A 57,671-nucleotide genomic window follows, 5' to 3' on the forward strand; every position below is an offset into this window, starting at 1 on the left:
CGGTCCGGCGATACCACCGGGTCCGGTGACACCACCCCCCGGATCATGCGTTCGACTGGGGGCGTAAGTCATGCCGGACCCGGCGACCACAGCTCCTTGATCAGGAACCACGAAGAAGGTAACGGGGGGGGGAGACCGCGTGCTCAGGATTCACTTCACCCGCGACGACGTTGCCCGGACCCGCATCGCGCCCGCTCCGGATCCACTCTGGGAACTGGTGATGGGCCTGCACCTGCTCCGGCCGCAACCAGGAGACCTGTTGTTCCGGGACTGGCGCCGAACCGCCGCGGCGGCCATCCGGCGGGCCGCGCTGGGCGACCAGCTGAGCCTGCTGCTGGCGCTGACCCCGCCCGTCGGGTACTTCCCGGACTTCCTCAACCCCAGCGCGGCCATGGCCGGTCTGGACCACGGCCTGGAGGCCATCCGGTCCACTCCGAAGTCCTCTCTCGGCCACGACCTGCGGCACCTCGCGCAGACGCGACACTTGCCCGACGAGGCCCGCGAGCTTGCCCACGGTGAACCGGCGGTGCTCGCCGAACTCACCGAAACCATGCGCACGTGCTACCACCTGATGATCACCCCCTACCGGCGGACGATCGAGTCGGCCGTCGAACGCGACCGGCAGCTGCGCGCCCGTGCCCTGGCCGACGGCGGCGTCGAAGGCCTGTTGGCCGGCATGCGCCCCACGATGAGCTGGGACTCGGGCGAGCTGCGCATCCCGGGGCACCGCGACCAGGACCTGCACCTCAACGGGCGCGGCCTCCTGCTCGTCCCCTCGTACTTCTGCCTCACCGGGCCGGTGACGATGTTCGATCCCACGCTGCCACCGGTGGTGGTCTACTCCGTGGCCAAGCAATCCGATGCGCTCGTCACCGACCCGCGGCGGGATCCGGGCACGCTCGCCGCGTTGATCGGCGCCACCCGGGCCGTGGTCCTGGCGACGATCGCCGAGTGCCCGAACCCGACCACCACCGCCATCGCCCGCCGGGTCGGGATCTCGCCGGGCACCGCCAGCGAGCACGCCACCGTCCTGCGCCAAGCCGGTCTCATCACCAGCCACCGGGACGGCAACCGGATGCTGCACCACCCGACCGCGCTCGGGATAGCACTGCTCGACCACGACTACCTGCCTGCCGTGACCGAGCGACCCTGACGGCGCACCGAGCCCTCTCATTCGGCCGCAGCCGAATGTCGTTGACGACGTCGACGGGACCGGGTGACGCTTCCGGGTAAACGTCGAGCATTACTGAAGAGAGGGAAGGGTGCTTACCTTCGTGCGAAGGCCATACGCTCCAGGGAGTGCGGCTCGCACGGGGGCGCCCACAATAGGGGAAGGAACTTATGATGAAGCCCTTCACATCCTGGCTCAGGAAAGGAACCACGCCACGTCCGGTTAGAACGGCCATGGCGATGACGCTTATCGCGTTCACCACCTTCGTCGCCGCGGCTGTCGCAGCACCGCCCGCCAGCGCAGCGGCTTGGGACTGCCCAAGCGGCAATGTCTGCGTCTGGGACGGAGACGGTGGAACGGGCGCTCTTTGCAAATGGTCGAACAAAGATCCGGATTGGACGAGCGGCACCGTCGTTTGCTCATGGGCACTGGACCGGCCGGTCCGATCGATGTTGAACCGTGGAACAAGTTCGAGCTTCTCGGGGGTCTGTTTGTATCCGGCGGCGAATCACTATGGCACCGGCTGGTGGCTGGCTCAGAATTGGGGCATAGCAGACCATGTCGAACTGCATTTCCTCTCGCACAAGTGGGTGACAGGCGGCTGTTAGCCCGGGTCTTTCGCTAACGCCGCTGGGTTGAGCGTGGCGTAGACGTGGAAGTGCCCTTCGACCTGCGACGATGGATCTTGCCTAGTAGTGGTGTGACTCCGGAGGAGATGGCTCGGGTTCGGCCGGTGATCGAGGACTTCGCCGCGTCGATGTTCGGCGGGTTCGCGCGGCGTGATCAACGGGCGAAGGGCGAGCTGTATCTGCGTGGGTTGATGCTGGACGGCAAGCGCAAGTCGATGCAGCCGGTGGCGGCTCGGCTCGGGGTCGATCACCAGCAGTTGCAGCAGTTCGTGAGCACCTCGACGTGGGACCACGTCGAGGTGCGGCGCCGCCCGGCCGGGTGGGCCGCGGGGTTCGTCGATCCGGACGCACTGGTCATCGATGACACCGGATTTCCCAAGGACGGCAAGGACTCTCCCGGTGTGGCGCGGATGTACTGCGGCGCGCTGGGCAAGACCGGGAACTGCCAGATCGGGGTGAGCGTGCACGCGGTCACCGACTGGGCCTCGGCCGCGATCGACTGGCGGTTGTTCCTGCCGGAATCCTGGAACGACGAGAAAGCCGCCCTCAGGGCTACACCTCAACGCCCACCCGCCGTTCGATGGGTCAATGGGGTGGAATGTTCGAGGCGGCCGGAGTCGTCCAGGCGCGGGGCTCGCCGGTGAACAGGGTGAGCACACGGCGGGTCCTCGCGGGTGCTGCGGCGAGGAAGGCGGTGGCAGCTTCAACGAGGGCGAGGCCTTCGCTGGTGAGGGTGGTGTAGGCGTAGGGCGCGGCGGGTGCGCGGTTGAGGAGCGGCTGGCCAAGTTCGCGTTCGAGTCGCTGGATGTACTTGGTGAGGGTCTTGTGGTGCAGGCCGAGCGCGTCGGCTGTTGCGCGCAGGCTGGGGTGGTGCGGAAGCTGGGCGAAGGCCGCGAGGCGCTTCCACGGGCGCGAGCCGGTCAGCGCGGCCGTAGTCCAGGTGGCGCTTGGTTGGTGTCGTAGAGGGCGCTGCGGTGCCCGTTCCCGCCGACTGCTCGCACCGGCAGGTCGTACTTAGGGCACCAACGCAGGATGGTGACGGACTGCACGTTGAGCTCGGCGGCGAGGGTGCGGATGCGGCGCCGGTTGACCTGGTAGCGGGCGGCGAGTTCGGAGATGGACAGTCCACGGTGAACGTAGAGATCCCGCAGGAGCTCCGCGGGCAACTGGGCGGCGAGGTCGGGTTCGGGATGCGGGCCGCCGGTGATCTCGGGTGGCTGGTGCGCGAGCAGGAACCGCGCCGCGTCCAGCGGCAGACCGGCGTGCGTGGCGGCGCGCTGCAGTGGCAGTCGTGCCGCGAGCAGTTCGTGCAGCGGCCCGGCGGCGAGCGCGTCCGGCGAGGGGCCGGGGAGGTCGAGGCCGTCGGCCAGCTCGGTGGGCGGCTGCCAGGTCACCGGCTCGTCGATTCCCTGTGCGGCAAGAAATTCGGCGGCAACGGCGCGCAGCTCACCGGTTAGACGGGTGGTGAGCACTGCGGGGAAGTCGGAGATGGCGTCGCGCTGCTCGGTGGTGGCGGGCGCGAAGTGGGCGGGTGCGTGGCTGGCGGGCTGGCCGCTGAGGGTTTCGAACAGCACGCCGCGCACGACGCGCAGCAGTGCCGGGGTGTGGCGCAATTCAGTGCGGTCGAGCAGCAGGGACCAGCGCTGTTCGTGCAGCAGGCCGGTGTAGTCGAGGGCGCGGCGCCGGTCGTAGTCGATCGGGCTGCCGTGCTCGTCGAGGTGAGCGGCGAGGCGGGTCAGGGCCGTGCACAGGCCGTTCCAGGCGGGTTCCTCGAGGAGGTGCCGCAGGACCCAGCTGACGTGGCCGCAGGAGGCTTCTGGTTGCAGGCGGTCCAAGGCCCTGGGGATTGACAGCGCGGTGCCGCTGGCCGGGGTGAGGCAGGCGAACGCGGTGCGGGTGAGCCGGTGTCGGCACCAGTGCGTCGCGACGCACAGTGTCCACCAGGGCCAAAACACGGTCGGAATCGCGGCGCCGCGATCGTGACGCGGGCGGGTCTGCTCGGCGCCGAGCAGGTCTCGCCGTGCCCCGTCCGGTGTGAAGGGCCGTGCGGTGGGTGCCTGCGACGGCAACAAGCGCGGGAACAGCTCCCGCCGTGCCTGGCTAAGCACGCGCTCCAGGGTGCTGGTGATCGGGGTGGCGCGGCGGGAGTAGAACCCGGCGACCAGGCCCTGCGCGGCGGCACCCGGCGTATGCAGCGACACCGGCACGCGCACGGCCACCTCGGCGTCGGGCGCGCCGAACACGTCCAGCGCGCGGGTCATCGCGACCGCGGCCGGCACCGGACGCGCCGACACGAGGGCGGTCGCCCGATGCCGGGTGGCGTTCTCGCGGTGCGTGCTGGTCACCGCGTCGCGGTAGACGTCGGCGAGGTCGCCCAGCACCTCGTCGCCCCAAGGCAGGGGCGGAGGTGTAGCGCAGGATCCGGGAGGCCATCACCGCGACGCCGGTCAGCACCATCCGGGTACTCCCGCCGACCACCATCACCCGCCGGTCGCCGGGCACGCACCTTCTGCGCCTCGGTGAACTCCCGCATACCCACCAACGGCGCGTGCGCGATGTCCATCGAGATCGCCCAGTCCTGCGGCAGGTTCGGGAACTGCCCCGGGCGTCCGGTGCGCGGGTCGACCTCGTCGCGGTCGTTCGTCATCCGGTTCCACGCCTGCCGACCGGTGTAACGCGGGTTCTCCAGGATCGTCTTCACCGTCGGCGCACCCCACCCCTCCCCCGACCGGTGCCGATTACGACCCGGATCAACCGCCGACGGACACGGCACACCCGCTCGTTGAGAGCCCGGGCAATCCCCGAGATCGACATCCCCTCCAGCCTCCGGGCGAACATCCACTTCACGTGCGGCGCGGTCCGCGGTCCGGCGCCAACCTTCACGCCCGCCGCCCCCACCGGGCAACCGCACGGTTCGGATGCGGCCCCGCGTCGACCAGCATGTACCCGTACGCACCTCACCCAGCTGCTCCGTCGAGGTGCCGGAAGCGCGGGCCCGCAGGTACGGCATGTGGCGCGTGGCCGGCAGCCCTGGGCTCGACGAATAGAGTCATCGAGTGAGCAACGCGATGGGGTCCTCGGGATTTGACCACGAAGCGGTGCTGGACGTGCTGCTGGTGGAGGACGACCTGGGTGATGCGCTCGTGGTCGCCGAAGCCCTGGCCGGCAGCCCGGTGCGGCTACACACGGTGCGTGACGGCGACGAGGCGCTGGCGTTCCTGCTGCGCGCCGGCGACCACGGAGACGCCCCCAGACCGGGTCTGGTCCTGCTCGACCTCGACCTGCCCCGCCTCGATGGCCGCGAAATCCTCGCCCAGGTCAAGGCCAGCGAGGCGTTGCGCTCGATCCCGGTGGTGGTGCTGACCTCCTCGCAGGCCGAGGCCGACGTGACGGCCAGCTACAGCGCCCACGCCAACGCCTATGTCGCCAAGCCGCTCGACGCCGAGGGCCTGGCCGCCGTCATGCGGCAGGTCACCGAGTTTTTCGGCACCGTGGTCCGTCGGCCCGGCTGATCGCGCGGACCCCACCAAGTGAGGAGCGCACACGGCGACTGGCACCGGCATGGGTGACGAACAGCGGGTCACGCCCGTATGCGTCCTCGCGGTGACCAGGGCACCGTCGAAGGGGCCGCTCCGATGAGCGCCACCACCGCGAGGTCCGGCGCCGGAGTGCGTCGTTGTGCCGTCGAGGTCGCCGAGACCGACGGTGGAGAAATGGCGCTGAGGGTGACCGGCGGGGTGCCCTATCGATGGTGGGCGCACTGTTGGAGGCTCCTGTCGGATACTGGACGCCGACGGGCCCTCCATGTGCTGACCTCGACGGTCGTGCGACGCGAGGTGGCCGTGCCGGGCGTGCTTGACGTCGTACCGCTCGCCCTGCCCTGAGCACGTTTGCCGTGGACTGCGCCATCGGCGGGCGACCGCCGCGCCGGAGAGCTGCGTGCCGCGTCCGGACGATGTGGTTTGTGGTTGGGTGGACTTCTGGTCGTCGGAGGTTGCATGAGCGGTGAGGTGTTGAAACCGGGTGATGTGCTGGCGGCAGCCGAAAGCGCACCGCCGGCGGATTCGGTCGAGGTGGTCGCGCGTGACCTGGCGAAGCGGGTCGGGGCCTTCGACGTGTCGTTCCTGCTGGTCGACCTCGTCGACGAGCACTTGGTGCGGCTGACCTCGACGGCGCAGGACCCCGGCGAGTGGGGTGCGGCGCACGTCCGCCTGCGGGACAGCGCCTACGAAGAGGTGCTGCGCACCCAGCGGCCGTGGCAGGAGCGGGACGGCGACGAGGTGCGGGTGGTGCTGCCGGTGACCAACCGCGGCGACTGCGTCGGCGTGCTGGAGGTGACCGTGCCCTCCTTCGATGACGAGGTGCTGGCGCAGCTGTCGGAGGCGGCGCACGCGCTGGCCTACGTCATCGTCGCCGACCGCCGCTTCACCGACCTCTACCACTCCGGCCGGCGCACCACCACGATGAGCCTGGCCGCGGAAATCCAGCACCAGCTGCTGCCCTCGGCGTCCTGCTGCGAAGCCGCCCAGTTCACCGTCGCGGGCGCCTTGGTGCCCGCCGACGACATCGGTGGCGACACCTACGACTACACCCTGGACCGGGACACCCTGCACCTGTCGATGACCGACGCCGTCGGACACGACGTGGCCTCGGCGCTGACCGCGACCCTGCTGGTCGGCGCGCTGCGCGGGGCCCGCCGGGCCGGTCATGACGTGGCCGAGCAGGCGCGACGAGCGAACCAGGCGTTGCTGGAGCACGGCGGGGGATCGCTGGCGACCGGGCTGCTGCTGCGCCTGGATCTGCAACGGGGACGGTCCGAGCTGGTCAACGCCGGTCATCCCGCGCCGCTGCTGCTGCGCGACGGCGTGGTGCGCCCGGTCGAGCTGGAGATCGACCTGCTTTTCGGCGTCCTGCCGCACCAACGGTATCGGGTGCAGCGGCTCGACCTGCGCCCCGGCGACCGGCTGGTGCTGATCACCGACGGCATGTTCGAACGCGACGCCGCCGACGCTGACCTGCCCGCGCTGATCCGCGACACCGCCGGGCTGCATGCCAGGGAGGTGGTGCGGGCGGTCACCAGAGCGGTGCGCCACGCCTGCGGCGACCACCTCCGGGACGACGCCACCGTGCTCTGCCTGGACTGGCACGGGACCAACCGCACCGAACGCCACGCCGACAACGGCGCCGACACAGACACCGCCTCACCTGCTTGACGTCGTTCCGTGAGCGCTGGTGTGCGTTCGGACCAGGCCGGCGAACTGGTTGACCAGAAGCAGCCCACGACCGCCCCCTTGCCCCGACGAGGGGATCCCCCAAGTGTCCGCTGTCCTCGACCGCGCAGACCACCTGGCCGTTGTCGTGGCAGATCATCAACCGGTAACCGGCTCCGGTGTGACGGAGGCCGTTGGTGACCAGTTCGGTGGCGATCGGCTCGAGGTCGGCGACTCGCTCGGCGGCGAGCCCCAGCCGCTGAGCTCGCGCGACGGCGAACCCGCGTGCGCCGCGGATGTCCGCGGTGGCAGTCACGGGGAAGCCCTTCGGTATGAGGGGCGATGTCGAACGGTTGGCTGTACCGGCTGACGATGGCGTCGGGGTCGTACCGGCCGCCGGCGCCGCATTGGGCGCCGTGCTACACCGCAGGGTGGGTGAGCAGGGCGCGCGGGTCGAGGTGTCGTACGGGCAGAGGACGGTGACGTCCCGTCGGGTGAACGCCAGATTGATCAGTGCTTCGTGCTGGGAGCACGCGGGGTACTCCGCGTCGGTGCGGTCGGCCCAGATCGTTCGCCGATGATGCTCACGTGGCCTCTGACGTGGGTGTCGGTGAACCGGTGCAGCAGGGAGGGGATGATCCGGCCGGGGTTGCGGCCGGCGACCCGCATGTCGCAGCATCGCCACGTGGGGAGCGGCGTCGCCCAGAACGTCGTGCAGCAGTCTCATCCGTGACTTGGGGACCGCCACGGCGACGGGCTGTTCCGCGATCAGGCCGTCGAGGACGAAGGGCACGAGGGTCTCCACGACTCCTCGTCGGAGGCGTAGAAGAAGGCGGGGTGGATGAACCCCTGCCGAGGACAGCGCTTCCAGGGTGGCCATGCGACCGGCTTCCCCTACCCGTCGCGCGATCGCGGTTCGGCTCGGTCCGAATAGGAGCGAACGGCTTGCGGGTGGACATGTCCGCCTCTCCGCCCAGGACGGGCACACGGTCGACCACCGCCGCGGCGGACGGGACCGATCATCACGGAGCAGGTGTTCGAGTGCTTGCACGCGACCTGCGCGAATGCCTGCTCCTCCACGTCCGGGCCAGCGCAGTCGCATACTGCGCGGTGTTCCGGTGGCTGGTGCGGGCGGAGGGATTCGGGACGTCGAGGGGGCGGTCGGCGCGATTGGCCCGATGCCCTGCCGGAGGTTGCTCGATCGACGGTCGACGCCCCGGTCCTGCCTGCTTCACACGCCACGCAGTGGCGGGTAGTCCTGTCCGAGTGGCAGCGAGAGCGTGTCGTTGAGTTCGCGTGCTTCCCGGAGTTGGTCCTCCAGGGTGACGATGCGGCACGCGGCGTCCAGTCCGATGCCCTGGTCGACGAGTTCCCGGACGCGGGCGGCGATGCGCAACTGGTGGCGGGAGTAGCGGCGGTGCCCGCCCGGGGAACGTCGGGGCCGGATCAGCTTCGCCTCGTCCAGCCTGCGCAGGAACCCCGGCGTGGTGCCGAGCATCTCGGCGGCACCGCCCATCGTGTAGGCGGGGTAGTGGTCGTCGTCGAACTTGTCGGCCGCCGGCTGCGGCTCGACCGTCTCTGGGGTCATCGCACCTCCGCGCGCGAAGAGGGGCCCGGCGCCATCTCTGCGCCGGGCCCCTGGGGTTACGGGTTCACTTCCACCAACCGGTCCTGGGACCGGTTTGTCGTGTCCACGCCATCCGCACGAACTCCGGACGACGCGGGGATCGCATGTACGTAACCGGAAACCACCATCCAATCGATCTGGAGTGCGGTACCCACCCGGACGACTTCACTCCGAGGCAGGCGATCCGATGGCGTGCAACCCTTCCCTTCTCTGTCGATCCATACCTTGCTTGTACTGCTTCGACGGTCGGCGCCGGGCTCTTCGAACACTCCGGCTCACCTCACCGACCGCCTGCGGCCACCGTGCCGGAACCCTTCCACTGATCGGCTCCAGCGCGCCTGACCGATGCTGCTACTTCCACTGCTGACTGTCGGCCCGGGGACGTGCGAAATGCTGTCGAGCGTATTGCGGTCGTGCTCCCGGTACTACCTGTGCCGACCATCCTTGGCTTCGCCCGCGGAACCTTCTACTACTGCTTCCGCCCGGCGAGGCCGTCCTGCTCCCAACACGCGGGTAGTTCGTCCTCTCCCGCGCCGATAGGACATTCTCTTCTGTTCGACAAGGAGAACACTACACACACCGGCATGCGAATGTCTACTCCAGCGATCATAGATTTGCTCGACCGAGTGACCCGTATGCGCTTACCTGCGGGGATGCCCGATCTGCGTGGTCGGCGGGCTCGCCCGGCCGCCAAGACCACTGCGGTCACGACCGGCGCGATGTGCGCCCACTCCCCCGCGAGATCGACGACTCGGCGTTCGCGCGACTCGCCTGCCTGGACCCGAACACCCACGCCCGATCGCCCGGTTTCCGACCGGACGCCCGGTCCGGCACACCTGAGGATGGCCGTTCGGACGGGGTGCGTGTGGATCGTTCAGGGCATGGGGAGGCGGGCCCAGACGATTTTCCGGTCCTCCTCGTGGTGCACGCCCCAGTCGTTGCAGATCGTCTCGACCATCTTCATGCCGTTGCCCCGGTTCGGGCCGATGCTGGAGGCGCCGACGACCGGGGCGCGGTCCGGGGTCGCGTCACGGACCTCGACGACGAGCTCGGGCCCGCGGTCCGGGTGGACCTCGCGGCGCAGCACCAAGTGCCGGGGATCGTCGGCGTGGTCACAGGCGTTGGAGGCCAATTCCGTCGCCACCAGCCGCGCGTCGTGGACGAAGCCCTCGTCGTGCATGTGCAGCGCCTCGTCGACGCGCTCGCGCACGGCAGCGAGGTTGTCGCACTGCAACGAGGTGTCGATCTCCACCTGGCCGGCTGTCTGTCCCTCTTCGGCGTGGCCGTCCGCGCCGCGCTCGTCCTGCGGGATCGTCGTCGCCTCGCGCGACCCGGTCGCGGCGTCCGCGTCCGGAAGGTCCCCGGTCGAGGGGTGATCAGAGGCGGAACTGGCGTCGGTCACCGGACCGGGTTGCCCGAAACCCGTCCACTCCATACCCGGTTGAGCCATTCGGTCCAATTCCGGAACGCGCGGCAGTCCTCGCCCGCTGCGAGGCAATGCTCGACGCACGTCTGTCCCGACCAGCCATCAACTGCGGACAACGCCCCAGCCCTCGATCCCACCCGGTTCGCTCGATCTGCTTCCTCGAGCTACCACCGCCAGGCTCACGCCGTTGGCCGCGGCGTGGTGGTGGGCGTTGAGGAGCATCGTGACACCCGCCGAGGCCATGAAGCCGACCGCGTTCAGGTCGAGGACCAGTGCACCGGGCCGTCTGTCCAGTTGGGCGCTCAGTTCGACCTCGACCGGGGTCACGCTGTGCGAGTCGATCTCACCGGCCACCGCGGTGACCGGACACCCGTCGTGGTCGGTGGTCCGCACGGTGACGGCTGGCTCGACGTGGTCGCCCTGTCCCAGTACGCGCACCGCTCCCCCGCCCGGCTCGGGGACCGCTCCTCCAGCGGTGTTGTCGATCTTCACGTGAGCGTTCCTCCTGATCCTGTCGGGCAAGCGGGTCGCTTCGAGTTACGTCACCCGTTGAAAGCCGAGCAACGCCACCGCATCCACCCCGACCGCACGCCCGATCAGATGTGGACGGACTGCTCGGACGAACGAATCAGCGGCCGCAGGTGGAGCTGTCGCAGGCGAGCACCGCCCACACCGTCTCGCCACCCTCGGCACGCCGGCGCACACCCCGATCCCCGGAATACACCGCCACCATCGCCACGCCCCGTCCCCTGGTGTCGGCGATGCTCGACCGCCCTGATACCGGCGGGAATTCCGAGGTGACGTCCACCTCGACGTAGACCCTGCACGGGTCCGGAGCGTGGAACACCCGGACGAGTGCCGGACCGGGAGCGTGGTCGAAGCCATTGCTGACCAACTCCGTGGCGACGAGCAGGACATCCGACAGGTGGTCTTCGTCCAACTCGGGCAGGACGCGAGTGACCCAGCGGCGCACGTCCGCCGCGGTCGGGGCATCGGGCCGGTCGGCGTCGAACCGCAGCGGTTCGGGATCAGAGGGATCCGGCCACGGTGAAGCCCCCTGTCCCGGATTGTTGCGACCCCCGACAGACTGCGGTTGCCCGATTGGCGCCGTATCGCCCCGCCTGCGGTCATCCGCTGCGGTTCCCGGAGTCGATCCGGCTGCGACCGGTTCGGCGCGGGCCAGGACCTGCGCTGCGGATCGGCCACCCTGCCGACCGGGTAGGCCGCTCCCAGGGGAGGTGACCTGGGCCGCACCTTCCCGCAGCGCCCGGTCGATGCCCGCGATCCCGCGCAGGTCACGCACCCGATCGTCCACCGCGCCGGAGGCCGAGTAGCAGCGACGGCGCGGACGCGCGCGGTCCCCGACGAGGTGAATGCGCGTACGGTGCGACTGTGACCGGGCTCGGACCGGTAGCCGAAGTGCTCACGCCCACCGGCCGGCTCCGGCCGCGGTGTTCGCGCGAACGGCTCAGGCCAGTCGGACCTCGGCCCAGACGGTTTTCCGGTCGTCGTCACGCAGATGTCCCCAGTTGACCGACAGCCGGTTGACCATGAGCAGACCGCGGCCGTGCTCGGGTGCGTCCAACCTGCCCAGGACCGGCAACAGGCTCGGGCTGCCGTCGCCCACCTCGATCCGCACCAGATCGCGGTCGGGCAACCGGTACATCCGCAACCGCCGCGGTGCTCGGGCGTGCCGGTAGGCGTTGCCGACCAGCTGCGCGGCGACGACCTGGACGTCCACGAGCCGATCGCCACCGACACCGGTCCCCATGCCGGCGACCAGTCCCATCAGGGCTGCTGTGGACGGGCGGCTGTCGGACAGGTCGAGATCGACGCTCTTTCGCGGAAGATCGACAGTGTTCACTGCACGCCCTCAATGCCTGTGGCCTCACAAGGCACAGATACGGCATCTTATACCCGCTGGTCATCACTGCGGCGATAGGTGCCTCGGGAGTTGGTGTGGAGATCCGGGTCCTCGGGTACGTCGGGGCCATGGGTGCGGTCGAGCGGGTCGGGTCCAGGGCGCAGGACGACGGACGTGGGGGTGACCGCGGCCGGCTCGTGCTGAGCGTGGACCTGCCGGCGTCGCGAATGCCGTCGCACGAGCTGCGGCAGTGGGTGAGGGCGGCGTTGTACCGGGAAGATCGGGAATGCGCGGAGAAGGTCTGGTTGGTCCTCGCGGAACTGGCGGCCAACGCCCACGACCACGGGCGGTCCCCGGTCGAGATCAGGGTCTGGAGGTCGACGGCCTCGTCGGCGGCGCGGGTCGAGGTCCGGGACGCGTGCCGCGAGGTGCCCGCCCCGGGAGCCTCGCGGAGGGACGGGACGCGCGGCTCCGGCCTGGTCCTGGTCGACGGCTTGGCGCGTCGATGGGGAGTCGACGTCCACCCGACGGGCAAGACCGTGTGGGCCGAGCTGGTCGGCCGTGCGGCAGGAGCCGCGTCCGGCGCGATGAGCTGACCGGCACTCCCCGCACGCAGCCCGTCATCCACGACCCGGTGCGACCCTTGCGGACGGCGAGGCCGAGGTGACCGACGAGAGCACCGCCGAGGTCCTGCGAGGGCTGCCCGCAGAGCCGGAATCCCGGGCAGCCGGTGGACATTCGCCCGGAGCAGGCGCGGACCTGACCGAGTCGAGCGGCATGACTGTGCCACCACTGGCATGACCTATTTGCCGGACAGATGGCATGCGTGACGGTGGTGACGGTGGCCTGGCGTGTCAGCCGGTCCGGCAGTGGCGACGCGCCAGCCCACTCGGCGGGATCGTGTCCAAGGCTTAAGACCGTCATGCCTGAGCGGTCATCGCAATGCACACGGCGATCGGCGCAGAGGGCCACCACCCGACAGCCAGCACCGCGTACGGCACGGTCCGGGCGCTCAACACGGTTGCCCGGGTGAGCGCCCCGACGAGCGGCCCACGGCCAGGTCGACCCCGAACCCACCCGTGCCCGCCGAGGCGAACCCCACGGACGAGGTCATTCTGGTCGCCGGACTGCTCGCTACGCCGAGGAGGAGCTGACCGGCGAGAACACGATCAAGGTCTACGCCCTCTACGGCATTGACTGACCTCAACGCCATCTCTGACCGACGCTTTTAGGTGCCAACAGACTGTGCTCGACGTGTGCCCGAGGTGTGCCCGGACGCATGATCAGCGAGCGACACGGATCATCCCGAAACGGCAGCCGCCCCGTTTCTGACCTGCACCCGCTCGACCGGCGTCCCGCCGCCTGGTCGGGCGATCAGCTGTGGAACTCCTTGATCGCGCTGCAGGCGCGGTTCCCCAGGCTGTCGTTGTGCCAGCACAGCTCACCCTTCAGATGTGTGTCCTCCACCCAGATCAGAGGGCAGTTCGCGTTCTTCGGCAGCCCGCCCTCGCCGTCGGAGCCGGCCCGGCAGATGACGTGCGTGCCCCCGATGTTGCCCACTCGCCAGATGTCCATGCGCGCATAGCCGTTGTCGGTCAGGGCGTCGTGCACGTAAACGCGATTCGCCGCGTCGTCGAAGTTGGCGGAGACCCGGACGACGCCTCCGCTGCTCGCTGACCACTGCTGATCGCTCGCAGAAGCGATCCCCGAGGTCCCGAGCATGATCAGTGCGACCAGGACCGCACCGAAGAGGGCGCGGACGTCGATCTTCTTCACGCGGTTCTCCTTTTTGGAAAGTTCGAACGCGATGACGCGGACCGACGTTATCCGAAAAATGCACATAGGTATTCAGCCGAACGGGTGCCGCAGGTGCGATTCGTCGGGAGAATCAACTCCGGGCAGGCCTTCCGCATTGAGCCCTTTCCAACTGGCGGGGCCAGCGGTGACCATGGTGGAGACGTGGCGAAGCTCCTGGTAGATGACTTCTCGACCAAGAGCAAGGCCTTTGCCAGGAGCTTCGAGTGCTTGTCTACCCATCCGCGATCGACCTGTCCAGTTCACACCTCCGGTTCCTGGCACGGGGACTGACCGCGCACCGGCGCCGGATCGGCAGCAGGTGGTGCAGGCTCGACCCAGGACGCCAGGCCCTGCTGGTGCTGGCGCATCTGCGTTGCGGCGACACCTACACCCGCCTGACCGCGGGCTTTGACGTCGGCCTGGCTACCGTCTGCCGCTCCATACACGAGGCGGTCGCCCTGCTGGCCGCACTGGCACCGGACCTGGCCGACGCGGTGAAAGTCGCCTCGCGCAGGGCCTACGTCATCGTCGACGGCACCCTGCTACGCATCGACCGGATCGCCGCCGACCGACCGTACTACTCGGGACAACACCAGCGCCACGGCATGAACGCCCAAGTCTTGGCCGATCCGGCCGGGCGCCTGCTGTGGACCTCACCCGCGCTGCCCGGCTCCGCCCACCACCTGACCGCGGCCCGCGCCCACGGCATCGTCGACGCCTTGGCCGGAGCGGACATCCCGCGCTGGGCGGACAAGGCCTACCAAGGTGCCGGCGGAGCGATCCGCGTCCCCTACCGCGGCAGATGGCACAACTTCTCGCCCGGACAGCAGGCGGTCAACCGCTCCCACGCTCGCACCCGTGGGGTGGGAGAACGAGCTGTCTCGATCCTCAAGGCATGGCGACTGCTGCGCAGACTCCGCTGCTCAACCACCCGCATCACCGACCTGACCCGAGCCGTCCTCGCACTCCACCTCAACGCTGAATGAGGTTGGAAAAGGCTCAATCATTCTGTCAATACTGAAGTAATTATAGTGACTCAACTGAGGGGCGCGGCGACTCGTGAACCTGCTGCGCCCCACCAGTCCCCGACCGCCGCCGGAGCCTCGATGGGCTGTCCGGCCGGCGGTCGGGGATGGATTCGGCGAAGGGTCAGTCCCGCCAGTGGTTCGGTGATCGGGAAGCCGCGCGTGCCGCTGTGCGCCGTCCGGATGCCACTGTCGATCTTGGTCGAGCCGGCGTACGCCTCGAAGTAGGCCGTCACGAACCCGCTCGAGTACTCGTTGGCCACGATGCCGCTGATGCTCGCAGTCCGGTTGCCCCAGACGATCGAGCCATAGGTGTAGCGGTGACAACCGGCGGAGTCGGGCACGCACAGGCTGAAGTGGTCGTCTGCCCAAGCGGCCTCGGTACTGGCGGACGCCGCGGGGGCGCCGACCACCGCACCCAGGGGCAGGGCCAGTGCGGCGGCCGCGATCGCGCGTCGAATGCTGATCATGTGGTTCTCCTCGTTCGCGGGACGTCCAGTGCCGGTCCCGCGCCGAGCATCGCGAGGGGTGCTAACAAGCGGAACGGCCCAGCCCGCCGCAGGACGTCGCACGGCTGGACCACGGTGTGGTCCAGCCGTCGTGTCACCTGGTCAGGGGCGCGGGGTGGTGGCGGACGAATCCCGGCTCCGCGGTGCCCGACTCGTTCACCGTCCAGTCGAACAGGAACCGCAGCTCCGGACCGTAACGGCCGGCGGCGGCGTTCAACCGGTGCGGTGCGGTGGTCGGCCACCGCCCGGTCTCGACCCGGTCCACGAGCACGCCCAACGCGACCAGTTCCTCGGCCGCCGTGTGCGTGCAGTGCCCGCCGCGGTCCACGTACAGCTGCCGCAGCCGCGCGGGGTCGACCTTCTCGGCGTAAGCGCGCTCATGCCCGGTCGCCACGACGTCGCCGACGGGGTGCAGCGTGGCGACGGGGGCCGTCCCGCGGCCGGTCGGCGAGCCGTAGCGGGTCAGCCACCGGACGGCGTGGGCGTCGGCGGTGATGCGCGGCGCGGCGGCCAGCCGGTCCAGGTCGGCCGACAGGTCCAGCCCCGCGTCCCGGTACGCCTGCCGCGCCAGGTCCCGTTCGCCGGAACGTCGGAGCAGGTCGCGGTAGTCGACGCCGACGTTGTCGCTGGGGTTGCCGCCCGCCCGCGCCTCGATGTCGGCCCGCTTCGTGCCCCACGCCAGCGCCAGCACGATGGTCTCGTCGTACTTCGCCTGCTGGCCGACCTGCTCGGCGACGTCGGTCGACCGCGGTTGCAACGAACGCGACCAGCCCGGCACGCTCGCGAACGCGTTGGCCAACGCCAGGCGCGCCCGCCCCTCCGGCGTGCTTTTCGCCGCGCGCAGCACCTCCGCCGCCTTGGCCTCGTTGGCGATGGGATCGGTCAGCCGCACCACCTCCAGCTCCGGTGCGAGCAGCGTCCGCACGGTGAAGGCCAGGTCCAGCAGCTGGTCGAACAGCGCGACACCACCGCCGACCGGTCCGCACATCGCGAGCACGCCGTCGATCCGGTGCGGGTCGTGCTCAGCCAGCAGCACGGACGTCAGGCCACCGCCGGACTCACCCCACGTCAGCACCCGGCGTGGCGTGCCCACGTGGTCGTGGAACCAGTCCAGCAGCGCCGTCTGGTCGCGTAACGCGTCGGGGACGGAGTAGCCGTGCGGGTTGGCGTACTGGGACGCGGCCAAGGCGTAGCCCTCGGCGAGCAGGGGCGCCTTCGCCTGGGGCTGGTTGGTCAACTCCACCTCCGCGGGTGTGTACCCGAACGAGTAGAAGCCGTGGTTGTAGAGCAGCACCGTGCCGTTCCAGTCGGGCGGCACCTCGACGCGGTAGGGAGCGCCGTTGATGACGCCGGTGTGGACGCGCACTTCCTCGGTGGGCGCGACACCGGCGAAAGCCAGTGCGGCGACAAGTGTTCCGGTGAGCAACATGGCGCTGATGCTCTCCGTCGGACGACAAGCGCGGCATCCGTCGGAGAGCGCGCCCCGCACCTACGCCTGCCGACGTAGTCTCCTTCCAGATCGGACGCGTACACCGACGCGCGGAAGGACGACAAGACGTGGCCGACACACCTGATGCCGAAGTCCTTCTGACGGGAGGACGAATCACGCCGGGCGTCGTTCGCATCGGGGACACGGTCCGACGGCCCACCACGGCCTCGTCAGCCTTCGTCGCCGAACTGCTCGCGCAACTCGAACAACGCTGGTTCATCGGCGCACCGCGTCATCTCGGGCTCGACGAAGCCTGCCGCGACACGTTCAGCTACCTGCCCGGCTGGGTGCCGGCCAGGTTCCAGCATTGGACCGACACCCAGGTCGTCGCGGCGGGAGCACTCCTCCGCTCGCTGCACGACGCGACCCGCGACAGCGGCCTCACCGCAGGACATCCCGTCATCTGCCACCACGACCCGGGTCCGAACAACACCGTCCTCCGGGACGGCCGACCGGTCGCCTTCATCGACTTCGACACCGCCGCGCCCGGCGACCCGCTCGAAAACCTCGGGTACATGGCCTCGACGTCATGCGTGTCCTCGAAGACGACCGCACCTCCCGCCGCCGACCGAGCCGACGTCGTCACCGCGATGCTCGACCGCCAGTCCCGCAACGCACGCTGGTGAACCGATCGACTGACCGGCCCCGTTGCCTCGGCCTGGTGAACCTGTCCGCGATGGGCGCTCGGCGTCGGCAGGCGGCTGCGCGACGAGCTCAAAGCGATCGCCGAGCAGAGACGGGCACGCACCACGCCTCGGTGGACACCGGCTACTTCCACGCCGCTTTCGCCCAGGCGGAGGCACGGTTCCGGGCGGCACGCGCGTGGGCCACGGAAGTCTGGGCCGACAACGGCGCGACGCTGGACCGCGGCGAGCACCTGAGCACGGAACAGGAAACCCTGACCCGGTTGATGCTCAACAACACGACCTGGTCCGTACAGGCCGTCGGTCAGACCGTGCACCAGTGGGCCGCCACCACGGCCAGCAGCACTGCGGCAGGTCGCTCGCCGGGCCGGCCCCGGACGCCCGGTGGCGTTTCCTCGACCTCGTGCCCCCGGACGACACCGGTCGGTGCTGAGCCGTCAGATCCGGTGTTCTTCCGCCCACGGGAGCAGCCGACGTTCCAGGTACACCAACCCGTAGAACAGCACGATGCTCATGACGCCGAGCAGCCCCATGGCGGCGAACGCGAGCGCGGTGTCCGCGCTGGACCCGGACGTGACGATGACGAAGCCGAGCCCGGCGCCCGCCCCCACGAACTCCGCGATCACCGCCCCGATCACGGCCAGCGAGATGGCCGTCTTCAACCCCACGAAGACCTGCGGCAGGGCGTGCGGGAAGCGCAGCTTGAAGAACTCCTGCCAGCGGGTGCAGTCCAGCGAACGCATCAGCTCGACCAGCTCGAAGGGCGTCGACTTCATCCCGGACGCGGTGGAGATGACCACCGGGAAGAAGCAGACCAGGAACACCAGGAGGACCTTCGGCGCGGGTCCGAAACCCATCCACACCACCAGGACCGGCGCGATGGCGATCTTGGGGACGGCGTTCAGGGCGAGCAGCGGTGGGTAGATCGTGCGTTCCAGGACCGTCGAGCTGACGATGAGCAGCGCGATCGGGATGCCCACCACCATGGACAACCCGAAGCCCTGCACGATCTCCAGCAGCGTCACCCCAGCGTGCTCCAACAGGTAGCCCGGGTGCTCGCCGAGCACCGCCAGCACGTCCGCCGGGCTGGGCAGCAGGAACTCCTCGATCGCGAACACGATCGTGGCCAGCCACCACACCGCGATCACGGCCAACATGCCGAGCACGGGCAGCACGACGGCGGCGCCCCGCCCACCCCGACGAGCCCGCTGCCTCACCCCGCCACCTCCAGCAGCTCGTACAGCAGACCACCGATCGCGGCGACGCCCGCCGCCCGCGCGGTTCGCGGGCGAGGCAGACCGACGTCGACGAGCTTGCGGAGCCGGCCGGGACGCGAGGTGAGCACCACGACCCGGTCGGCGAGCACGACCGCCTCCTCGACGGAGTGCGTGACGAACACGACGGTCAGCGGTTGCTCCCGCCAGATCCGTTGCAGCTCACCGGAAAGCTCCGTCCGGGTCAGCGCGTCGAGCGCCGAGAACGGCTCGTCCATGAGCAGCACCGCCGGGCTCTGGATGATCGAGCGGCACAGTGCCACCCGCTGCTGCATCCCGCCGGACAACTCGTGCGGCAGCCGCGTGGCGAACCTCTGGAGCCCGACCAGCTCCAGCAGCTCGTGCGCGCGGGCGACGTGCCGGCGGCGGTCCAGTCCGAGCACCTCGACGGGAAGCAGGACGTTGCCCAGCACCGAACGCCAGGGCAGCAACGCCGGACGCTGGAACATGACGGAGATGTCGCGCCGGGGCCTGGTCACTGGTTCGCCGGCGACGAGGACCCGCCCCCGGGTCGGCGCGAGCAGCCCGGCGACGATCCGCAACAGCGTCGACTTGCCGCAGCCGGACCGCCCGATCACCGCCACGACCTCGTGCTCGCCCACCTCGAAATCGATGCCGTCGAGGGCGAGCACGTGCCCGCGCTTCCCCTCGAAGACCCGGGACACCCGCTCCACGGCGATCATCGACGGCATCAGGACTTCGGCACCAACTCGAAGTCGACGAGATCAGCCGCCCGCAGCGACCCGGTGGGGATCGCTTGCGCCTCGCCGAGCAACTCGACGATCGTCGAGACCCGGCTCTCGTCGACCGCGCCGAGCGGGCCCGGGAACCCCTTTGGCTCCGAGTACTCCGCCATCAGCCGCAACTCGGCAGCGGCCACCTCGGGGTTCTGCGTCGGCTGGTACTTGGCGAGGATCCGGCCGGCCTCGTCAGGGTGGTCGAGGGCGTACCGCAGCCCTTTGAGCAACGCGCCGCTGAACCGCCGCACCAACTCGGGGTCGTCGCCAGCCAGCTCCGCTGAGGTGACCAGCATGTTGCCGTACAGGTCGGGCAGGAGGTCCCCGTACGGCAGGACGACCGCCTTGCGCCCCTTCGCCGCCGCCTCGATCAGCGGCTTGCCGACGACGAACTGGCCGATCCCGTCGACCTGCCCGGACAGCAGGAGCTGCGGCAGCCCAGGCGGCGCCGAGGGCACGAACTCGACCCTCCCGGGGTCGATTCCGGCGGCCCTGGCGTACAACGGGAACATCAACCGGATCGTCGAGCCGGGAGGATCGCCGATCCTCCTGCCGACGAGATCCGCGGGCGTGGTGACGCCGCCTCCTTCGAGCCCGATGATGGCCGCGACGGTGCGCTGGTGAACAGCGGCCACGACCTTGACCGGCAGCTTCTCCTTCGCGACCGTGATCATCGTGCCGGTGAGGTCGGCGACCCCGAAGTCCGCCCGCCCGCCGGCCACCAGCTTGAGCACGTCCACCGTGCCGCTGCCCGGGTTGATCGTGACGTCGAGGTCGGCCTCGGCGAAGAACTCCTTCTCCTGGGCGACGTAGACGTACGCGTCCCGCCCGAACGTGCTGAACGACGTGAGGTAGGTGACCTCGGTGGCGTTGCCCGCTGTTCTCGCCTCACTCCCACAAGCGACGAGCGCCGCCACCACGATGACCACGAGGAGAACGGAACGACAGGGTCGCATCGTGGGCTCCTTCCCCCGGTGTCCCCACCAAACAGCACCAGCGAAGACGACGTCAAGAACCATCGCCTTCCGCTGGGGACCCGGGCTCGTCGTTGAGGCCCAACGACTTGAGGAACGCGACGGCCGCCCGGTGAGCCGGCCCCTCCGGCGGCACGACTTCCAGCAGCGCCACCAGTGCGAGCAGGCGGTCCTTGTCGAGCGCCGCGAAATAGCGCGTCAGGTGCGCGTTCCACCTGCTGTCGAGATGGAGCAGCAGACCACCGCCACCCCGCGCGTCGTCGACCAGAACCGGTCGCCCGTCGTGCTCCTCGACCTGCCAGGCGGGCAACGGCGCCACCAGCCGCCGGAACCGATCGACCATCCGCTCGTACTCACGCCGATCCACCACTACCCCTGACCATCGGAACCTCGTGCCCACCGCTCTTCAGAGCGATGGCCGACGGTCGGGGAAGAACCGCACCGTGATCGTCGCACAGCCGTTTGAATCGCTGTCAAGTGGAATCACCCAGGTAGGGCGTGTGCGGCACGGTGCGAGCAGAACGGTCGTCAGTCGCCGCCGCCGAGCGTGAGTTGGCGGCGGTGGAAGTCGAAGTGCTGGACCGGGAAGCGGTAGAGGTCGGCGAGGGTCATGAAGTCTTGGAAGAACGGGTCCCAGCGGGTCGGGTAGTGCATGCCGCGGGCCAGGTCGGTGTCGGTTTCGCGGTCGAGCCGGCGGTGCAGGGCGGCGATGGTGCGGTCGCAGAGCGCGGCCAACTGCCGGCGGCCGAGGGTGCTGCCACCGAGCCGCGAACCGGCGTAGTTCACCGCGTCGAACGGTGCGGTGGCCGCGTTGAGCAGGCGGGCGAAGGCCCGGCCGACACCGGCGGGCAGGCGGTCGAACAAGCGGGCCGAGGCCAGCAAGGCGCGGATGATCAGGAATCCGAGGAGCATGTGGAACAGCAGTTGGCGGTTGTTCCACCGGGTGCCGTCGGACTTGCGGCGCAGGTCGGCGGCGCTGGCCTGGTCCAGGAGTGCGTGGAACGTAGCGCGTGCCCGTTCCAGGTCGTCGTGAACCGCCTGCTTGTCCACGGTCCCAGTGTGCGCCTGCTCGGCGTTCAGCAGGTGGCGCAGTCGGGTGCGGTGAGGACGGATGCGGAGTCGGCACGGCGTTCGAGCGTGACGGTGTCGCGCCAGACGCCGTGGTGCTGGCGATGCGCTCGCGGACGCCCACGGTGCGGTAGCCGGCCGAGTGGTGCAGGGCGATGCTGGCCCGGTTCTCCGGGAAGATGGCGGTCTGGAGGGTCCAGAGGCCGGCGTCGTCGGCGGCGGTGACCTGCTTGTGCAGCAGCGCCTTGCCCACACCGCGACCGCGTAAGCCGTCGCCGACGTAGATCGACGTCTCGGCCACGTGGGCGTCTCGGTCTCGAAGGTGGCGTTGCCGGTGGCGATGCCCTCGCCGTAGATGCGGCGCACGTCGGACCAGTCGTCGTCGCCCAGGGGGCGGACGGTGACGTCGGTGGGCAGGTCGGTCGGGCGTCGTAGCCAGATGTTGATGGCTGCGATGTGGACGGTCGCGTGGCAGCGGACGGCGAGCATGTCGTACCGGGTGGCGACGGCGCGGTGTTGTTCAAACAGGTTGATGCCGCATTCCACGGCGTGGCGTTGCTTGCAGACCTCCGGGTCGAACGCCGGTGGCGCCCGCCGCGGGAGCCTTTGGCCTTGCGGTGGGCGGCCTGGTCCCGAGGCTGGGCGATGGTGGCCTCGATCCTCTAAGTGGTCGGTGTGGTGTGGTGGAGTTGGTCGAGTTGGTGTTGGACGCGGTTGGTGTCGGTGTCTCGGCCTTGCTCGCGGTATAGGGCCAAGGCTTCCTGCCAGACGGCGCGGGCCTGGTGGTGTTGGCCCAGGGCGCTGTGGGGGTGGCCTAGGTTGTCCAGGGTGTTGGCGATCGCGTAGGCGTGGCCGATGGCTCGGAACATGGCCAGGGCCTCGCGGTAGTGGTGGATGGCTTGTTCGTGGTGGCCGGTGTGGTGGTCGATGTAGCCGAGGCTGTCCAGGGTGGCGCCTTCCCCTTCGGGGTCGTGGAGGCGTCCGTACAGGACCAGGGCGGCCTGGCAGTAGGTGCGGGCGCTGTCGTGTTCGTTCAGGTGGGCGTAGTACCAGCCCACGTAGTTGAGGGCGCGGGCTTCTCTCACCGGTTGGTCCAGGTCTTGGTAGAGCTTCAGGGAAAGCAGGCCGTGTTCCAGGGCCTCGCGGTAGTCCTCCCGGCGCTCACACGCCGCCGATAGCGCGTTGCGGGTGTGGGCCTGCTCTGTGCGGTTGTCGTGGTGTTCAGCTAGGGCCAGGGCTTGTTTGAGGTGGCTGACCGCCTCCTCGTGTCGGCCCACGTCGGCATAGGCGGCGCCTAGGCGTCGGTGGGCGCGCACGTGACTGACGGGATCGGGGAGGCGGGTGGCGGCGTCCAGTGCGGCCCGCCACACGGCCACGTTGTCGCGGCGGTGCGCCCGGCGGAAGTGGTAGCTGCTCAGGGTCCAGGCCAGTTGCCACACGACCTCGTGGCGGTGGTGGGCGGCGGCGGTGCGTTGGGCGGCCAACAGGTGGGCGTGTTCGGCGTCCAGCCAGGTCAGCGCGGACGGGATGTCGGACAACGGGTGCGCCTCGACGCCGGGGGCGGGCGGGTCCAGTCGGATCGGTCGTCGGTGGACGTTGATGAGGCGGTCGGCGGCGTGCGTGGTGTGCAAGTAGAAGTCGACCACCCGTCCGAGCGCCGCGTCCCGTGTGTCAGCGGGTAGGTCGCGGGCGAGGGTGGCGGCGTAGGCGCGGATGAGGTCGTGCATGGCGTAGCGGCCGTGCCGGCGCCGGTCGAGCAGGGAGGCGTCCTCCAGGGCGCGCAACACCTTGTGCGTGCGAGCCGTCGTCAGCCCGGTGAGGGCGGACGCGGCCGGTAAGCTGATGTCGGGGCCGGGTGCGATGGCGAGTAGCGCGAACACCGTGCGCTGCTCGGAAGTCAAGTGGCGCAGGGACCAGGACAGCACCACGGGCAGGCCGGCGGCGGGGTCGTCGTCATCGAGCATGTCCAGGCCCAGGTCGCGCAATTCGGCGGCGAACTCGCCCAGCGGAACCGCCGGACGGGTGGCGGCGTGGCGGGCCATGACCGACAGGGCCAGCGGGTAGCGCCCGCACAACTCGGCCAGTTGGTCCCTTGCGCCGGGGTCGTCGGACGCTCTCCCGTCGCCCAGGCGCTCGGCCAGCAAGGCGGCGGCTTCGGCCTGGGACAGGACGTCCAGTTGCAGGTGGCGGGCACCGTACCGCTCGATCAGCGCGGCCGGTTTCCTCCGACCGGTGACCAGGACCGTGCACGTCGGGGAGCCGGGCAGCAGCGGGATCACCTGGTCGCCGCTCGCGGCGTTGTCCAGCACCACCAGCACCCGCTTGCCCGCCACCAGGCTGCGGAACAACGCCGCCTTGGCGTCCAGGTCGGTCGGGACGCGGTCGGGGGCGACACCGAGCGCGGTCAGGAACCCGAACAGCGCGGCCTCCGGCGGGATGGGGTGTTCGGTGGGGCTGAAGCCGTGCAGGTCTACGAACAGCTGGCCGTCGGGGAAGTGGTGCGCGTTGCGGTGCGCCCAGTGCAGCGCCAGCCAGGTCTTGCCGATCCCGCCCGCCCCGCCGATCGCCGAGATCAGGATCGCGCCGCCGGCGGCCGGTGCTCCCGACGCGGCCCCACCGCCGACCGGTGCGGTCCCGCCGGTGTCGGTCCGGGTGGCGGCCAGGGCTTGGTCCAAGCGGGCCAGTTCGGCGATGCGGCCGCTGAACGGGCCGGGCGGTGCGGGCAGCTGGCGTGGCATGGGCAGGCTCGGCACGGCGGGCACAGCCGGTGCGGCCGGCCCGGGCAGGCTTCGCGCGCCCGGGGGCGGGTCCAGTTCGGGATCGGCCCGCAGCATTGCCGCGTGCAGGTCGCGGAGTTCGGGGCCCGGGTCGACGCCCACCTCGTCTGCCAGCACGCGCCGTCCCGCGTCGTACACCGCGAGGGCCTCGGCCTGCCGGCCGGACCGGTAGAGGGCGAGCATCAGCCGGGCGCGCAACCGTTCCCGCAACGGGTGCTCGTCCACCAACACACCCAGTTCGGGGATGATCGACGTGTGCCGCCCCAGCGCCAGCTCCGCCTCGGCGCGCTCCTCCCAGGCGGCCAGGCGTTGCTCGGCCCACCGCTCGACGTCGGCGCGCAGCACGGGTACCTCGCCCAAGTCGGCCAGTGGTCGGCCGCGCCACAGCGCCAGCGCGGAGGCCAGCAGGTCCGCCGCCACCGCCGGGTCGCCCGCCTGACGCGCCCGGTCCACCAGGGCGGCGAACCGGTCCGTGTCCAGTTCGCCCGGGTGCACGACCAGCGCGTACGCCGACCGGTCGTGCCGGATGCGCTCCGGGTCGCCCAGCGCCCGCCGCAGCCGGTGGACGTACACCTGGAGCACCTTGCCCGCCGATTTCGGTGGCCGAGCGCCCCACAGCGCGTCCTGGAGGACGCCCGTGGCCACGGGCTGGTTGGGCCGGGACAGCAGCACGGCCAGCAGCACGCGCTGGAGGTGCGCGTCCAGCCGCACGGGTCCCTTGTCGGTGGCGATGCGGAGCGCTCCCAGAACGCCGAAGTCCACGGCAGCCCCCTTCGCGACCGGTCTCCCCACCGGACTTGGAAGCAGGAATCTGCCACGGACTTCGACCCACGACAAGACAGGCTCGTCCCCGCGCCGGAGCGCGGGGCCGAACCGGTTGCTAGACCACCGGAACGGCGGTCGCCGCGGTGAACGCCGGGTTCGGGTTCACCCAGTAGAGCCTCGGCGCGTTGGCGGCGTTGCGGAACACCACGGCCCACGAGGCGCCGTTCGCGTTGGTCATCGGGAACACCGTGGGATCGGTGGCCGACGGGTCGCTGACCGGCTGGCCGATCGGGTCGACCAGCAGCCGCGTCCACGAGCGCCACGTGCCGGTGCCCTGCCCGGTCTCGCCGGTCGAGTACAGCTCGTCGTCGGTACCGCGCACGACGAACTCGGCGGTACCGGTGACGGGGCTGAGCAGCGCCGCCGGGGAGCCCTTGACCGCCAACGACCCCACCGCGTCCCACGCCGCCGGGAACACGCCCGCCGTGTCCTGCGCCTTGGTGACGACCGTGCCGCCCGCGCCGCGCACCACGAGCCGGATGCGGTAACCCGGGTACACCACGACCGCCGGGACGCCGCTGAACCCGCTGCCGCCCAGGTTCGCCACGCCGGTGAACGCGCCCGCGCTGGTGTAGAGGCCGGTGCGCAGCGCTCCCCCGGTGTCCACGGCGAACACCTGGATGCCGTCCCGCACGGTCACCGCCACCAGCTCACCGGCGGCGTTCAGGTCGCCCATCACCCGCCACTCCGTGTTGGTGCCGGTCACGAAACGCCGCCACACCACGCCGTCCGCGTCGGCCGCGAACGCGAGGGGCGTGCCGTCCGGCAGCTTCGCGACGGTGGGCGGGAACGGCAGGCCGCCGCTCAGGTTCGCCCACGGGTCCCAGGTGGGTGAGCCCGCGGAGGTCTGGGTGCGGGACAGCAGATCGGCCGTGCTGCTCTGGCCGAGCACCTGCGTGCGGCTGTCCGCCAGCGGGTTGAGCGCGGGCGGCCCGGAGAACGCCTCGTCGCCCGAGATCGTCTCCCACCGGACGGTGGAGAAGCTGTCCGGCGACGACTGGTGGCCGTGCACGAGCCGGCCGATGTTGTCCACGTACGCGTACTCGATGGCGCCGAGCGCCGCCCCCGCGGGCGGGCCCTGGAACGCCACGACCCGGGTGAACGGCCGCACCGCGACCGGCGGCACGGGCTTGGCGAACCAGCCCTGGATGTCGACGAACAGCCGGACCGTGCCGGTGCTGACGTTCTTGATCCGGATGCGCCCCTCGACGCCCGGCTCCACCAGCGCCATGTCCGACTTCGTCTGGTTGGGCGCGAAGTGGTTGAACGAGGACGTCGACGGCTCGGCCGCGCCCAGCGGCCACGCCCGGTAGTAGCCGTACCCGGTGGGGCCGGACACGGAGAGGTTGAGCGCCACCGCCGAGACGCCCTTCGCGGGCATGCCGAGCAGACCGGCCACCTGGACGTCCAAGTGGCCGTTCGCCGCGAGTTCGGCGCCGTTGATCAGCCGTCCGGTCGCCGGCCGGTAGCCCGCGCCCTCGGTGGAGGAGGCGCTGAAGTACCCGTAGGTGTGCGCGCGCAGGTTGATGCTGCCGGAACTGGCGTTGTAGATGGTGACCCGTCCGTTCGCGCCGGGTTTGACCACCAGCCCGGACGACGTGGTGCCGCTCGCGAAGTCGATGCTCGTGGCACCGCCCGTCGACCCCTCGGGTACGGCGCGCAGCCAACTCGCCGACGTCGCGTTGCTCACCACGACGTTGAGGTACACGGCGTTCGCGGTGGCGGGCACCGATCCTCCGGTGACCTGCACGGTCAGGCTCGACCGCGCCGCGATGGTCGCTTTCGGCACGGCGATGCCGGTGGTGGTGTCGAACAGCACGGACTGCGCCACGGGCACGAACCCCCCGCGCCCGGAGCCAGCGGTGGAGGTGAAGTAGCCGTGCACGTCGATGACCACGTGCACGCTGCCCGCGCTGTTGTAGAGCTGGAACTTGCCGTTCGCGCCGAGCGGCACGAGCGCGGTGAGTGAGACCGTCGGGTTGTTGGCGGCGACGTTGATCGTGGCGGTCCCCGGCCGTGGTGTGCCGTCCGCCCACAGCGTGAGGTAGGTCGCGGCGGTGGGGCCGACCGGTGTGACGTCCAGCAGCACGGCCGTCGCGCCCGTCGCGGGCACTCCGCCCAGGCCGGCGGCGGTGAAGACGGTCGTCGATCCCGGACCGCGTGCCCCGGTCACGCCGCCGGTGCCGTTGCGGGTGTCGACGGTCCGCACCGGCGAGGCGAACGGGACGAAGTCCCCGCCCTTCCCGGTCGCGTCCGCCAGCGCGGGCGCGGGTGCGATCAGCACCGAGGCCAGCACTGCGAGCACCACCCCCAATAGGGTCGTTCTCGATCTGCACGTCATCATCTGCCCCTGAACTTGTGGTTGATTTCCTTGCGGAGGAGGTTGATGGTTCCGAAGAAGTGGCCCCCGAGCCCCTTGGCGACGGAGTCCTCCACGGCGCCGTAGCCCGCCGCCTCGGCGCCGCGCGCGAGCATCGCCGGAGCCTCGCCCCACGGGCCGTCGGTCGCCTGGTTGACCTCGTCGGCCCACCGCCAGAAGATCCCCGGCTTGCGGTGGCCGGTCACCCAGTGGTCCATGCTCGCGGGCGGGCCTTCGCGGAACTGCCCGGCGCGGTGCTTGCCCGTGTAGCCGGGTCGCTTCCGGTGCTTGCCGATGTGTTCGTAGCGCCGCAGCAGGCTCGCGCCGGGGGTCTTGACGGCGCAGTTGTGCACGAGCACGTCCACGCCGGGTGCGGCGTCCACGTAGTACGTGTGCGTGCCGTCGACGGTGAGGTTGTAGACGGTCGTGGTCCCGGTCCACATGCGCAGCCCCGTCACGGCCACCTCGCCGCCCTGCGCGGTCCGCAGGCGTTGTCCCTCTTGGAGGTCCTGCGCTTCGACCCACTCGCCGCCGTCGACCCAGAACGGGTGGCCGTCGGTGGCGAGCACGGAACCACCGGCCACCGACACCTCGACCATCCGCTTCTCCCCCGACCCGGTGATCACGTCGGTGACGGGTCGGGCCTGCGTGACACCGGTCGTCGGGTCGGTCGCCAGCACCTCGTCGCCGACGGCCACGGAGTCGATCTCCTTGCGCGTGCCGTCGGCCAACGTCACCGAGGTGGCGCCGGCGAAGCTGTTGCACGACGACAGCAGGCCGCTGGTCATCCGGCCTCGGGCGATGTCGTCCACTTCGGACCGCGCGGCGCTGACGGCGGCCCGCCCGAGGGACGTCCCACCGCTGCGCGCCGCGCCGATGCCGGCCTTCAACGCCTGGCCGCCGACTGACCCCAGACCGCCGGTGACGGCCCCGAGCGTCGCTCCGACGAGCGCGTTCGCCGTCATCTCCTTCCAGCCGTGCCCACCTTCCACGAGGTCGTGCACGACCGAGCCCACCGCGCCCGCCAGCGCACCGCACGCGACCGCGCCGACACCCGTCCACCCGATCAGCGCGCCGCAGCCCGCGCCGACCAGCAGGCCCGCGCCGAACCCGGCGATGTCGGCCTTGTGCGCGACGATCCAGTCCCCGGCGACGCTCGCCGCCTTGGATACCCCCTCGACGACCGCGCCGTAGGTGTCCACCGCCCGCTGGTACAGGTTCTGCGCGGACTTCGACAGGTCCGCCACGACGTCCCGCAGCGCGGACACGTCACCGGCCGCCAGGTGCGAGCCCATGGACACGGTGAGCTTCACCCCGGCCATGATCGGCTTGAACGCCGCCGCGATGGTCTTCAGCGGCACGCGCCGGACGGCCCGCTCGATCCTCTCCTGCGCCACCCGGGTGATCTGCTGGGCGCGCGCGAGGGCGGTCCGCCGGATCTCGGCGGCCCGTTCCCGCATGGAGGTCGCCAAGCGGTCGACGCCGCGCACGATGGCCCTCCCCACGTTGCTCACTACCCGCGCGACCCGCTTGATCTGGGTCCACGCGGCGCTGGCCACGGTCTGGATGCCGCGCCACGCCCACGTCGCCACAGTGGCGATCGGCCGCCACAGCGGCGCGGTCACCGACACCACCGCGCTCACCGCCCGCTTGCACCACCCGCAGCGGAACTTGGGCCACTCGCCGTCCGGGTCGGTGTGGTCCAGCGGCGCGGCGGCGGCGTAGGTGTAGCGGTTGGCCAGCACCGAGTCGCCGCGCTCGTACTCGGCGGTGTCGCGGGAGCCGAACGTGCCGGGCCCCGGCCGGTACCAGCGCCCGCCCATGTCGACGTCGCCGGTCGTCGGGTCGGTCCAGTCGCCCTGGTAGCCCACGTTCGCGCGATCCCCGGTCACCGCCGCGACCTGGCCGAACGGGTCGAACGCCACCGACTCGGCCGGCCGCGCCAACGCCGTGTCCGCCGGGTCGAGCGCGGCCACCACGTCGTCGTGCCCGTCGGACAAGGTGAGCCGCTTGCGCTGCCCGTCGGCGACGGCCAGCAACTCGTCGGCGGGTCCCCGCGCGTACTTCTCGCCGCCGTCGGACACGACCTCGTCGTCCAGGCCCGCGTAGGCGAACGCCGTCGACTCGCGGGAGATCAGCCGGTCCAGCCCGTCGTAGGCGTAGTCCACCGACCCGGACGTGACGAGCCGGTCGAACGCGTCGGACGAGTACCGCTCGGTCAACCCCGACGACGTCCGGCTCGCCAACGCGCCGCGCGCCGAGTACCCGTAGGTGTAGTCGCTGTCGGACAGGAGCCGGTTGCGCTCGTCGTACGCGGCGGTCTTCGCGCCGGCCTTGACGCGGTTGCCCGAGTCGTCCCAGCCGTACTCGGTGACGGTCGAGCCGGACGTCCACGACGTGAGGCGGCCCGCGTGGTCGTACCCGTACGTGTTCGCGCCCGCGCCCGCGAGTCCCACCGTGGTCTTGGTGGTCAGGTGGTCGTCGAGGTCGTAGCCGTAGGTGATCGACGCGGCCGACTGGCCGGCCGCGTTGCTCAGCACGTCCGAGGTGGTGCGGCCGAGGTCGTCGAAACCGAACGTCCGGACGCGCCGCGCGCCGTAGTCGATCGTCCTGACCTGCCCGGCGGCGTCGTAGCCGAGCACCTGGGTGGTCCCGGTGACGGCGTCGACCGCGGAGGTCAGCCTGCCGCGCTCGTAGCCGAAGCGGGAGGTGCCGGCGGCGTCCGAGCGTTCGACCAGTTGGCCGTCGTCGTTGTAGGCGAAGTTGGCGTTGCCGGACGGGCCGGAGGTGGATAGCAGGGCGTTCCGGTCGTTGTAGGTGTAGGTGTTGTCGCCGGTGGGCGTGCCGACCTTCACGGTCCGGCCGAGCAGGTCGTAGCCGAGGGTCCGCTCGGCGGTCGCCGATTCCGCGCCGGCGCCGGTTTCGCGCTCCAGCCGGCCGGACGCGTCGAACGCGCGCTGCCGGGTCACGCCGCCGGGCGCGGTGATCCGATCCGCGTCGCCCCGCGCGGTGTAGGCGATGGTCCACGTCCGGTCGGCCGGCGCCGGGTGCGCGGTCGTGGCGGGCTCGACCACGGACTCGGGCAGGCCCAGGCTGTTGACGGTGTAGCGGGTGGTGTTGCCCCGGCCGTCGGTGTAGCTGGTGCGGTTGCCCGCGAGGTCGTGGCCGAAGCCGGTCGTGATGGTCCTGCCGTCGGCCACGGGCTCGACCTGACCGGTCAGGCGGTTGAGCGCGTCGTAGGTGTAGGTGGTGGTGCGGTCGAGGGCGTCGGTGGTCGACGTCAGGTTGCCCGCCGCGTCGTAGCCGTGACGCTGTCCCCGGATCGACCGGCCGTCGGGCGCGAGGTCCGCCTCGGTGGCGACCCGGCCGAACGCGTCGAAGTCGGTGCGGGTGGTGCGGCCCAAGCCGTCGGACGCGCGCACCTGGCGGCCGGCGAAGTCGTAGCCCTGCTCGGCGACCACGCCCGCCGGGTCGGTGGACCGCGTCGGCTCACCGAGTCCGTTGTGGATGGTCACGGTCCGCGCGCCGGTCGGCGTGGTGATGGAAGTGAGGTTGTTGGCGTCGTCGTAGGTGAAGCGGGTGGTCAGGTTGCGCGGCACGGGCTTGCGCTCGACTTGGGAAGCGGTGACGCGGCGTTCCAGGTCGTCGTAGGTGGACTCGGTGCGCCCGCCTTCCGGGTCGGTCACCGACAGCACCTGACCGGTCCGGGTGTAGGTGTAGCGCCACACGGCGCGTTGGTCGTTCGTCGCGGCCGGGGTGTCGCGGGTGACCAGGCGGTTGAGGCGGTCATAGGTGAGGCGGGTGGCGTTGCCCAGCTCGTCCACCGCCTCCAGCACGTTGCCCAGCGGGTCGTAGCCAGTCGTGGTGACCGGCGTGATCGCCGACGTGCCGCCCGGCGGGACGTAGGCGGGCTCCTCGGTGCGCACGACCCGGCCGAGCTGGTCGTAGCCGACGCGGGACACGTGCCCGCGCTCGTCCTTGACCTCGGTCGGCTCGTCGAACGCGTTGTAGCCCTGCGACCGGGTCGGACGCGCCGTGCCCCCGCCCTCCACGGCGACCGCCGGTGACGTGGAGATGGTGGTGCGGCCCAGTTCGTCGGCCAGGAACGTCGTGGTGAACGCCGCTCTGTCCGCCCCGGTCACGTTGCCGCGCGGATCGGTGGTGGACGTCCGCACGCCGCGCCGGTCGTAGGTGTGCGACGTGGTCAGGCTCGTGCCGCCGCCGGACACCGTCTCCGTCAACGGGTTGCCGAGCGGGTCGTAGGTGGTGGTGACCGTCTCCTCGGTGCTCGTCGGAACCCACGGCACGTTCGACGGGCGGCCGGACCGCACGACCTTGAGCACGTTCCCGGCCGGGTCGTAGGTGTAGGCCGTGGTGCGGGCCAGGCCCGCCGGGTCGCTGGTGGTGCGCTCGACCCGGCCCGCCACGTCGATCACGTTCTCCACGACGGTCGCGCCGTTGCCCGTCACCTGCCTGGTGAGGTTGCCCGCCTTGTCGTAGGTGTTGGCCTCCACCACGTAGTCGCGGGTCGTGCCGTCCTGGTTGCGGAAACCCTTCAGGGTGATGGACTTGCGCAGGTCGTCGTCATGGTGGTCGTACTCCAGACGGCGGCCCATCGCGTTGGTGTCGCTCACCATCCGCCCGGCCAGGTCGTAGGTGTAGGCGTGCAGCACGATGTGGTCGCCGGTCGCGGGGCTGCCCGGCGGGTCGCCCCGCCAGTCGCGCAGGCGGATCTCGGCGACGTTGTTGCGGGCGGTGTAGGCGTAGTCGTAGCGGTTGCCGTTCGCGTCCACCATGGACGTCCTGTTGCCGAACCGGTCGTAGTCGTAGCTCGTCTCGCCACCCTCCGGGTCGACCACGCGGTCCGGGCGGTTGCGGTCGTCGTAGGCGGTCGTGGTGACGCGCGGCGCGTCACCGCCGAGGAGGTCGCTCACCTCGACGCGGTCCTGGTTGCCGTCCGCGTCGTAGCGGTAGGTGATCCTGCGCTGGTGGCGCGTGCCGTCGACCGCGCTGGTCGTGGGCGGCTCGGTGGTCGAGGTGAGCCGGGACGCGGTGTCGTAGGCGTGCCGGGTGGACACGCCGGACGGGAACGAGTCGGACGTTTCCTTCTCGGTGACGCGCCGACCCAGAGCGTCGTAGGTGTAGTCGGTGATCAGGCCGGTCGGTGTGGTGACGCGCGCCAGGTCGCCGTTGGCGTAGTACAGGTAGCGGGTGACCTGGCGGCGCGGGTCGGTGGTGGTGGCGACCAGCCCGGCAGGCATCGTGCCGCCGCCGACCGCGACCTCCGCGCCCGTGGTGTAGGTGTGGTCGACCCTCGCGCCGTCCGGGCCGGTCTGGGACGCCAGGTCGCCGCGCGAGGTGTAGGTGTAGGTGGTGCGGTAGGTGTTGTCCGCCGGGCCGGACGACCGGGCGTCGCGGGTCTCCAGCGGCAGGTCGTTCGTCGGGTCCAACGGGTCCGTGACGGTCGCCCGGTAACTGCTGTACGCGGTGTGGCACTCGGTGTTCGTCCGGCACGTGGTCTGCGTGGTGACGTTGCCCCGCTCGTCGTAGGTCATCCGGACGGCGTCGCCGTTCTCGTTGCGGACGGTCTTCTGGTAGCCGCGCTCGTCGTACTCGTAGGTGCGGATCGCCATGCCGTCCAACGGATGCCGCACGAACACCGGGCCGCCCGCGTCGTCCGGGATGATCGTGCAGAACTGCGGGTCACCCGGGTCGGGCGCGCCGCACACCGGCTGCGGCGGGTCCGGCGGGGGCACCGGCTCGCCCGGGCGGTCCTCTTCCCGCAACTCCAGCCCCGCGGGCAGGCCCGAGCGCAGCAGCCGCCCGGCCAGGGCGTCGTACTCGAACAGGTGGGGCCGGTTCGCCGGGTCCAGCACCTGCACGGAGCGGCGCAGGTCGTCGCCCCCGCCGTGCACCGCGGGCGAGCCGACCTTCCAGGTGCCACCGTTGCGGTCGGTGTACTCGTGGATGCGTTCGTTCGCGTACTTCGCCTCCGCGGAGACCTTGCCGCTGGGCAGCGTCACCTTCGTCACCAGGTCGGCCTGCGCCTTGCCGTAGCGGTGGTGGTCGGCGACGGCGCCCTGCCCCAGCGGGTGCGAGTAGACCGCGACCTCGTCGATGACCCCGGCGAAGTGACGCCGCGCGCCCGCCCCCCACTGCGGCCAGGTGCCCGTGGCGTGGCTCGCGCCGACCTGGTTGACCGTGAGGAGGCTGTGGTCGATGGCCCGGGTGTGGGCGCCGACCTTGACGGCGTCCAGGTACAGGGTCTGGACGTCACCCATGGCGGAGAGCACCACGTGGTGCCACTGGCCGTCGTTCACCGCCAGGGCGGACATCATCGGGTCGATCGCGCCGGTCGCGAACTGGCCGCGCAGCTTGCCGTCCGCGCCCACGTAGAGGACCGGCACGGCCGACGTCGGGTTCGTCGCGTGGTCCTGGTAGCCGATCAGCGGGCCGCCGGTCGTGGCGGAGGTCTTGAACCACAGCTCCACGGCCAGGTCGCGGCTCTTCTTCACCGCGCCCTTGGGCAGGTCCACCACCGAGGAGGAGCCGTTGAACTGGGCCGCGTTGTCCCCGGCGATGCCCGGCGTGCCCAGGGTGACGTCCCGGTAGGTCGCGGCGTCCTTGCCCAGGTTCACCGCGACGTCGCTGCCCGCCGACGTGCCTTGCGCCTCGCCCAGCCGCCAGTACGACTCGGGCCGGGTGTCCTGCACGGCGGTCCGGTAGTGCGAGCTTGGGGTGTAGTCGTAGGTGGTGCAGGCGTTGCCGGGCGCGCAGACCCCGGTCAGCAGGTCACCGGTGTAGGTGTAGGTCCAGGTGGCCGTGACGCCGTCCACGGGGTCGCTCGACACGCTCGTCACGTGGTTGCCGGTCCAGGTGAAGCGCAGCGCGCGGCCGTTCTGGTTGGACTGGCTGTTGGCGACGTGCGCCTTGGCCAGGCGGCCGGTGGTGGTGGTGTCGAGGGTGAGCACGATCGCGCGCCCTGCGGGGTCGGTGATGCGGGCGAGCCGTCCCCCGGTCGAGAACTGGTAGACGGTGTTGCTCTTGTCCCGCAGCCGCCAGCCGTTGGCGTCGAGCGTGAGGGACGCGGTGCGGCCGTCCGGCGGGACGAACGTGCCGTCCGGGTCGCGCCCGAAGCGCACCTCCTGGCCGTCCGGGTAGGTGATCACGACGTTGCCGGACCCGTCGTCGTCCGCGCGGACCCGCATGTCGTACCGCGTCACCCAGCCCGCGCCGAACATCGAGTCGCGGCGCGGGTCGAGGCTGTTGTAGGTGCGCAGGACGTTCAGGTCGGGGCCGACCGTGACCACCGGCGCGTCCAGGGCGGCGGTGGTGAAGTTGCCGATCTGGGCGTCGTACTCCTTGTCCTGCGTGCCGTACGGGGAGCCCGCCACCCGCGAGGTGACGGCGGGCTGCGGCACGCTGGTGAGGACGGCGGAGTACGGCGAGGGGACCTCGTTGCCGGCGTCCTTGACGAAGACCCGCCACAGGTAGGCCTTGCTCCACTTGAGCTTCGCGGCCGGTACCGTCCACGCCGTGCTGGTCACGTCACCGGAGTTGAAGCACGCCGTGGGGTCGCCCGAGGCGCTCCGCTCGCACACCTCGAACCGGTAGCGCAGCGACGAACCGGGCGGGGCGTCGATGTCCAGTGCCCGGGCCCACAGCTGCGGGGTCAGGGTTGCCGCCTGGTACCCGTTGGGCGGGTGCAGTTCCTGGACCACGGGCGGGATGTCGAAGACCTCCAGCACGATCCGGCCCGGTGGCACCTGGTGGTCGGTGAACACGACACCGCCCGCGCGGACCATCGTGAAGTCGAGGAAGTAGCGGCCCGGTGGCAGGGGTTGGATGGTCGCGTCGAGCGTCACGGTGGCGCCGCGGGCCACGGAGGTGGACAGGTCCGCCGACCGTTGCTGGCCCGCCGGTGCGCCGGTGTCGGTGCGGTAGGCGCGGTAGGCGAGGTAGTACGTGCCGGGCGCCCACGCCTCCGCGGACCGGTTCGTGACGGTGACCTTGACCTTGCCCGCCTGGTTCTGGAGGACCGGCGGCTCCGGGACGGGCTTGGGGATGCCGTAGTTCGCGTTGTACGGCGAATGCGTGACGAAGAGCTTCGGCGGGTTGGCGGTGGAGCTGCCGCCGAGCCGCTTCCAGGCGGAGTCGTCGGTGGCGGACCCGCGCAACGACAGGCCGTGGTCGGCCTGCCGACCGTCGACCCACCGCTGCACCAGGTCCCGTCCGGCCACCCCGAGGTCGATCAGCCGCGTTGACGCCGGGCAGCCCGACGCCGACTGCCCGGTGGCCACGTACCCGTGGGCGAACGAGCTGGACGCGAGCGCCGCGCCGGTAGTCGGTCCCGGGTAGGAGTACCCCGTCCCCGGCGACCAAGACTGGGTGACCGGGTGCACCGTCATCGCCTTGGGGGTGCAGGACGCCGAGTCGTAGTTCACCACCTGGAGCTGGACCCCGTAGATCGTGTGGAACCGCAGCTGATCGACCAGGCCGCCGAACTTCACGTACGAGGCCGAGGCCTGCCCACCCAGCCGCCCGACCCGCAGCTCGTTGCCACCGGCGGCGGACGACGAGCCGTGGACGTACATGCTGCTGTCGGCCCGGCCGGCCCCGACCGGCAACCCGGCGGCGGCCGCCGAGAACTCCGACACCACCGGGACCACTTCGACCTTGTTAGCGCCCTTCGGCACCTCCGGCACGGGATGGGCCGGGTAGGTGGACCGCAGCGAGGGAGGCAGGTGCCGGTTGACGTCCTTCGGGTCGACCCGGGATGCCGCAGCGTCCGCCTCCCACCGCTGCCGGGGTAACTCGGCCACCCGGTCGGGTCTCGTCCCCGGGGCGGCCTCGACACCGTCCACGACGGTCCCCAACGCCACCGCGATCACCACGAGAACCGTGACAGCACGCCGCCAACGCCCCATGTGAACCCCCTGGCCAACCCGGGGCGATCCACTCAACCGCCCGACGGCGCATGCATCCTGTCACCGGCCGCTTTCGTCGCGGTTTACCGAGCTCGTCCGCCGGGAGGCACCACCACGGTCCGGAGTTCGACGTGATCGCGGCCTGCGGTGCAGGGCCACCGCACCAGCAGCAGGCGCACCTCGCGCTGGTCCTCCAGGATCAGGTACACCACCTGACCGGCGCGCTCCGGGCCGAAGTTCCAGTACCGCACCGCCGCGCCGGGGTTGTCCTCATGCTGCGGGCGCCCGTCCCACGGCTGCAACTCCAACACCGGCCGGCACCTCGGCATACCCCGCCAGCGCCTCGGCGGGCAGCGCGGCGACCTGCTCCAGGCTCACCGCGTCGGGCACGACGCGGTACACCGGCTACTCGGCCCGCCCCTACCGCCCGCGCAGCAGCGCCTTCATCTCCGCCAACGACACCGCCCGCTCCAACACCAACTCCCACTCCCGATCGAACTCCGCCACCAGCATCGGAGTCAGAGCAGCGCGGATCGCCACCGGATCGGCCGCAGGCACCACCGGATCGCCACCGGGCGGCATCGACGCAGCAGGAGAGGCCATGCCCAGCTCTAATGCTGAACCGCGGTGGGCGGTCGTCGGTCCGGGAAGTCAAGCCTGGAAGCCACTCGCGGCCGACGTGCTGAGCGCGGAACCTCCGCATACAGACGGTTCATCATTGAAGGCCGGGGTCAGCCGGACCCGGGACGACTCCGGCCGCCTCTATCGGAACGCAGGAAACTCACAGTAATGAGCACGGAACCACCTCGGACAAGTGCTTCCGTACGTTACTGCTCCGATCAAGTGGCAATCATTCGCCTGTTCGGGTCCAGTCAGGTCGCCGATATGTCAACATCGGTTCCTTTCGCCACACTGCTCGGTCCCAGAGGCGGTGGATAAGGCCGTCGACGCGGTCCGCTGGGCGGAGCCCGGACTGGCCGAGAGCGCGGCGGATGTTGCGACCAAGACCCGGCACACCTGCCCCAAGAAGGCCAAGGTCAGTTCCCTTGCCTGGAGCCAGTCCACGAACTCGTGGGTGCCGCAGGCGGCGTCGGCGCCGCTGCTCGGCACAAGGGCCGTGACTCACGGCCTGGACCTCATTCGCTCGCGCTTTCGTGCAGAACCGGGTCGAGTGGCGTGCCGGGGAAGTGCTGGGCCCACTCGTCTTCGGTGATCGGAGGGCTGGCCGTGTCCCGGACCCAGGTGGCCACGCGCTCGGGGTCGGTGTCCCAGAGCTTCGCGGACCAGTCTTCGCCCGCGGTGGCGAGGGTGCGGCCGTCGGGGGCGTAGGCGACGGCGTCGACCGGTTTGGTGTGACCGGTGAGGGTGGCGAGTCTGGTGCGGGTCGGGACGTCCCACAGGACAGCGGTCTTGTCGGCGCTGGCCGTCGCCAGGGTGCGGCCGTCGGGGCTGAACGCCACGCACTTCACCGCGTCGGTGTAGCCGGTGAATGTGGCCAGGCGGATGGGGCGCGTGAGGTCGGTGACGTCCCACAGGGTGGCGATGCGGTCGGATCCGGCGCCGGCGAGCAGGCGGCCGTCGGGGCTGAAGGCGACCGACTTCACCGCGTCGGTGTGGTCGGTGATCACCGCGAGCCCGCGGCCGTCGGTGTCCCAGAGGCGGATGGTGTGGTCGGCGCCGGCCGTCGCCACGGCGCGGTCGGTCATCGTGACGTCGTTGACGGGCGCGGTGTGGCCGGTGAGGGTGGTTCGGCGGGTGGGGTTCACCGGATCGGTGACGTCCCACAGGGCCGCGGTGCCGTCCGAACCCGCCGTGGCCAGGGTCTGGCCGCTGAACGCCACGGATTCCACACCGTCCCGGTGGTCGGTGATCGTGGACGACGTGTGGTCGGCGAGGTTCCACAGGCGGGCGGTGCCGTCGGCGCTCGCGCTGGCGAGGAGGTGGCCGTCGGGGCCGAACGCCACTGCGTTGACCGGACCGGTGTGGCCCGTGAGGACCCGTGCGGTGTGGTCGGCCGGGTTCCACAGCCTGATGGTGCGGTCGTAGCTCGAGGTGGCCAGTGTCCGGCCGTCGGGGCTGAACGCCACGCCGTAGACCGAACTGAGGTGACCGGTGAGCGTGTGGCCGCGCAGGTCCCACAGACGCGTTGTGTGATCCGAGCCGGCGGTCGCCAGGGTGCCGCCGGTGAACGCGGACGACGTGACGGCGCCGGTGTGGCCGGCGAGCGAGGTGAGTTCACGGGGTTGTCGCGGATCGTCCACGTTCCACACGCGCACCGAGGCGTCCACGCCGCCGGAGACGAGGGTGCCTCCGTCGAACGCCACGGTGCGCACCGCGTCGGTGTGGCCCTGGGCCACGGACAACGGGGTGCCCGTGAGGTCCCACAGCCGCACGGTGTGGTCGGCTCCGGCGCTGGCCAGCACCGCCGGGCCGAACGCCACCGCGGTCACCTCGTCGGTGTGCCCGGCCAGCACGGTCGAGCCGCCGGTGGTGGAGTCCCACAGCCGGAGGGTGTGGTCGGTGCCGGCCGAGGCCAACGTCCGGCCGTCCGGGCTGAACGCCACCGACGTCACGGTGCCGGTGTGCCCGGTGAGCGTGGTCGACGTCCCGGTGCGCAGGTCCCACAGCCGCACGGTGTGGTCCGTGCTCGCGGCCAGCGTGCGGCTGTCGGGGCTGAAGGCGACCGAGGTGACCGCGCCCGGACCGCCGGTGAGGCCGGGCAACGGGTTCAGGCCGGCGACGTCCCACCGCAGCACGGCGCCGTCCCCGCCGGCGGCCAGCGTGCGGCCGTCCGGGCTGAACGCCACCGCGTGCGCGGTCGCGGGGAGCGTCCCCGCCTGGCGGGGGTGGTGGGGGTCGGTGACCTCGGTCAACCGGATGGTGCGGTCGGAGCTCGCGGTGGCGAGCAGGAGGCCGTCCGGTGAAGCCGCCACCGCGTTCACGCTGTCGTCGTGCCCGGTCAGGCGGGTGGCGTACGGGGTGCCGAAGGTGCTGAGCAGGCTGCCGCGGGCGATGTCGTTGGGGGACAGCCGGTAGGCGGCGAGGCTCAGTTGCGCGGACAGGGCGGGATTGGTGACGCGCAGCGCCGAGGCGCGTTCGGCGACGCGTTGCGAGGTGGCGGTGTTGCGCTCCTCGGCGGCCTGCCGCTGGGCGCGGACCGCGATGCCGCCCGCGGTGACCGTGAGGACGAGCAGCACGGTCAACAGCGCGACCAGTCGGCGCAAACGCCGGGTGCCGCGGCGGGCGGCATCCCTCTCTGCGGCTTCGGCGGCTTCGCTGGCGGCGAGGAACTCCTGTTCCAACCGGCTCAGCCTGCCGGTGGTCCGGCGGATCATCGCCAGGCGGAGGCCGCGGTACAGGGCGCTGTCGTCGTGGTCGAGGGCCTGCCACGCGTGCGCGGCTTCGGTGAGCCGGCGGTGCGAGCGCAGTGCCTCGCGATCCTCGGTGAGCCACGCGTGCAGGCGCGGCCAGCAGCGGATCAGCGCCTCGTGGGTGATCTCGACGCTGGTGCCGTCGATGGTGAGCAGGCGGTGCGCGGCGAGGCGGTCGACGACGACCGCGGTGTCCGGGTCGGCGTCGTCGAGTTCGACGCGCGAGACGCGGCGCTTGGTGTCCTCGGTGCCCTCGCCGAGTGCGGTGAGCCGTTGGAACAGGCTCTTGGCCAGCTCCTGCCTGCCCGGGTCGAAACTGGTGTAGACCGTCTCGGCGGTGTGGGCGAGTGCGCCGTCGATGCCGCCCGCGGCCTGGAACGCGGTCAGCGTGAGGGTGTTGCCCCGCCGTCGCCGCCAGGTCTCCAGCAGGGCGTGCGACAGCAGGGGCAGGACGCCGACGCGGTCGTGGGCGTGGGCGACGAGGTCGGCCAGCAGCGCTCCCTCGACCGTGCAGCCGGTGCTCGACGCGGGGCCGCTGATGGCGCGTCGCAGCTCGTCGGTGGTCATCGGGCCGACGGTGAGCCTGCTGGCCAGCTGCCCGCGCAGCGCCGGGTGGCCCGCGCAGTGGGCGTGGAAGTCGGAGCGCACGCCCAGCACGACGCGGCACCGGGAGTTCTCCGCGTTCGCCGCCGTCACGAGGGCCTCGACGAACCGGGTCCGTTCGGCCTGGTCGCGGCACAGGGTGAAGATCTCCTCGAACTGGTCGACCACGACCAGCAGCTCACCCGGTGGGTCCATGGTCACCTGGCGCGCGAGCAGGTGCAGGCCGCGCGGGTCGGTGTCGAGCTCTTCCCGCACGGCCCCCGGGGTGCTGCGAGTCAGGTGGGCGAATTGGACGGCGCACTCCTCCATCGGGTGCGCCCCCGGGGTGAAGACCACCGCCTGGTGCGGCCACCTGGCCAGCAGACCCGCCCGCAGCAGGGATGACTTGCCCGCGCCGGAGGCGCCGAAGAGCACGACGAACCGGCCCGCGCCGAGCCGTGCGGCGAGGTCGTCGATGAGGCGTTCGCGGCCGAAGAACAGAGCCGCGTCCTCCCGCTGGAAGGGGGCGAGGCCGACGTAAGGCGGCTTGGCCTGCGCGTCGGATTCGCTGTCGGGCCGGTCGTCGGCCGCGAGCTCGGCGGCGACAGCGTGCCAGCGACGCTCCCACGGCCCGGTGTCGCCGCCGCACGCCTTCACGTACGCCAGCGTCACCGCGAGGCTGGGCAGCTTGCGCCCGCTCGCCGCGCCGGACAGCGTCGCGAGCGAGTAGTGCACCCGCTTGACCATTTCCCGGTAGGTCGGGCTGCCCGCACGTTGTCGCAGTTCACGCAGGTCGGCGGCGAACCTGGATAACGGCTCGTCGTCCCCGGACAGCGGTGATTCCCCTCGTGCCAACGACTCCACCCCCCACCAGCATTCTGCACCAAGCGGCGTGTTCGACGCTTGTTTGTTCACCGCCGCTGTCCGACAGCGAACAAGTCCGCAGGCGCTACAAATGGTCATGCAACGCTTGCCGGTTGCTCCGCCGCTCTTCCCCGTCGACACCCACCGAGGCCGCGGCTCCATGTGCGCCGTGCCGCCGTTCGCGGTGGCTCTCGAACCGCCACCGCCATGGTGCGGGACGGCGCCTTGAGACGCGGGGCAGCCAGATACCAGGCGATCAACGAATAGCAGATCGGGGCCCGACGAGCGGCAGAGCGCAGACGAAATGACGTCACGAAGGCCAAGAGGAGAGGAAAACCATGCAAATTCGTCGTGCGGCGACTTACCTGACGACGGCCATTGCCTGCGTGGGGACGACCACTACCAGCGCTGCCGCGTCACCCGCCCGAGCGGAACAGGGAATATCGACCACATCATCTCCCGCTCAAGCGGGCCCCAAATGGAACCGCAGTGAAGGGACTGACTACACCGACTGCACCGCGGCCCGGAGGTTCATGGCCAATCAAGGGTACCCCACGGATCCGACCTCAGGATGCTATCGAGAGCCTGGTGTCTACTACTTCTTCTGGTGGGGCTGAACACGCAGACAAGGACTCGACTCTTACTGATCCTTTTACATCCTGACGCCGACACCGAACCCCAAGGAGTCTACCCAATGCGCAAGATTTCACATGCGTTGACGATTGTCTTCTCCCTCACTTTCCTCGCGCTGCTGAGTTCACCCGCGAGCGCAACAAGTACGACCACTGTCAACCCAGCCCCTCTTATTGATCGATGTCACACCACACCGGCGCCCGCTGGATACTTCTCGCACCAGCAGTTCACCGGCACCAATCCGTGCCAGAAATGCATTGATGTCGGCAGGGGGTTCGAACGACAGGGATACGCAGCACATTGCTACTGGCCATTCTTGGCGCCGCGTGTCGAACTTTGGCTCCGCAGGCTGGGCTGAGATCGGACCGACCCGGCGCAGCCCGGAAAGCACCCACCACCCGGCCGGCGCGGTTTCGCCTTCGTGCTGGCCGGGTGCACCGAGGAGCCTAGTCGCGTGGACAAGTCCAAAGGCATGTGCAGGGGGTGACCGACCCTGGTGATGTGGATCCTGGAACTGCACCCGACCAACGTCGAGCCGGCCTCCATCGCCGGAATGCGAGCCCGCACCGCCGAGCAGGCGTTCAAAGCTCCGCGCCGCCGGCATCGTGCTGACCGGCACCCGAAGAGTCCTCCTGGTCCCCGCATCGACCACCTCGGAACGGCCGCTCGAACAGGCCCGCAACCGACACCGGTCTGACGTCAGGCCGCCAGGTGCGGGACGACAACCGGTCAGATCCGGTCGTGGTGGGTCCGGGCGTCCGCGCGGCGACGCTCGGTGGGACGGCGCTCGCTCATGCCGGTGGCCCAGGCCGGTCGGGTCGTGGCGGGCTCGCGGTCGTGGTCATCCTCCGATCGGGACTTCCTCGCAGCCGCTGACGTCCGGGCCGATGCCCAACATCGTCGAGTCGTCGAGCAAGCACTGGACGAGGGTTCAGCCCCGTGGGGTTGATCGCGACGACGGTGACGGCGCCGTAGTCCTGGTCGGCGGCTGTGGTCGGTTCCCGGTCGGTACCCGTGCCCGCCGGGGTGTCGTCGCGCTCCGGCGATGTCGGGATGCGGACGTTGAGGCAGCTACCCGTTGACCGGATCCGCGTTGGTCTTGACGTCGACCTTGAAGGCGGTCCGCCTGGGGTTGGGGCTGTTGGGCAGGGTGCACACCTCGAACCGCAACTCGGAAGAACGCTGCCGGCCTGAGGTGGCGTACAACAGCACCAGCGGGTTGAGTTCCTGCGCGGACGTGGCGGCGGCGACGCCGGCACCGAGCCGTCGGCCCAGCGGGAGGAAGGCCCACGTCTCTCCTACGCGAACAGGCCGACTTCGAGGTGAAGCGCGGCGACCGGCAACTGCGGATCGGGATATGCCGTCTCACGGCCCGGCTCTGGGCGGTGACCGGCTGATGCTCCGAGTGGCGGTCGCCGCATAGCTGCAGACCGGGGTCGACGCCAACAAGGCACCATGCCGAGCTGCGGCGGCTGGCCCTTCCAGAACCGTGGCCGCCGCAGCCCCGAGAGCGATCCGGGATGGACCGCCGGTCTGATCACTGTTGTGCGAGCTCGTCCCAGAAGGCCAGGTTGTGTTGCCCAGTCCGGTCGAACGGGCCGATTCGGCCGAGGTCGAGGCCTTGTACGTGCGGCGTGGTGTCCGCCGGGTCGACACGAGGCCACGTCGGCAGGCCGGGCAGGTTGGGGTTGCCGGTGGTCGCGAAGCGGGCCCAGTAGTCGGTCATCCGGTCGCCGAGGCGGCGCTGTGCGGCTGTCAGCCGTACGTCGTCGGAGCGCAGGTCGAACAGGTACCGCAGCTCGGAGCCGTGTGAGGCGAGCGGCTCGACACCGGGCGGGAACTCGGGAATCGCCGGTGCCGTGCGGTCGAGGAACTCGTAGGCGTACACCGGGACCTTGTCCGCGAACTGGCGATCCGCCGCACGCTGTGGCCACGTCCAGTCGAGGTCGGTCATGATCGCGGCCACTGCCTGCATCGCGGAACCACCGTGCTCCTCGAGCGGGTACCGCTGTGCGACCGCCGCGGCGTGCGACCCGAAATGCGCGGTCAACGCGGCCACGTAGTCGTCGGGACCGAGATCGGGGAGCAGCAGCGGCGCGAAGAACGTGCCCTCGTCGCGCGTGGTGCCCGTCAGCAGCGGCACGTGGTTGAACCGCCCGGCCGGTACCGCCACCGCGGGGTCCTCCGGCAGCACCGTGTTCCCGAAGGCGGGCAGGGGAAACGCCTGCGCGGCGAGCAGGTCCGGCACCGGCTTGCCGCGCAGGCACTCGAGTGTCGTGCACCCCAGCTGAGCGGCGATGCTCTGGCCGTGTCCCTGCTGCCACTCGTGCGGCACGAACAGCGGCACGTCGAGTACCGGTCGCAGGTCCGCGCCGGCGAAGAAGCTCGGCGCACATGCCGTGCTCTGGGCGATCGCCCGCTGGAACAACCCGGCCGCGCCCGGCGACGCGAGCTGCGCGCACACCGAATGCGCTCCGGCGGACTCCCCGGCCAGGGTGACGTTGTTCGGGTCGCCACCGAACTCCGCGATGTTCTGCCGGACCCAGCGCAGCGCCGCCTGTTGGTCCTCGATGCCGAACGCGCCGCCGTTCGCGAGGCCGGGAAAGCCGAGGAAACCCAGGTTCCCCAGCCGGTAGTTGACGGTCACCACGACCAGGCCGCCTCGCTTGACCAGCCGGGTCGGCAGGTAGTCGCCACCAGCCCCGTTCATGAGCCCGCCACCGTGCAGCCAGACCAGCACCGGTGCCTTCCTGGCCGCACGCGGTGCGGTGACGTTGAGGTGAAGGCAATCCTCGCTGACGCTGGCGGGCCGGCCGCCGACACTGGCCTGAGGACACCGACTGCCCGGCCGGGTCGCGTCCAGCGCACCGGACCACGGCACCGGCGGCACGGGCGAGTGCCAGCGCAGGTCACCGACCGGCGGCGCGGCGTAGGGGATCCCCTCGTAAGAATGGACGTTCGCGTGCGTGGTGCCCCGCACCAGGCCGGCGCTCGTACGCACCACCGCGTTGTCGCTCGCTGCCGCCGGCGTGGCACCCGACACCAACGCGCCAACGGCGACCATCGCCCCCAGAAGTCGTTTCACGATCCAGACAGTGGCAGGCCGGCTCACCGGACACATCAACCAATCGATTGATGATCAAAGTCCGACCGGTTCACTGCGGGCGACAGGCGGGCCGCGCGGACCGTGTGCCGCTCGAAAGTCATCGCTGCACGTCACAAGATCCCTTCCGTACTCGCTGACGAGGTCGAAGGGGTTGTCCGACTCCCGCGCGGCGGCGAGTACAGCCTCGGACTGCAGATGCGACAAGCCCAGCACGGGTGACTCGTTGGACACGTGGGGCGGCGGACGTACTCGGCGGGCGAGTGCTCCAGTACCCGGCCGATGACACAGATGCGGGACAAGCCGGCGACCACGGCCATCCGCCGCGACACGGTGGAGGGCTTGAACCGGGGGACCTCCTGCATCCACCGCGCATACAGCTCCACTTGCGCCCGCCCGACCGACAGCGGCACCAGCTACAGCCCCGAGCTGAACCGGGACCACTGGTGGCGGGCCTCGGTGGCCTCGTTCGGTCTGCCCGCCCGGTCCAGGGCGATGGCGAGGTTGTTCAGCGTGGCGCGTCGGTTGGTCCGGCCGAGGCGGTGCGACGACTGGTCGAAGGTGTCCAACGCGGCGCGGAACGCCTCGATCGCTTCCTCGTGGCGACCGAGGCCGGTGAGCACGGTGCCCAGGCTGTTGCGGGCCAGGCCTGATCGCAGCAGGTCGCCGGTGTCGTAGAACAGCTCCGCCGCCTCACCCAGGTCGGCGAGGGCCTCGTCGGACCGGCCCGCGCTCCGCATCAGGAACGCGCGGTCGGTCAGCGCCATGGCCAGCCCGTCGAAGCGGTCCGCGTGCCGCATGGCCGAGACGGCGTCGTCGAAGGCATCGACGGCCTCCGTCAGTCGGCCCTGACGTGCCAGGGACTGCGCCCGGTAGTGGAGGGCTGCAGCCCGTAACCCCGGGTCGGAGTTCACGGCCTCCACCTCGAGCATCTGACGGGCCAGTACCTCGTTGGCCCGTTCGGGCGATCGTTCGCCGGTCAGGCCGAAGGTCAGCTCTTCGCCCGCACGCTGCGCGGCCTTCGGGTCGGCGGACTCCCGGGCGGCGGCCATCGCCTCGGTGTAGGTCTTGAACGCGGTGTCGAACTTCCGCATCGTGTCCAGCAGCGTTCCCTCGTCGGTGCCGACCTGGCTCGCTTTCGCTGAGCTGTCCGCGTCCTCGAAGAGCACCACGGCGCTCCGGTGCATGGCGTCCGTCGCCTCGTCGAAACGCCGGGCGGCGGCGAAGGCGAACGAGAGGGTCGACCATGCATCCGACTCCTCTTTCGGCCGGTTCGCCGCGTGCAGCACCGCGACTGCGTCCCGCGCGGTCTCGATGGACTGATCCACCGCGTGGATCTCGCGCAACGCGTTGGCCAGGCTGGTCAAGGCCCGGCCTTCGCCGAGTCGGTCACCGGACCGCCGGGCGGCCGTCACCGCCGCGTCGGCGACGGAGATCCACTCCGGATACCGATGCCGCGAGCCCAGGTAGTCGTCCACCGCCAGGACCAGGGCGACCACCACCTCTGGACGGTCGTCGGCGGCGTGGACGGCGGCCGTCAGGTTGGGGCGTTCGGCGTCCAGCCACGACATGGCGCCCTCCCGGCTCGCGAACGGGCCGGCCTCGTGGTCACCCGACAACGCGCGAGCGGCAGCCTGCGTCGTGGTGAGGTAGTGGCCCAACAGCCGGTCCAGCGCCGCGCCGCGGTCGTCGGCCTCGGCGTTGCGCTCGCCCTGCTCCACGGCGTAGATGCGGACCAGGTCGTGCATGCGCCACCGACCGGAGGCGGTGCCGTGCTCGATCAGGTGGGCCCGGGCCAGCTCCGTCGCGATCCGCCGGGCGGTGCGCTCGTCGACGTCGGCGAGCCGGGCGGCCGCGGGGGTGGAGAGCTCCGGACCGGGGTTGACCGCCAGCAACCGGAACACCCGGGCGTGCCGGGCGTCGAGGCGGTCGTAGGAGAGGTCGAAAGCGGCGCGCACCGCGCGGTCCTCGTAGCTCAGCTCGTCCAGCCGGGCGCGCTCGTCCTCCAGCGCGACGGCCATCTCGGCGAGCGACCAGGTCCGGTCGTCGGCAAGCAGCGCGGCCGCGATCCGCAGCGCCAGGGGCAGGTGGCCGCACAGGTGCGCCACGGTCGCGGCGTCCCGGGAGTGGTCGTCCACCCGCCGGTCGCCCTGCCCACCCACCAGGCGCAGGACGTCGCGCAGCACGTCCACGGATGCCTCGGGGGTCAGCACGTCGAGATCGACCAGCCGCGCGTCCAAGCCGCCCATCCGACGGCGGGAGGTCACCAGTGCGCGGGTGTACCCGTCCGTGGGCAGCAGTGGTCGCACGTGCGCCGCGTCCGCGGCGTTGTCCAGGACGACGAGCAGGCGCTTGTCCTGCGTGGCGTATGCGGCCAGCACCGAGGTGTACAGCCGGACTCGGTCCTGCAAGTCCGGCGGGATGCTCGCCGGAGGTACGGCCAGCGAGCGCAAGAATCCCTCCAGTACCTGCCCCGGTTCCAGGCGGCGGGTCGGGTCCTGCCCGGACAGGTCCGCGAACAGCACCCCGCCCGGGAACCAGTCCGGGTTGCCGAGCGCCGCGTGGGCCACCTGCTTGACCAGTTCGGACTTGCCCACGCCCGCCAGCCCTGACACGGCTTGCACCAGCACCCCCTCGGTTGCGGGGTCCAAGGCCGCCAGCACGTCTCGCAGCACGTCGTCCCGCCCCGCGAAGGCCACCGACCGGTCGGGCAGCCCGCCCAGCGCCGGCGTGATCTCCTGCGGGGACTCGATGACGATGTCCCGCCCCTGGATGACCGCGTTGAAGAACTGCCCGCCACTGATCTCGTTGTGCTGCACGTCCCCATGCTCTCGCGGCAGCCAAGGGCTACCCGGGCGCCACGCCCGTCATCCGCCATCGTCGAGGCGGCGGGCGATGGCGTTGGCGTGGCACTCTCAGCAGCCAGGCTGGACGTCGAACCTACGAGCTCTTAACAGAATGATCTTGGTTGTGCTTGATCTTCTCGGATGTGGTGTGGCCCGGCGTCGGCTGCCTGCGTCGTGGTCAGCAAGCAGGAGACAGCCACCGGCCGGAGGAAGGAACGACAGCAGGCGTTCTTCGACAGGCTGCGAGCGGTCTGCAAGAACGGCAATGGCTTTCCCGCACGGGCATGGGACGAACTCGCCGACCTGGCACCACGGGACAACGGCCACCTGGTGCTCCTCGGACGGTGTGCCGCTCGCGCTCTCAATAACGCGCAGGTCATCGGCGTGGAATACGGTGTCGCACGTCTGGCCGTACTTGCCGTCGCGCGGAGCAGGCAGCGCCCAGACGATCTGCGCTTGGAACCGCCAAGAGCTGATCGACAGCGGACAGGTGCCCGGGACGACCAGCGCTGACAACGCCGAGCTGGTAGCCGCGCGTCGACGGATCGCCGAGACTCGAGGCCGAGGTCGCCGAGCACCGCCGCGCCGCAGTGCTTGAGTGCCGGCGACGTCGTGCCTGGTGGATCACACGAATCGGAAGGACTTGAACAGGAACGTGATCGAGCTGCCTGGGGGCACCGGGTTGGCCAGCACGGCGCAACTGGTGTCGGTGTAGAGGACGACCGTGGCGTTGGTCGCGTTGTAGACGCTGGTGCCCAATGTGGACACGAGGTGGCAGTCGCCGATTTCGGGGTCCTCGATCATCTGGCTGCCGCCCACGAGGTCCACGTAGTAGAACGTGCCCTCCGCTCTGCTCAACGAGGCGGAGGCCGATGTGGTCGTCGTTGCGAAAGCGGCGAGGCTGAGTGCCATGGCCGCTGCCGCCCGGTGTGCGCTTCGCATGCCGTTTGCCTTTCAGTCGGGTGTCTCGTCGGGGCGAGTTCGGGTGTACGACGTCGTGCGCGTCCGGTGGCGCGGATGTTGTCGACCACGGGTGCGACCACCTCGTCGAGACGGTGTCGGTGCAGCGTGGCCGCATCCGCCATTCAGGCCGGCCTTACCGGGGGAAGTCCACCGGGTTCGCGCTGTAGGGCAGCCTGCACCTCCCGGGTAATCGTCACAAGAGAAAGAGGCCGAGTTTGCCAAACCGTGATGACCGGAAAAGATCATAAGCGCACAGTGACCGATGCGGCCTTCATCACTCGGTCAGGGTAAATCATGACCCGATATTTACGGGAAGTCGCCGGCGAGGGCGACCGTACGTGGGCATGTCGCAGGGAACGAGGATCGACGTGCGGCACACGAGTGGTTGCTACGGCCCGAACTTGCGCTGGCGAGAAGCGAAGCAGACGATCGGGAAATGGAAAACGGGGTCGCCGCAGGGCTGCGACGGAGAGCGCGATGAGCGGTTCCGACCGGACCGCGGAAAAGATCTCCTGGGTCGACCGCGACATGCCGGTGATGCGGGCGCTCCGAGAGCGCTTCCGCGCCGAGACGCCGCTGGCCGGGCGCCGACTGTCGGTCAACGTGCACCTGCTGCCGTCGACCGTGCCGTTGCTGTCGGCCCTCCGCGACGCCGGCGCCGACCTGGTGGTGTGCGGGTCGAACCCCATGTCGACCGACTCCGACGTCGCGGGTTGGCTCGGCGACCACGGCATGACCGTGCTCGCCCCGGGCCTGGACGACCTGGATGGCGACCGCGAGAGGTTGCTGGCCGCGCTGGACCACCACCCGCACGTGATCGTCGACGAGGCGGACGGGCTCCTCGGACTCCTCTACGCCGAGCGTGAGGAACTGGTGCCCACCATCCTCGGCGCGTCGGTGCACACCCTCACCGGTGTTCGGCGGTTGCACCGCTTCGCCGATCAAGGGCACCTGAGGTTCCCGGTGATAGGAATAGACGGCAGTCCGATCAAACAGCTTTTCGACAACGAGATGGGTACGGCGCAGAGCACGCTCGACGCGATCACCCGCCTGACCCATCCGCTGTTCTACGGTCTGCGCGCCGTGGTCGCCGGTTTCGGCGCGTGTGGACGGGGAATTGCGAAGGCGCTCGCGCACAGAGGTGCCGACGTCATCGTCACCGAGGTCGACCCGGTCCGTGCGCTGTGGGCGGTGACATCCGGCTTCCGGGTGATGCCCGCCGACGACGCCGCGGAGGTGGGAGAGCTGTTCATCACCGCGACAGGCAACATCAACATTTTCAACGGGTCGCACTTCGCCCGGATGAAGGACGGGGTGACCCTGGTCAACGCCGGCCACGGGAACGGCGAGATCGACGTCGCGACCCTCGCCGACACCGCGTCCGACAGCCGCACCGTGCTGCCGTTGGTCACCGAGTACCGCGATGGACGTGGGCGCAGGAGGTTCCTCCTGGCCGAGGGCTACCCGGTGAACACCGCCGGGTCCTCCGGTCACCCGCCGGGGCTCATGGACATCAGCTTCGCCGCGCAAGCGCTGGGGGTCGAGCACCTCGTCAAGAACGCTTCTCGCATGTCGAACACGGTCCACCAGCTGCCGCAGGAGGTGCAGCAGCACATCGCCCGCGCGAAACTCGCGGCGCTGGAGGTGTCCATCGACCGGCAGGACCTCGAGCAACGGCAGTACGACGACCAACTCAGCTTCGCTCCGCGTTGAACCTCGGAAGGCACCATGCTCCACCTCATGCCCTACCGCTCCTGGATCGCCTCCGGTGATGTCGATGACCCCGACGCGCTGAGCCTCGCCGATGACGCCGCGGTCCTGGAGCACGTCAACAGCCGGCCGGTCGACGACGAACGCCCCCTCGTGGTCGTGGAACCGCACTTCGGTCTCGCCCCCAGGGTTCGCTTCCTGTGCCGGGACATCCGGGGTACGGCGGTGGAGATCGCGCTCCGACCGCCGATCGCCGGGCGTCTCGACCTCCTGCCGCACCCCGAAGGCGGCTGGGCCAGGGAGATCTGGCACACCGGGCACGCCTTCCGCCCGGAGGGCTATCCCGCTGAACGGGAGAGCGCTACGGCGCTGCAGTACGCACTCGGACCCGGTGAACGCTCCCGCTGGCACGTCGTGCGCCCCGACGAACTGTGGTTGTGGCAGTCGGGGGCGCCGCTGCGGATGCTGCTCGGCGGCCGCGGCGAGGCACCCGCGGATCCGGAGGAGCACATCCTGGGCGGCGGCTTCACGCAGGGACACACACCCAATCTGCTGGTGCCCGCGGGCACCTGGCAGGCCGCGGAACCCGCCGAGCCCGCCGAAGTCCTGATCACCTGCGTCGTGTCCCCCGGCTGGGACCAAGAGGACTACCGCATCCTGGAAGCGGATCACGAGCGGTCCTGATCCCCGGTGCGCCGCCTGACGTCCCGCCGTCGACGCGGACTCGACCAGCCTGCTGCTCCAGTCCGGTGTGGACCGCGGTGAACGGTTCCGGGCCCGATCGGAGTGGGGCGTCCCCTGCCTCCTGGTGGTGTCCCCTACGGCCGGCGCGTCTGAGCCGCCGTCCGCGCGGTGTGGGGCTGCCGGGGTTCGGGGCGACGCCGTCACCCGCGTACGTGAAGCAGGGTGCCTCCAAGGGTTCCGCTCGACAACAGTGTCCGCGGCGGTGCCGGCTACGCCCACGCAATCTCACTTCCCCGGCGAACGCGTGGACGCTCTTCACCTCAAGGCGGGGATGAGATCCGCCGGAGCGGATCCGGCGGCCGACTGCACCGTGAGGAGAAGTCTTTGGGATGAAGGACCTCGGGTCCTCCGCGAACGGCCGCACGGCAGCCCGGACGGCCCGTCATGGCGGGAGGCCGTTGCGAAGGGCGATGCCGCCGTCCAAGACGTGCGCCGACCGCGGTGTCACCGCACGACGGGCAGGTGCGCGGTGACGTCGCGCAGCACCATCGCGCTCGGTGTGCGGCTTCCGTGCAACACGAACATGTCCGCGACCGGGGTGACGGTCAGGAACAGCGACTGACCCGCGGGGATCGTGGCGGCGACCGACGGCAACTCGATCGTGCGGCGGGTACCGAGGGTGAGGCTGGGCTCCCGGTGCGGCATCACGTTGTTCTGGATCACCCTGGCGTCCAGCGGTGACCTGCCGACGCTCAGCGCGAAGAACGCCCGACTGTCCAGCCCCAGCGTGCTCACCACCGCGTCCAGCACCGGTGACCCGGCGACCGTGAGCGGGCCGTCCGCGACCTTGATCGCCTGCGGCACGCCCACCCCGGCCGTGGTCACGACATCCGGCAGCGCGACCGCGGTCGTCGGCGACACCGAGTCCACGCTGACGCAACCACCCTCAGCGGTCATCAGGTGATAACGCCCGTGACCGGTGAGCGTGCGTCGCGCACCCAGCAGGTTCTCCGCCAGGAACCGCAGCTCCAAGTCGTCATAGCCCCCGTACGCGGCGGAACACGTGTCACCCGCCACGGCGTAACCGCTCGGGACGGCCGTGGGCAGCGTGTGACCGCCGTTGTAGCCGACCAGCAGGCTGTTGGCGCGGGCCCGAGGGGTCAACGCCCGGTCGAAGTTGTCGATCGCCTGGTCCAGCGGGAACAGGTTGTCACTGACGCCCTGGTGCAACAGCACGGGGATGTCCAACCGACGACCCGCCTCGACGTGGTGCGCCGGACCGTTGTCGCGGAAGAACTCGTCCATCGTGGTCGGCCAGTCACCGGTCAGCATCCCTTCGGCGTAACCGGCGTGCATGGTCGAGGTGTGCGCTCGCGGGGCGATGGCGTACAGAGCGGTGACCCACGTGCTGCGCACGACGCCGTTCGGGGCGAGGCTGTCGTTGAGCGAGTGCCACGTGATCTGCGGCGCCAACGCGTCGAACCGCGTCCGACCGGTCCTCATGATCTCGGTGAACGCCCCCGCGAACTGGTAGCCGCCACCGTACGACCCGCCGACCGCGCCCAGAACCGGGTCGTTCGGACCGTTGCGGCGCACCCAGTCCAACGACGCCACGTAGTCGATCACCCGGATGACGTCCTCACCCTCGAACGCCGGATCGGCCACGTGCGCCTTGCCGCCGCTCTCGCCGAAGCCACGCTGGTCGAAGCTCACCACCCCGAAACCCGCATCGAGGTACCGCTGGAAGGAGCCGGGCGCGGACGTGCGGGTACCGCCCCAACCGTCGCCGTGCAGCAGCACCGGCACCCGGCTGTCCCGCGAGGCGGAGGCGGGCTTGAACACGCTCAGGCAGATGTTCGCCGGTCCCGGCTCCAACGGATCGATCTCGGGCACGCCGGCCACGCAGACGTTCACCGGCGCCGGGTGGTCGGCGTGCGCCGCCGGAGGGGTGGCCACGGCGACACCGGCCGCGATCGCCACCGCGACCAGTGCGGTCAGGATGCGCATAGCGGGTTCTCCACTTCGTTGTGGGGGAATCGCAGGGGTGCTTCCCGACGGCGCATCGAGCCGAAGCAGGTGCGGCGCCGGTCGCGGGGCGAGCGTCAGAGGATCCCGGTGCGGGCGACCTGGCCGTACCAGCGCGCGCTGGGCTTGATCGTCCGGGTGAAGGTCTCGCGATCGACCGACACCAGGCCGAACGTCGGCGTCCACGAGCCCCACTCGTAGTTGTCGAGCAGTGACCAGTGCAGGTAGCCCCGCACGTCCACGCCGTCCGCGATGGCGCGCGCCAGGCCGGCCAGGGCGCCGCGGGTGTAGTCGATCCGCTCCGCGTCGTCCGCCGTCGCGATGCCGTTCTCGGTGACCAGGATCGGCACCGCCGGCCCGACCCGATCCGCGGTGTGCCGGACGGCGCCCTCCAGCGCATCGGGGTAGAACTCCCAGCCGGTGAGGGTCCTGCGCGCGTCGGGGTCGGGCTCGATCGGGCCGCCGTCCCCGATGACGACCCGGGTGTAGGCCTGCACGCCGATGAAGTCGTCGTCTCCGGCGACGTCGAGGAACTGGTCCTCGCGGGAGTGCGCCCACTCGGCGGCGAGGTCGTCCGCGCCGGCCGCGGCCTGGAAGTTCTGGTTGGCCACCGTCCAGCCGGACCGCACGCGGGGCAACGCGGCCAGTTCCTCGCGGGCGGCGCGGTGCGCCGCGATCAACGCGTCCGCGACGTCCTGGTCCGGCGGAGGCATCGCGCCGGCCACGTTCTCCTTCCGCTCGCCCCGCTTGATCATGGCGCTCATCATCGCGACCATGTTCGGCTCGTTGACGGTGCACACCCACTCCACGCCGTCGAGGATCGGCAGCACCGACCGCACGTAGGCGCGAAAGCGGGAGACGGCGTCGTCCCCGGTCCAACCGCCCGCCGCGCGGAACCACAGCGGCGTGGTGAAGTGGTGCAGGGTGACCACGGGCGTCAAGCCGCGTTCGAGGCAGCCCTCGACCACCCGCCGGTAGTGCGCGAGCTGCGCCCGCGAGACGTGGCCGGGCGCTGGTTCGACCCGGGCCCACTCGATGCTGAACCGGTAGCTGGTGAGGCCGAGGTCCCGGACGATGTCGAGGTCTTCCGGCCACCGGTGGTAGCTGTCGCACGCGTCGCCGCTGCGCTCGGGCAGGAACGAGTCGGGCGCGTTCTCGAACGCCCACAGGTCGCTGGCGGTGTTGTTGCCCTCGACCTGGTGCGCGGCCGTCGCGGCGCCCCACAGGAAGTCGTCGGGGAAGGTGGCGCTCACGGTCTTTCCTCCGCGGTCGTCTCGGGGATTCACGGGCGCCGGTACGCGCCGGCGGCGAGGAGCTGTTCCTGGCCTGCTCGCGCCTCGGCGACCAGTTTCGCCACGGTCTCCGCCGTGACACCGAGGCCGAACGACCGGAGCTTGTCCAGCGGGATGGACAGGAACATCCGGACCAGCTCGGGCGCGACCGACGATCGGGTGGCGCCCAGGGCCGTCTGCCCCAGGAGAGCGGCCAGCACTTCCCGCCCGGCCGGGTCGGCCCGCCACTCGGCGATGGTGGACTGCGCGGTGAGCGGCACCAGCACGCGGTCGCCGTCGCTGTGGACCGTGGCCTCCAACCGCACGTCCTGCGAGGAGGCGCCCACGCGCACCGCGTACTCACCGGCCGCCAAGGCCCAGCGCTGACCGCGCACGTCCCACGTCCGCAGGTCGGCGGCCGTCAACGGCAGCGTCACGGTCGTCGTCTCGCCGGGCCGGAGGTCGACCTTGGCGAAGCCGCGCAGCTCCGAGCGGGGCCGGGTGGGGTGTGGCTCGACCACACCCGCGTACAGCTGGGCGACTTCCTGCCCGGCCCGCTGTCCGGTGTTCGCCACCGAGAACGTCACCTCCCACGCGTTCTCGGCCACCTCGGTCACCTGCAGGTCGGAGTACTCGAACCGGGTGTAGGTGAGGCCGTGCCCGAACGGGAACGCGACCGGCCGGCCGAGCGTGTCGAAGTGCCGGTAGCCGACGAAGGCGCTTTCCCCGTAGACGGAGATGCCGTCGGCTCCGGGGAACGTGAGGTAGCTGGGGTGGTCGGACAGGCGCAGCGGGATGGTCTCGGCGAGCCGGCCAGACGGCGACCGGTCGCCGAGCAGGAGGTCCGCCGTCGCGGCGCCGGCCCCTTGGCCGAGCAACCAGCCCTCCAGCACCGCGTTGGCGTGGTGCTGCCACTGGGCCACCGAGACGACGCCGCCGTTCGACAGCACGACGACGACGCGCGGCGCGACGGCGGCGACCCGTTCCAGCAGGCCGACCTGATCGGCGGGCAGGTCGATCGTCGTGCGGTCGAAGCCCTCGGACTCGGCGTGCTCGGGCAGGCCCAGGAACACCACGGCGACCTGCGCGTCACGGGCTGCCTCGACCGCCGCGAGCACCAACGCCTCGTCGGCGACGCCGTCCGCGGTGTACCCGGGCGCGAACCGGACCGCGCCCAGCCTCCTGGTCAGCGCGTCCAGCGCGGAGGACAGCTCGGTCGGGACGATGCGCGACGACCCGCCGCCCTGGAAACGCGGGGTGCGCGCGAGTTCGCCGATCACCGCGACGGTGTCCGGTGACGACGGGTCCAGCGGGAGCACGCCGTCGTTGGTGAGCAGCACGGCCGCTCGTGCGGCGGCTTCACGGGCCAACTCGGCGTTGTCCCGTCGGATCGCGGCCAGCTCCTCCTCGGTCGCACGTGCTCGGGCAGCGCCGACGCGCTCCTCCAAGCGGCGCAGGCGGTCGACGACCGCGTCGAGCACCGACTCGTCCAGCTCGCCCCGCTCGACCGCGGCCACGACCTCCGCGTCCGTGCCGGTCGGCGGCATCTCCAGGTCCAGACCGGCCCGCAGCGCGGCGACCCGGTCGTTCACCGCGCCCCAGTCGGACACGACGACGCCGTCGAAACCCCACTCCTCGCGCAGCACGCGCGTGAGCAGCCACGGGTTCTCGCTCGCCGGGACGCCGTTGATCGAGTTGTAGGCGCTCATGACCACGGCCGGGCGTGCGATCCGCACCACGTGCTCGAACGGGCGGAGGTAGACCTCCCGCAGCGCCCGCTGGTCGACCTCCGCCGAGACCCGCATGCGGTCGGTCTCCTGGTTGTTGACCGCGAAGTGCTTGACGCACGCGCCGACGCCGCTGGACTGGACGCCCTCGACGTAGGCGGCGGCGAGCCGTCCCGTCAGGTGCGGGTCCTCGGACAGGTACTCGAAGTTGCGCCCGCCCAGCGGTGAGCGCTTGATGTTCATGCCGGGACCGAGGAGGACGTCCACCTCCAGCGCGGCGGCCTCACGGCCCAGCGCCTCGCCCACGCGGCGCACCAGCTCGGGGTCCCACGTGGAACCGAGGGCCACCGCGGGCGGGAAGCACGTCGCCGGGACGCTGGTCCCGATCCCGAGCGCGTCGCCGCCCTCACCTTGGCGGCGCACGCCGTGAGGCCCGTCGGCGAGCAGGAACGAGCGCACGAGGCCGGGTGCCCCGGTCGAGTGCCAGGTGTCGCTGCCCGAGGTGAGCGATGCCTTGAGCGCGAGCGGAGCGCGCTCGGCCTCGTGGTCGGCCATTGTGGACGGTCTCCTCATCGATGAGCGTGACGGGGCGGCGCTTCGGCGTCCGAGGGTCAGCCCGATTTCCAGCGGGTCGTGTCGATGCCGAGCAGGGTGAGGAAGTCGAGCAGGCGACCGCGCATGTCGATCGCGTCCGGGGCGAGCAGCCACTGCGTCTGCAGCCCGTCGAGGAGCGCGAGGAGCTGCTGCGCCGCCGCTTCGGGGTCGAGTCGGCCGTCCGACACCTCGCCGAGGATGTTCGCGAAGTGCTCGCGGAGGATCTCGTAACGGCGCAGGAAGTACCGGTGCGCCGGGTGGTCGGGATCGCTGGCCTCGTTGGAGAGCTTGGCGTACAGCGCCACGAGACCGGGCGTCATGGCGTTGCGCTCGACGATGTGGACCAGCTGGTCGAGGTGGTCCCACGCGTCGAGGTGCTCGTCGAACAGGACGTCGGCGTCGATCTGGTCGCGTCGTTCGAGCACCCGCATGAGCAACTCGTCCTTCCCGCCCGGGAAGTGGTGCAGGGCGCCGGCGTGGGTCAGCCCGGACGCGGCGGCGATGTCCCGCAGCGACACCGCGAGGTAACCGGACTTCGCGAACAGCTCCGCCGCGGCGTCGGTGATCCGCTCCTTGGTGCGGTCGCCCTTCGTGTACCGCTTGGCGGGGATCGGCGAGCCGCTCTTCACGCGGTCGGGTCCTGCACTCGCCATCGTGTCTCCTCGCGGCGTTATCGAAGTGGTCTGGACATCGAGCCCGCCGATGTGCCTACCATGTGACCCGTAAAACTTACCACATGGTGAGTTCTAGGTCGGTCTGATCCGACCCGGTACGCGGGCGACGAAGCCCGGCACGCAGAACAGGAGTTGCCCATGAGGATCCGCAGGTTTCCGACCGTCGGGACGGCGGGCGCGGTGGCGGTCGCCCTGGCGCTGACCGGGTGCTCCGGAGCGGGCGGCGGGGTCGCGGGCCAGAGCGACCCGACGCTCGACATCGCCACGATGACCATCCCGCAGAGCCTCGACC

General features: G+C 70.7%; 40 protein-coding genes and 3 pseudogenes (1 of these 43 running past the window's edge). 11 read left to right on the forward strand and 32 right to left on the reverse strand.

The features are described from left to right. Positions 1-139: 139 nt before the first annotated feature. The 3 genes and pseudogenes from LNK82_RS47450 to LNK82_RS00010 all read left to right on the forward strand — a co-directional run. A complete protein-coding gene (locus tag LNK82_RS47450; protein WP_230564777.1) occupies positions 140-1,153 on the forward strand; it encodes an ArsR/SmtB family transcription factor in 1,014 nt (337 codons plus the stop codon). A gap of 257 nt (positions 1,154-1,410) precedes the next feature. After that, a complete protein-coding gene (locus tag LNK82_RS48150) occupies positions 1,411-1,779 on the forward strand; it encodes a peptidase inhibitor family I36 protein (protein ID WP_372470384.1) in 369 nt (122 codons plus the stop codon). 107 nt (positions 1,780-1,886) lie between these two features. Continuing rightward, positions 1,887-2,381 (forward strand): annotated as a pseudogene (locus LNK82_RS00010) (IS701 family transposase); the annotation flags it as partial. 4 nt (positions 2,382-2,385) lie between these two features. Here LNK82_RS00010 and LNK82_RS48155 read toward each other — a convergent pair. The 3 genes from LNK82_RS48155 to LNK82_RS48160 all read right to left on the reverse strand — a co-directional run bounded on the left by LNK82_RS48155 (position 2,386) and on the right by LNK82_RS48160 (position 4,810). Continuing rightward, positions 2,386-2,724, reverse strand: a complete 339-nt coding sequence (locus tag LNK82_RS48155) for a helix-turn-helix domain-containing protein (protein ID WP_372470386.1) — start codon at positions 2,722-2,724, stop codon at positions 2,386-2,388. Next, positions 2,721-4,061, reverse strand: coding sequence for a hypothetical protein (locus tag LNK82_RS00015; protein WP_230564778.1), 1,341 nt, complete (start codon positions 4,059-4,061; stop codon positions 2,721-2,723). The genes LNK82_RS48155 and LNK82_RS00015 overlap by 4 nt, the downstream gene beginning before the upstream one ends. Before the next feature lie 80 nt (positions 4,062-4,141). Then, the gene (locus LNK82_RS48160) at positions 4,142-4,810 is read right to left on the reverse strand and encodes a recombinase family protein (protein ID WP_268995561.1); all 669 of its coding nucleotides are present in this window, start codon (positions 4,808-4,810) and stop codon (positions 4,142-4,144) included. A 58-nt stretch (positions 4,811-4,868) separates the two neighbouring features. Here LNK82_RS48160 and LNK82_RS00025 point away from each other — a divergent pair, with 58 nt between their 5' ends. Together LNK82_RS00025 and LNK82_RS00030 are read left to right on the forward strand one after the other, a co-directional pair. Next, positions 4,869-5,312, forward strand: coding sequence for a response regulator (locus LNK82_RS00025; protein WP_230565124.1), 444 nt, complete (start codon positions 4,869-4,871; stop codon positions 5,310-5,312). A 486-nt stretch (positions 5,313-5,798) separates the two neighbouring features. Next, complete coding sequence (locus tag LNK82_RS00030; RefSeq protein WP_230564780.1) at positions 5,799-7,013, forward strand: PP2C family protein-serine/threonine phosphatase; 1,215 nt, start codon at positions 5,799-5,801, stop codon at positions 7,011-7,013. A gap of 508 nt (positions 7,014-7,521) precedes the next feature. Here LNK82_RS00030 and LNK82_RS48165 read toward each other — a convergent pair. The 6 genes and pseudogenes from LNK82_RS48165 to LNK82_RS00055 all read right to left on the reverse strand — a co-directional run. Beyond that, positions 7,522-8,112, reverse strand: a pseudogene (locus LNK82_RS48165) (hypothetical protein); the annotation flags it as partial. A gap of 129 nt (positions 8,113-8,241) precedes the next feature. Then, the gene (locus LNK82_RS00035) at positions 8,242-8,598 is read right to left on the reverse strand and encodes a MerR family transcriptional regulator (protein ID WP_230564781.1); all 357 of its coding nucleotides are present in this window, start codon (positions 8,596-8,598) and stop codon (positions 8,242-8,244) included. Between the two features lie 913 nt (positions 8,599-9,511). Then, entirely contained in the window at positions 9,512-10,039 is a 528-nt protein-coding gene (locus tag LNK82_RS00040; protein ID WP_230564782.1) for an ATP-binding protein, read from the reverse strand. Positions 10,040-10,165: 126 nt separating this feature from the next. After that, a complete protein-coding gene (locus LNK82_RS00045; protein WP_230564783.1) occupies positions 10,166-10,555 on the reverse strand; it encodes an STAS domain-containing protein in 390 nt (129 codons plus the stop codon). Positions 10,556-10,691: 136 nt separating this feature from the next. After that, positions 10,692-11,366, reverse strand: a complete 675-nt coding sequence (locus tag LNK82_RS00050; protein ID WP_230564784.1) for an ATP-binding protein — start codon at positions 11,364-11,366, stop codon at positions 10,692-10,694. Positions 11,367-11,531: 165 nt separating this feature from the next. Then, positions 11,532-11,852, reverse strand: coding sequence for an ATP-binding protein (locus LNK82_RS00055; RefSeq protein ID WP_230564785.1), 321 nt, complete (start codon positions 11,850-11,852; stop codon positions 11,532-11,534). Positions 11,853-12,022: 170 nt separating this feature from the next. Between LNK82_RS00055 and LNK82_RS00060 the strand changes: the two genes are divergently transcribed. Beyond that, a complete protein-coding gene (locus LNK82_RS00060) occupies positions 12,023-12,523 on the forward strand; it encodes an ATP-binding protein (RefSeq protein WP_230564786.1) in 501 nt (166 codons plus the stop codon). 778 nt (positions 12,524-13,301) lie between these two features. Here the strand turns inward: LNK82_RS00060 and LNK82_RS00065 are convergent. Continuing rightward, positions 13,302-13,703 (reverse strand): hypothetical protein, encoded by a 402-nt coding sequence (locus tag LNK82_RS00065; protein WP_230564787.1) that lies wholly within the window; start codon positions 13,701-13,703, stop codon positions 13,302-13,304. Positions 13,704-13,948: 245 nt separating this feature from the next. Between LNK82_RS00065 and LNK82_RS00070 the strand changes: the two genes are divergently transcribed. After that, positions 13,949-14,710: a transposase family protein gene (locus LNK82_RS00070; protein ID WP_230564788.1), complete on the forward strand. Its 762-nt coding sequence runs from the start codon at positions 13,949-13,951 to the stop codon at positions 14,708-14,710. A 50-nt stretch (positions 14,711-14,760) separates the two neighbouring features. Here the strand turns inward: LNK82_RS00070 and LNK82_RS00075 are convergent, their stop codons facing one another. Continuing rightward, the gene (locus tag LNK82_RS00075; RefSeq protein ID WP_230564789.1) at positions 14,761-15,219 is read right to left on the reverse strand and encodes a hypothetical protein; all 459 of its coding nucleotides are present in this window, start codon (positions 15,217-15,219) and stop codon (positions 14,761-14,763) included. Between the two features lie 133 nt (positions 15,220-15,352). Continuing rightward, complete coding sequence (locus tag LNK82_RS00080; RefSeq protein WP_230564790.1) at positions 15,353-16,687, reverse strand: DUF6351 family protein; 1,335 nt, start codon at positions 16,685-16,687, stop codon at positions 15,353-15,355. Positions 16,688-16,815: 128 nt separating this feature from the next. Here LNK82_RS00080 and LNK82_RS47460 point away from each other — a divergent pair, with 128 nt between their 5' ends. Continuing rightward, positions 16,816-17,373 (forward strand): phosphotransferase family protein, encoded by a 558-nt coding sequence (locus LNK82_RS47460; RefSeq protein ID WP_230564791.1) that lies wholly within the window; start codon positions 16,816-16,818, stop codon positions 17,371-17,373. A 455-nt stretch (positions 17,374-17,828) separates the two neighbouring features. Here the strand turns inward: LNK82_RS47460 and LNK82_RS00090 are convergent, their stop codons facing one another. The 16 genes and pseudogenes from LNK82_RS00090 to LNK82_RS00175 all read right to left on the reverse strand — a co-directional run bounded on the left by LNK82_RS00090 (position 17,829) and on the right by LNK82_RS00175 (position 48,589). Further along, positions 17,829-18,608, reverse strand: coding sequence for an ABC transporter permease (locus LNK82_RS00090; RefSeq protein ID WP_230564792.1), 780 nt, complete (start codon positions 18,606-18,608; stop codon positions 17,829-17,831). Further along, positions 18,605-19,357, reverse strand: a complete 753-nt coding sequence (locus LNK82_RS00095) for an ABC transporter ATP-binding protein (RefSeq protein WP_230564793.1) — start codon at positions 19,355-19,357, stop codon at positions 18,605-18,607. Before LNK82_RS00095 ends, LNK82_RS00090 begins: the two co-directional genes overlap by 4 nt. Then, on the reverse strand, positions 19,357-20,358 hold the full coding sequence (locus LNK82_RS00100; protein ID WP_230564794.1) for an ABC transporter substrate-binding protein: 1,002 nt from the start codon (positions 20,356-20,358) through the stop codon (positions 19,357-19,359). The genes LNK82_RS00095 and LNK82_RS00100 overlap by 1 nt, the downstream gene beginning before the upstream one ends. A 52-nt stretch (positions 20,359-20,410) precedes the next feature. Continuing rightward, positions 20,411-20,743, reverse strand: a complete 333-nt coding sequence (locus LNK82_RS00105; protein WP_230564795.1) for a hypothetical protein — start codon at positions 20,741-20,743, stop codon at positions 20,411-20,413. A 161-nt stretch (positions 20,744-20,904) separates the two neighbouring features. Continuing rightward, a complete protein-coding gene (locus tag LNK82_RS00110) occupies positions 20,905-21,426 on the reverse strand; it encodes a DinB family protein (protein WP_230564796.1) in 522 nt (173 codons plus the stop codon). A gap of 26 nt (positions 21,427-21,452) precedes the next feature. Further along, positions 21,453-21,870 (reverse strand): annotated as a pseudogene (locus LNK82_RS00115) (GNAT family N-acetyltransferase); the annotation flags it as partial. Positions 21,871-22,106: 236 nt separating this feature from the next. Beyond that, positions 22,107-24,983 carry an AfsR/SARP family transcriptional regulator gene (locus LNK82_RS00120; RefSeq protein WP_308257132.1) on the reverse strand — a complete coding sequence of 959 codons (2,877 nt, stop codon included), beginning with the start codon at positions 24,981-24,983 and terminating at the stop codon, positions 22,107-22,109. Between the two features lie 118 nt (positions 24,984-25,101). Continuing rightward, a complete protein-coding gene (locus LNK82_RS00135) occupies positions 25,102-27,354 on the reverse strand; it encodes a DUF8189 domain-containing protein (protein WP_230564797.1) in 2,253 nt (750 codons plus the stop codon). Between the two features lie 32 nt (positions 27,355-27,386). Further along, positions 27,387-36,296, reverse strand: coding sequence for a polymorphic toxin-type HINT domain-containing protein (locus LNK82_RS00140; protein ID WP_230564798.1), 8,910 nt, complete (start codon positions 36,294-36,296; stop codon positions 27,387-27,389). A gap of 119 nt (positions 36,297-36,415) precedes the next feature. Further along, positions 36,416-36,643, reverse strand: coding sequence for a hypothetical protein (locus tag LNK82_RS00145; RefSeq protein ID WP_230564799.1), 228 nt, complete (start codon positions 36,641-36,643; stop codon positions 36,416-36,418). 109 nt (positions 36,644-36,752) lie between these two features. Further along, a complete protein-coding gene (locus tag LNK82_RS00150) occupies positions 36,753-36,935 on the reverse strand; it encodes a DUF6247 family protein (protein ID WP_230564800.1) in 183 nt (60 codons plus the stop codon). Between the two features lie 533 nt (positions 36,936-37,468). Beyond that, positions 37,469-41,140 (reverse strand): nSTAND1 domain-containing NTPase, encoded by a 3,672-nt coding sequence (locus tag LNK82_RS00155; protein ID WP_308257133.1) that lies wholly within the window; start codon positions 41,138-41,140, stop codon positions 37,469-37,471. A gap of 1,713 nt (positions 41,141-42,853) precedes the next feature. Beyond that, positions 42,854-42,994: a hypothetical protein gene (locus LNK82_RS00160; protein WP_230564801.1), complete on the reverse strand. Its 141-nt coding sequence runs from the start codon at positions 42,992-42,994 to the stop codon at positions 42,854-42,856. 325 nt (positions 42,995-43,319) lie between these two features. Continuing rightward, complete coding sequence (locus LNK82_RS00165; protein ID WP_230564802.1) at positions 43,320-44,867, reverse strand: carboxylesterase/lipase family protein; 1,548 nt, start codon at positions 44,865-44,867, stop codon at positions 43,320-43,322. Positions 44,868-45,301: 434 nt separating this feature from the next. Then, entirely contained in the window at positions 45,302-47,704 is a 2,403-nt protein-coding gene (locus LNK82_RS47465; RefSeq protein WP_230564803.1) for a tetratricopeptide repeat protein, read from the reverse strand. A gap of 651 nt (positions 47,705-48,355) precedes the next feature. Next, on the reverse strand, positions 48,356-48,589 hold the full coding sequence (locus LNK82_RS00175; protein WP_230564804.1) for a hypothetical protein: 234 nt from the start codon (positions 48,587-48,589) through the stop codon (positions 48,356-48,358). A gap of 486 nt (positions 48,590-49,075) precedes the next feature. On the opposite strand from LNK82_RS00175, the gene LNK82_RS00180 reads away from it, so the two are divergent. Both LNK82_RS00180 and LNK82_RS00185 read left to right on the forward strand, forming a co-directional pair. Beyond that, complete coding sequence (locus tag LNK82_RS00180; RefSeq protein WP_230564805.1) at positions 49,076-50,407, forward strand: adenosylhomocysteinase; 1,332 nt, start codon at positions 49,076-49,078, stop codon at positions 50,405-50,407. A 27-nt stretch (positions 50,408-50,434) separates the two neighbouring features. Beyond that, positions 50,435-51,088 (forward strand): cupin domain-containing protein, encoded by a 654-nt coding sequence (locus LNK82_RS00185; protein ID WP_230564806.1) that lies wholly within the window; start codon positions 50,435-50,437, stop codon positions 51,086-51,088. A 504-nt stretch (positions 51,089-51,592) separates the two neighbouring features. On the opposite strand, the gene LNK82_RS00190 is transcribed toward LNK82_RS00185, so the two are convergent. From LNK82_RS00190 to LNK82_RS00205, 4 genes are all read right to left on the reverse strand, one after another. After that, positions 51,593-53,095, reverse strand: a complete 1,503-nt coding sequence (locus tag LNK82_RS00190; RefSeq protein WP_230564807.1) for an alpha/beta fold hydrolase — start codon at positions 53,093-53,095, stop codon at positions 51,593-51,595. Between the two features lie 95 nt (positions 53,096-53,190). After that, positions 53,191-54,366 carry a glycoside hydrolase family 1 protein gene (locus LNK82_RS47470; protein ID WP_230564808.1) on the reverse strand — a complete coding sequence of 392 codons (1,176 nt, stop codon included), beginning with the start codon at positions 54,364-54,366 and terminating at the stop codon, positions 53,191-53,193. Between the two features lie 29 nt (positions 54,367-54,395). Continuing rightward, a complete protein-coding gene (locus LNK82_RS00200) occupies positions 54,396-56,666 on the reverse strand; it encodes a glycoside hydrolase family 3 C-terminal domain-containing protein (RefSeq protein ID WP_230564809.1) in 2,271 nt (756 codons plus the stop codon). 56 nt (positions 56,667-56,722) lie between these two features. After that, the gene (locus LNK82_RS00205; RefSeq protein WP_230564810.1) at positions 56,723-57,358 is read right to left on the reverse strand and encodes a TetR/AcrR family transcriptional regulator; all 636 of its coding nucleotides are present in this window, start codon (positions 57,356-57,358) and stop codon (positions 56,723-56,725) included. A gap of 159 nt (positions 57,359-57,517) precedes the next feature. Here LNK82_RS00205 and LNK82_RS00210 point away from each other — a divergent pair, with 159 nt between their 5' ends. Beyond that, positions 57,518-57,671, forward strand: the 5' end (the start) of a protein-coding gene (locus LNK82_RS00210; RefSeq protein ID WP_230564811.1) for an ABC transporter substrate-binding protein. 1,385 nt of this gene lie beyond the right edge of the window; 154 of the gene's 1,539 nt are visible here — the first part of the coding sequence; the start codon lies at positions 57,518-57,520; its stop codon lies off the right edge, out of view.

This window comes from Saccharothrix luteola (assembly GCF_020859565.1).
GTDB lineage: Bacteria > Actinomycetota > Actinomycetes > Mycobacteriales > Pseudonocardiaceae > Actinosynnema > Actinosynnema luteola.

What these genes read in the sequence shown, in the direction of transcription:
- LNK82_RS48150 (WP_372470384.1), top strand. Translation starts at nt 1,411, where the DNA reads ATGACGCTTATCGCGTTCACCACCTTCGTCGCCGCGGCTGTCGCAGCA.
- LNK82_RS00015 (WP_230564778.1), bottom strand. Translation starts at nt 4,061, where the DNA reads ATGACCCGCGCGCTGGACGTGTTCGGCGCGCCCGACGCCGAGGTGGCC.
- LNK82_RS48160 (WP_268995561.1), bottom strand. Translation starts at nt 4,810, where the DNA reads ATGCCGTACCTGCGGGCCCGCGCTTCCGGCACCTCGACGGAGCAGCTG.
- LNK82_RS00025 (WP_230565124.1), top strand. Translation starts at nt 4,869, where the DNA reads ATGGGGTCCTCGGGATTTGACCACGAAGCGGTGCTGGACGTGCTGCTG.
- LNK82_RS00030 (WP_230564780.1), top strand. Translation starts at nt 5,799, where the DNA reads ATGAGCGGTGAGGTGTTGAAACCGGGTGATGTGCTGGCGGCAGCCGAA.
- LNK82_RS00035 (WP_230564781.1), bottom strand. Translation starts at nt 8,598, where the DNA reads ATGACCCCAGAGACGGTCGAGCCGCAGCCGGCGGCCGACAAGTTCGAC.
- LNK82_RS00055 (WP_230564785.1), bottom strand. Translation starts at nt 11,852, where the DNA reads ATGGGACTGGTCGCCGGCATGGGGACCGGTGTCGGTGGCGATCGGCTC.
- LNK82_RS00075 (WP_230564789.1), bottom strand. Translation starts at nt 15,219, where the DNA reads ATGATCAGCATTCGACGCGCGATCGCGGCCGCCGCACTGGCCCTGCCC.
- LNK82_RS00080 (WP_230564790.1), bottom strand. Translation starts at nt 16,687, where the DNA reads ATGTTGCTCACCGGAACACTTGTCGCCGCACTGGCTTTCGCCGGTGTC.
- LNK82_RS00095 (WP_230564793.1), bottom strand. Translation starts at nt 19,357, where the DNA reads ATGCCGTCGATGATCGCCGTGGAGCGGGTGTCCCGGGTCTTCGAGGGG.
- LNK82_RS00100 (WP_230564794.1), bottom strand. Translation starts at nt 20,358, where the DNA reads ATGCGACCCTGTCGTTCCGTTCTCCTCGTGGTCATCGTGGTGGCGGCG.
- LNK82_RS00150 (WP_230564800.1), bottom strand. Translation starts at nt 36,935, where the DNA reads ATGGCCTCTCCTGCTGCGTCGATGCCGCCCGGTGGCGATCCGGTGGTG.
- LNK82_RS00185 (WP_230564806.1), top strand. Translation starts at nt 50,435, where the DNA reads ATGCCCTACCGCTCCTGGATCGCCTCCGGTGATGTCGATGACCCCGAC.
- LNK82_RS00190 (WP_230564807.1), bottom strand. Translation starts at nt 53,095, where the DNA reads ATGCGCATCCTGACCGCACTGGTCGCGGTGGCGATCGCGGCCGGTGTC.
- LNK82_RS00200 (WP_230564809.1), bottom strand. Translation starts at nt 56,666, where the DNA reads ATGGCCGACCACGAGGCCGAGCGCGCTCCGCTCGCGCTCAAGGCATCG.
- LNK82_RS00205 (WP_230564810.1), bottom strand. Translation starts at nt 57,358, where the DNA reads ATGGCGAGTGCAGGACCCGACCGCGTGAAGAGCGGCTCGCCGATCCCC.